General features: G+C 61.0%; 55 protein-coding genes and 2 pseudogenes (1 of these 57 running past the window's edge). 32 read left to right on the top strand and 25 right to left on the bottom strand.

Going from position 1 to position 57289, the window contains the following annotated elements; translation table 11 throughout:
* The 3 genes in view from C7T36_RS11585 to C7T36_RS11575 are tightly spaced (at most 48 nt apart) and all read right to left on the bottom strand, a layout consistent with a single transcriptional unit that may run on beyond the window.
* Positions 1-50: the start of a TetR/AcrR family transcriptional regulator gene (locus C7T36_RS11585; protein ID WP_033233660.1), read on the bottom strand. It extends 535 nt beyond the left edge of the window; only the first 50 of its 585 coding nucleotides appear in the window; it begins with the start codon at positions 48-50; its stop codon lies beyond the left edge, outside the window.
* Positions 47-1096, bottom strand: a complete 1050-nt coding sequence (locus tag C7T36_RS11580; protein ID WP_033233659.1) for a saccharopine dehydrogenase family protein — start codon at positions 1094-1096, stop codon at positions 47-49. The genes C7T36_RS11585 and C7T36_RS11580 overlap by 4 nt, the downstream gene beginning before the upstream one ends.
* A gap of 48 nt (positions 1097-1144) precedes the next feature.
* Entirely contained in the window at positions 1145-1498 is a 354-nt protein-coding gene (locus tag C7T36_RS11575) for a VOC family protein (RefSeq protein ID WP_045065497.1), read from the bottom strand.
* A 201-nt stretch (positions 1499-1699) separates the two neighbouring features.
* On the opposite strand from C7T36_RS11575, the pseudogene C7T36_RS11570 reads away from it, so the two are divergent.
* Positions 1700-3104, top strand: a pseudogene (locus tag C7T36_RS11570) (anion permease).
* On the opposite strand, the gene C7T36_RS11565 reads toward C7T36_RS11570, so the two are convergent.
* The 3 genes from C7T36_RS11565 to C7T36_RS11555 are packed head-to-tail and all read right to left on the bottom strand — an operon-like array spanning position 3105 to position 6554.
* Positions 3105-3854: a succinate dehydrogenase/fumarate reductase iron-sulfur subunit gene (locus C7T36_RS11565; RefSeq protein WP_045065495.1), complete on the bottom strand. Its 750-nt coding sequence runs from the start codon at positions 3852-3854 to the stop codon at positions 3105-3107.
* On the bottom strand, positions 3851-5803 hold the full coding sequence (locus tag C7T36_RS11560; RefSeq protein ID WP_033233656.1) for a fumarate reductase/succinate dehydrogenase flavoprotein subunit: 1953 nt from the start codon (positions 5801-5803) through the stop codon (positions 3851-3853). The genes C7T36_RS11565 and C7T36_RS11560 overlap by 4 nt, the downstream gene beginning before the upstream one ends.
* Positions 5804-5807: 4 nt before the next feature.
* The gene (locus C7T36_RS11555) at positions 5808-6554 is read right to left on the bottom strand and encodes a succinate dehydrogenase cytochrome b subunit (RefSeq protein WP_045065493.1); all 747 of its coding nucleotides are present in this window, start codon (positions 6552-6554) and stop codon (positions 5808-5810) included.
* 155 nt (positions 6555-6709) lie between these two features.
* Between C7T36_RS11555 and C7T36_RS11550 the strand changes: the two genes are divergently transcribed.
* The 3 genes from C7T36_RS11550 (at position 6710) to C7T36_RS11540 (ending at position 10033) form a co-directional block, all read left to right on the top strand.
* Positions 6710-8038, top strand: a complete 1329-nt coding sequence (locus tag C7T36_RS11550; RefSeq protein ID WP_045065491.1) for a lipase family protein — start codon at positions 6710-6712, stop codon at positions 8036-8038.
* The gene (locus C7T36_RS11545) at positions 8039-9286 is read left to right on the top strand and encodes a hypothetical protein (protein WP_052683393.1); all 1248 of its coding nucleotides are present in this window, start codon (positions 8039-8041) and stop codon (positions 9284-9286) included.
* A 108-nt stretch (positions 9287-9394) separates the two neighbouring features.
* Positions 9395-10033 carry a YdcF family protein gene (locus C7T36_RS11540; RefSeq protein WP_033233652.1) on the top strand — a complete coding sequence of 213 codons (639 nt, stop codon included), beginning with the start codon at positions 9395-9397 and terminating at the stop codon, positions 10031-10033.
* Here the strand turns inward: C7T36_RS11540 and C7T36_RS11535 are convergent.
* Positions 10017-11546, bottom strand: a complete 1530-nt coding sequence (locus tag C7T36_RS11535) for an MFS transporter (RefSeq protein WP_045066757.1) — start codon at positions 11544-11546, stop codon at positions 10017-10019. The genes C7T36_RS11540 and C7T36_RS11535 overlap by 17 nt on opposite strands.
* Before the next feature lie 129 nt (positions 11547-11675).
* Positions 11676-12107 (bottom strand): MarR family winged helix-turn-helix transcriptional regulator, encoded by a 432-nt coding sequence (locus tag C7T36_RS11530; RefSeq protein WP_033233651.1) that lies wholly within the window; start codon positions 12105-12107, stop codon positions 11676-11678.
* A 335-nt stretch (positions 12108-12442) separates the two neighbouring features.
* Here C7T36_RS11530 and C7T36_RS11525 point away from each other — a divergent pair, with 335 nt between their 5' ends.
* Entirely contained in the window at positions 12443-13537 is a 1095-nt protein-coding gene (locus C7T36_RS11525) for a diguanylate cyclase (protein WP_033233650.1), read from the top strand.
* A gap of 8 nt (positions 13538-13545) precedes the next feature.
* Here C7T36_RS11525 and C7T36_RS11520 read toward each other — a convergent pair whose 3' ends face one another.
* Together C7T36_RS11520 and C7T36_RS11515 are read right to left on the bottom strand one after the other, a co-directional pair.
* Positions 13546-13758: a DNA-binding protein gene (locus tag C7T36_RS11520; RefSeq protein ID WP_033233649.1), complete on the bottom strand. Its 213-nt coding sequence runs from the start codon at positions 13756-13758 to the stop codon at positions 13546-13548.
* Entirely contained in the window at positions 13755-15158 is a 1404-nt protein-coding gene (locus C7T36_RS11515) for an MFS transporter (protein WP_045065485.1), read from the bottom strand. The genes C7T36_RS11520 and C7T36_RS11515 overlap by 4 nt, the downstream gene beginning before the upstream one ends.
* Positions 15159-15222: 64 nt before the next feature.
* Here C7T36_RS11515 and soxR point away from each other — a divergent pair, with 64 nt between their 5' ends.
* Positions 15223-15663: a redox-sensitive transcriptional activator SoxR gene (gene soxR, locus C7T36_RS11510; protein ID WP_033233647.1), complete on the top strand. Its 441-nt coding sequence runs from the start codon at positions 15223-15225 to the stop codon at positions 15661-15663.
* Positions 15664-15670: 7 nt separating this feature from the next.
* On the opposite strand, the gene C7T36_RS11505 is transcribed toward soxR, so the two are convergent.
* The 3 genes from C7T36_RS11505 to C7T36_RS11495 all read right to left on the bottom strand — a co-directional run bounded on the left by C7T36_RS11505 (position 15671) and on the right by C7T36_RS11495 (position 17860).
* Positions 15671-16495, bottom strand: a complete 825-nt coding sequence (locus C7T36_RS11505; protein ID WP_045065481.1) for an ABC transporter ATP-binding protein — start codon at positions 16493-16495, stop codon at positions 15671-15673.
* A 13-nt stretch (positions 16496-16508) separates the two neighbouring features.
* Complete coding sequence (locus C7T36_RS11500) at positions 16509-17213, bottom strand: FadR/GntR family transcriptional regulator (protein ID WP_045065478.1); 705 nt, start codon at positions 17211-17213, stop codon at positions 16509-16511.
* 86 nt (positions 17214-17299) lie between these two features.
* Positions 17300-17860, bottom strand: a complete 561-nt coding sequence (locus tag C7T36_RS11495) for a QsdR family transcriptional regulator (protein ID WP_045065476.1) — start codon at positions 17858-17860, stop codon at positions 17300-17302.
* A 144-nt stretch (positions 17861-18004) separates the two neighbouring features.
* On the opposite strand from C7T36_RS11495, the gene C7T36_RS11490 reads away from it, so the two are divergent.
* The 3 genes from C7T36_RS11490 (at position 18005) to C7T36_RS11480 (ending at position 22270) form a co-directional block, all read left to right on the top strand.
* The gene (locus C7T36_RS11490; protein ID WP_045065475.1) at positions 18005-18976 is read left to right on the top strand and encodes a phosphotriesterase; all 972 of its coding nucleotides are present in this window, start codon (positions 18005-18007) and stop codon (positions 18974-18976) included.
* Between the two features lie 2 nt (positions 18977-18978).
* Positions 18979-20649 (top strand): AMP-binding protein, encoded by a 1671-nt coding sequence (locus C7T36_RS11485; protein WP_084702521.1) that lies wholly within the window; start codon positions 18979-18981, stop codon positions 20647-20649.
* A 229-nt stretch (positions 20650-20878) separates the two neighbouring features.
* Positions 20879-22270, top strand: a complete 1392-nt coding sequence (locus C7T36_RS11480) for an MFS transporter (protein WP_045065472.1) — start codon at positions 20879-20881, stop codon at positions 22268-22270.
* A gap of 46 nt (positions 22271-22316) precedes the next feature.
* On the opposite strand, the gene C7T36_RS11475 is transcribed toward C7T36_RS11480, so the two are convergent.
* Positions 22317-23813, bottom strand: coding sequence for an AMP-binding protein (locus C7T36_RS11475; RefSeq protein WP_045065470.1), 1497 nt, complete (start codon positions 23811-23813; stop codon positions 22317-22319).
* Between the two features lie 134 nt (positions 23814-23947).
* Here C7T36_RS11475 and C7T36_RS11470 point away from each other — a divergent pair, with 134 nt between their 5' ends.
* A complete protein-coding gene (locus tag C7T36_RS11470) occupies positions 23948-24628 on the top strand; it encodes a TetR/AcrR family transcriptional regulator (protein WP_045066754.1) in 681 nt (226 codons plus the stop codon).
* Between the two features lie 49 nt (positions 24629-24677).
* Here the strand turns inward: C7T36_RS11470 and C7T36_RS11465 are convergent, their stop codons facing one another.
* The gene (locus tag C7T36_RS11465) at positions 24678-25154 is read right to left on the bottom strand and encodes a MaoC family dehydratase (protein ID WP_045065467.1); all 477 of its coding nucleotides are present in this window, start codon (positions 25152-25154) and stop codon (positions 24678-24680) included.
* Between the two features lie 144 nt (positions 25155-25298).
* Between C7T36_RS11465 and C7T36_RS11460 the strand changes: the two genes are divergently transcribed.
* The 11 genes from C7T36_RS11460 to C7T36_RS11410 are packed head-to-tail and all read left to right on the top strand — an operon-like array spanning position 25299 to position 36085.
* Positions 25299-26120: an SDR family oxidoreductase gene (locus C7T36_RS11460; RefSeq protein WP_033233628.1), complete on the top strand. Its 822-nt coding sequence runs from the start codon at positions 25299-25301 to the stop codon at positions 26118-26120.
* The gene (locus C7T36_RS11455; RefSeq protein WP_045065465.1) at positions 26117-26917 is read left to right on the top strand and encodes an enoyl-CoA hydratase-related protein; all 801 of its coding nucleotides are present in this window, start codon (positions 26117-26119) and stop codon (positions 26915-26917) included. Before C7T36_RS11460 ends, C7T36_RS11455 begins: the two co-directional genes overlap by 4 nt.
* Positions 26904-28124 carry an acyl-CoA dehydrogenase family protein gene (locus tag C7T36_RS11450; protein WP_045065464.1) on the top strand — a complete coding sequence of 407 codons (1221 nt, stop codon included), beginning with the start codon at positions 26904-26906 and terminating at the stop codon, positions 28122-28124. The genes C7T36_RS11455 and C7T36_RS11450 overlap by 14 nt, the downstream gene beginning before the upstream one ends.
* A gap of 1 nt (position 28125) precedes the next feature.
* The gene (locus tag C7T36_RS11445) at positions 28126-28908 is read left to right on the top strand and encodes an SDR family oxidoreductase (protein WP_045065462.1); all 783 of its coding nucleotides are present in this window, start codon (positions 28126-28128) and stop codon (positions 28906-28908) included.
* On the top strand, positions 28868-29935 hold the full coding sequence (locus tag C7T36_RS11440; protein WP_045065460.1) for a phosphotransferase family protein: 1068 nt from the start codon (positions 28868-28870) through the stop codon (positions 29933-29935). Before C7T36_RS11445 ends, C7T36_RS11440 begins: the two co-directional genes overlap by 41 nt.
* A gap of 45 nt (positions 29936-29980) precedes the next feature.
* Positions 29981-30739, top strand: coding sequence for a 3-oxoacyl-ACP reductase FabG (gene fabG / locus C7T36_RS11435; protein ID WP_033233624.1), 759 nt, complete (start codon positions 29981-29983; stop codon positions 30737-30739).
* A 34-nt stretch (positions 30740-30773) separates the two neighbouring features.
* A complete protein-coding gene (locus tag C7T36_RS11430; protein WP_045065458.1) occupies positions 30774-31967 on the top strand; it encodes an acyl-CoA dehydrogenase family protein in 1194 nt (397 codons plus the stop codon).
* Complete coding sequence (locus C7T36_RS11425; RefSeq protein ID WP_045065456.1) at positions 31964-33061, top strand: acyl-CoA dehydrogenase family protein; 1098 nt, start codon at positions 31964-31966, stop codon at positions 33059-33061. Before C7T36_RS11430 ends, C7T36_RS11425 begins: the two co-directional genes overlap by 4 nt.
* Before the next feature lie 33 nt (positions 33062-33094).
* Positions 33095-34078, top strand: coding sequence for an NADPH:quinone oxidoreductase family protein (locus tag C7T36_RS11420; protein WP_045065454.1), 984 nt, complete (start codon positions 33095-33097; stop codon positions 34076-34078).
* A 25-nt stretch (positions 34079-34103) separates the two neighbouring features.
* Positions 34104-35303, top strand: coding sequence for an acetyl-CoA C-acyltransferase (locus tag C7T36_RS11415; protein WP_045065451.1), 1200 nt, complete (start codon positions 34104-34106; stop codon positions 35301-35303).
* On the top strand, positions 35300-36085 hold the full coding sequence (locus C7T36_RS11410; protein ID WP_045065448.1) for a RhlG family 3-oxoacyl-ACP reductase: 786 nt from the start codon (positions 35300-35302) through the stop codon (positions 36083-36085). The genes C7T36_RS11415 and C7T36_RS11410 overlap by 4 nt, the downstream gene beginning before the upstream one ends.
* Before the next feature lie 14 nt (positions 36086-36099).
* Here the strand turns inward: C7T36_RS11410 and C7T36_RS11405 are convergent, their stop codons facing one another.
* Positions 36100-38124, bottom strand: a complete 2025-nt coding sequence (locus tag C7T36_RS11405; protein ID WP_045065446.1) for a YhgE/Pip domain-containing protein — start codon at positions 38122-38124, stop codon at positions 36100-36102.
* Between the two features lie 244 nt (positions 38125-38368).
* On the opposite strand from C7T36_RS11405, the gene C7T36_RS11400 reads away from it, so the two are divergent.
* From C7T36_RS11400 to C7T36_RS11375, 6 genes and pseudogenes are all read left to right on the top strand, one after another.
* Positions 38369-39013 carry a type 1 glutamine amidotransferase gene (locus C7T36_RS11400; protein ID WP_239654639.1) on the top strand — a complete coding sequence of 215 codons (645 nt, stop codon included), beginning with the start codon at positions 38369-38371 and terminating at the stop codon, positions 39011-39013.
* A gap of 67 nt (positions 39014-39080) precedes the next feature.
* Positions 39081-40054, top strand: a pseudogene (locus C7T36_RS11395) (TIGR00341 family protein).
* A 54-nt stretch (positions 40055-40108) separates the two neighbouring features.
* On the top strand, positions 40109-41269 hold the full coding sequence (locus tag C7T36_RS11390; RefSeq protein ID WP_033233615.1) for a DUF4185 domain-containing protein: 1161 nt from the start codon (positions 40109-40111) through the stop codon (positions 41267-41269).
* A gap of 23 nt (positions 41270-41292) precedes the next feature.
* Positions 41293-42558 carry a response regulator transcription factor family protein gene (locus C7T36_RS11385; RefSeq protein WP_045065441.1) on the top strand — a complete coding sequence of 422 codons (1266 nt, stop codon included), beginning with the start codon at positions 41293-41295 and terminating at the stop codon, positions 42556-42558.
* A 128-nt stretch (positions 42559-42686) separates the two neighbouring features.
* Complete coding sequence (locus C7T36_RS11380; RefSeq protein ID WP_033233613.1) at positions 42687-43775, top strand: S-(hydroxymethyl)mycothiol dehydrogenase; 1089 nt, start codon at positions 42687-42689, stop codon at positions 43773-43775.
* Positions 43772-44398, top strand: a complete 627-nt coding sequence (locus tag C7T36_RS11375) for an MBL fold metallo-hydrolase (protein WP_045065438.1) — start codon at positions 43772-43774, stop codon at positions 44396-44398. The genes C7T36_RS11380 and C7T36_RS11375 overlap by 4 nt, the downstream gene beginning before the upstream one ends.
* 80 nt (positions 44399-44478) lie before the next feature.
* Here the strand turns inward: C7T36_RS11375 and C7T36_RS11370 are convergent, their stop codons facing one another.
* The 7 genes from C7T36_RS11370 to C7T36_RS11340 are packed head-to-tail and all read right to left on the bottom strand — an operon-like array spanning position 44479 to position 49572.
* Positions 44479-45165, bottom strand: a complete 687-nt coding sequence (locus tag C7T36_RS11370) for a dienelactone hydrolase family protein (RefSeq protein ID WP_045065437.1) — start codon at positions 45163-45165, stop codon at positions 44479-44481.
* Between the two features lie 21 nt (positions 45166-45186).
* Positions 45187-46176 (bottom strand): DUF3445 domain-containing protein, encoded by a 990-nt coding sequence (locus tag C7T36_RS11365; protein WP_045065436.1) that lies wholly within the window; start codon positions 46174-46176, stop codon positions 45187-45189.
* 29 nt (positions 46177-46205) lie between these two features.
* A complete protein-coding gene (locus C7T36_RS29835) occupies positions 46206-46670 on the bottom strand; it encodes a dimethylamine monooxygenase subunit DmmA family protein (protein WP_045065434.1) in 465 nt (154 codons plus the stop codon).
* Positions 46667-47674, bottom strand: a complete 1008-nt coding sequence (locus C7T36_RS11355) for a DUF3445 domain-containing protein (protein ID WP_045065431.1) — start codon at positions 47672-47674, stop codon at positions 46667-46669. Before C7T36_RS11355 ends, C7T36_RS29835 begins: the two co-directional genes overlap by 4 nt.
* Positions 47671-48663 carry a PDR/VanB family oxidoreductase gene (locus tag C7T36_RS11350; protein ID WP_084702512.1) on the bottom strand — a complete coding sequence of 331 codons (993 nt, stop codon included), beginning with the start codon at positions 48661-48663 and terminating at the stop codon, positions 47671-47673. Before C7T36_RS11350 ends, C7T36_RS11355 begins: the two co-directional genes overlap by 4 nt.
* Positions 48660-49175 (bottom strand): dimethylamine monooxygenase subunit DmmA family protein, encoded by a 516-nt coding sequence (locus C7T36_RS11345; protein WP_045065426.1) that lies wholly within the window; start codon positions 49173-49175, stop codon positions 48660-48662. The genes C7T36_RS11350 and C7T36_RS11345 overlap by 4 nt, the downstream gene beginning before the upstream one ends.
* A gap of 10 nt (positions 49176-49185) precedes the next feature.
* Complete coding sequence (locus tag C7T36_RS11340; protein WP_045065424.1) at positions 49186-49572, bottom strand: ethanolamine utilization protein; 387 nt, start codon at positions 49570-49572, stop codon at positions 49186-49188.
* A gap of 318 nt (positions 49573-49890) precedes the next feature.
* Between C7T36_RS11340 and glnT the strand changes: the two genes are divergently transcribed.
* From glnT to C7T36_RS11315, 5 genes are all read left to right on the top strand, one after another.
* Positions 49891-51285, top strand: coding sequence for a type III glutamate--ammonia ligase (gene glnT, locus C7T36_RS11335; protein WP_045065421.1), 1395 nt, complete (start codon positions 49891-49893; stop codon positions 51283-51285).
* Positions 51286-51322: 37 nt separating this feature from the next.
* Positions 51323-52219, top strand: a complete 897-nt coding sequence (locus tag C7T36_RS11330; protein WP_045065419.1) for a glutamine amidotransferase family protein — start codon at positions 51323-51325, stop codon at positions 52217-52219.
* Positions 52207-52932, top strand: coding sequence for a protein glxC (locus tag C7T36_RS11325; RefSeq protein ID WP_084702509.1), 726 nt, complete (start codon positions 52207-52209; stop codon positions 52930-52932). The genes C7T36_RS11330 and C7T36_RS11325 overlap by 13 nt, the downstream gene beginning before the upstream one ends.
* Positions 52933-52957: 25 nt before the next feature.
* Positions 52958-54298: an FMN-binding glutamate synthase family protein gene (locus C7T36_RS11320; RefSeq protein WP_045065417.1), complete on the top strand. Its 1341-nt coding sequence runs from the start codon at positions 52958-52960 to the stop codon at positions 54296-54298.
* Between the two features lie 70 nt (positions 54299-54368).
* Positions 54369-55031: an XRE family transcriptional regulator gene (locus tag C7T36_RS11315; protein ID WP_045065415.1), complete on the top strand. Its 663-nt coding sequence runs from the start codon at positions 54369-54371 to the stop codon at positions 55029-55031.
* Positions 55032-55093: 62 nt separating this feature from the next.
* Here C7T36_RS11315 and C7T36_RS11310 read toward each other — a convergent pair whose 3' ends face one another.
* Complete coding sequence (locus tag C7T36_RS11310) at positions 55094-56455, bottom strand: ammonium transporter (RefSeq protein ID WP_033233600.1); 1362 nt, start codon at positions 56453-56455, stop codon at positions 55094-55096.
* Positions 56456-56736: 281 nt separating this feature from the next.
* Positions 56737-57198, bottom strand: a complete 462-nt coding sequence (locus tag C7T36_RS11305; RefSeq protein ID WP_033233599.1) for an Hsp20/alpha crystallin family protein — start codon at positions 57196-57198, stop codon at positions 56737-56739.
* Between the last annotated feature and the right edge of the window lie 91 nt (positions 57199-57289).

Here is a 57289-nt window from a genome sequence, read left to right as displayed (position 1 = left end):
GCAGCGTCGAGTAGTGCTGCCGCGCGAATGGCGCCCTTGGTCGGGGTCATGTCCGCAATACTGCCACGCCGAGATTCTCCAGCTCGGAGATAGCGTGGCCCGGATTCGGAACTGATTCGGGGAAAGCAACTCCGGGACGTGCGTCGTCGCTCAGGACGTGCCGCACTGCGAGTGCACCGCCTACTGCTGTGAGATGCGCCTGGCCTTGCGGATCGACAATTGTTGCGCTTGTAGCACCGTTGGCACCGGTGACGTCGACTCGTACCTGAGCGCTACCGCCTGTGCCGGGTGAGTACAGCAAGCCGCGTCGTAGCGAGGTGAAGCGTTCTCCGCGTCCCCACCGAAACAGACCGACCTTCTTGGCGGCAAGCAGTGCTGTCGTGGAAGCATTCGAGCTGAAACCGATTCGAGTGCTTGCAGTGTCGACGTTCAGGGTCATGGGAAACGTGAATTGCTCGGGAGTGTCGATCCTTCCGACTTTGGTGCGCGATCCCGGGAAATCCACCCAGCGGGTATCCGTCAATGGGCTGACGGTGATCGGATTTCCGTTCTGCATAACCTCGAAGTCCTGACCGAGACGGTCCATGAACTCGACGGAGTCGAGGCCGGCAATGTCGTTGACGTCGTAGCGAATCGAGACGTCGATCAGCTCGGCGCCGCCGAGCTCTTCCGCGAGCGCGGCGGCAACGATGTTGGTGACACCGCCCATCCAGCCGGACGACAGGTAAACCGGTGCGGTGGGCGACATCTGGCTTGCCAACGTGGCTGCGCGGGCTACCCTCGTAGTCCAGCGGGTGATGTCCACGTACGGTATTCCCGCTTGGACCGCGGCAGTCAACACACGATCGTGTGGATCGTTGACGGTCGACACGACCGCACGTGCCGAGGCGTCGAAAGGCGTCGGATCGGTGAGGTCCCAGCGGCGGACCGAAGCTCCGTGCCGACGGGCCAACTCGGCGCCCTTCTCGGGGGTACGTCCGGTCAGGAGTAGCAAAAAGTCAGGTGCAAGCAGGGCGGTCAGCGCGCTGCCGACGGTTCCGTATCCACCAGCTACGAGGATGGCGCCGTCTGGGTCGTGGCGCAGTGTGTCGGTCATGCATCCAACTCTAGGTCAAATGACCTAAAACGTCGAACGGTCCCGGTGTCAGTCCCGATGAGCCACGATGTTGACCACGTTGCCGTCCGGGGCCCGGACCAGGAACCGGCGCACACCCCACACTTCGGTTGTCAGTGGGTGCACGATCTCGTATCCGAGTGTCCGGGCTTCGTCGTACGCGCCGTCGACGTCGTCGGTGTGGACGGAGATGACCGAGTCCTCGGGGGAGGTCGCATCATGCGTGACGAGTTGTACATGCGCATCGGAGTCGGGAGACGCGAAGCGTGCCACCCAACCCATGTTGAACTCCTCGGTGCTCAGGCCGAGGAAGTCGGCGTAGAAACTCTTAGCCGTCTCTACATCGGGAACTTTGAGGTTGGTCGTGATTCGTTGTGAGCGCATGCGGTCTCCCAGTCGTCGACAATAGGTAACTTCGATAATTGCCTGCGCGCCGGGACATGTCGAGAGGTGTTGTGGCGATTGACTGCACGAAATTCGGGCAAGTGGGGGACAATCACCGTCAGGCGACAAGTCGAGGAGATGCAAATGTCCGAGGCCAAATCCGAGCACACCGATGTTGTAGTTGAACCCGAACCGTCGATGATGAAGCGGTACTACCCCGCTGCGGTGCCCGTGATCCTCGGTTTGATCATCTTCTTCCTGCCTGTGCCGGATGGTGTCGATCCCAAAGGTATGCAGATGCTCGGCATCTTCGTCGGCACGATCGTCGCGTTGATCCTGCAACCGCTGCCCACCGGATCAGTTGCCCTCGTCGGCTTGTCGATTGCGATGATCACACAGACGGAGACGCCTTCGGAGGCGCTGGCCGGCTTCAGTAACACCACGATCTGGCTGATTGTGGCCTCGTTCTTCATTGCCGAAGGTTTTCTGGTCACCGGTCTGGGTAAACGGATCGCGTTGATGTTCGTCACGAAACTCGGAAAGTCAAGTCTTGGACTGTCTTACGGGATGGCGCTGACCGATCTGATTCTTGCACCGGCAACACCGTCGAATACCGCGAGAGCGGGCGGCGTGGTGTATCCGATCATCGTCTCGCTGAGCAAACTCGAGGATTCCAATCCGGAACCGGAGGAATCCCGAAAGAAGCTCGGCGCGTATCTGCTGCTCACCTCACTTCAGGTCAACGTGGTCACCTCGGCCATGTTCATCACCGCCATGGCCGGTAATCCGGTAGCCGTCGACGCGGCCGCCAAGCTAGGTATCGAGATATCTTGGGGTAAATGGGCATTGGCGGCTTCGGTGCCGGGAATTGCCAGCTTGATCGCGATCCCGTGGGTGATGTCCAAGATCTTCCCGCCGACCATGCTGAAAACCCCCCAAAGCTCCGGAGCAGGCCAGGGACGAGCTACGCAAGGCCGGTCCCGTGAGCCGCGACGAGAAGATCATGGCCGCAACGTTCATTCTGCTGCTTGTGCTCTGGTGCCTGGGTACACAACTCAACGTCAACGCCACCACCACGGCGTTTGTCGGCATCGCGATCCTCCTGGTCACGAAGGTGCTCAGCTGGAACAACCTGGTGACGGATAAAGGCGCATGGCAGACGCTGGTCTTCTTCGCTGTATTGGTGGGTATGGCAGGTCATCTCGAAGAGTTGGGCGTGATCGCGTGGATCGGCGGGCAGGTCTCGTCCAGTGTCGACGGGCTGCCGTGGATCTGGGCATTCGCGATTCTCACACTGGTCTACTTCTACGCGCACTACCTGTTTGCTTCCAACACGGCACAGATCGTCGCGATGTACGCCGTGTTCCTCGGCGCAGCGGTTGCCACGGGCGCTCCACCACTGTTCTCGGCCTTGGTGTTCGGATTCATCGGCAGCCTGTTCGGCGGTATCTCGCACTACGCGTCCGGACCCGCCGGAGTTGTCTACGGCTCCGGGTACATCAAGACCTCCGAGTGGTTCCGAATCGGGTTTGTCATGAGCGTTGTGCTCATCCTCATCTGGACGATCATCGGTGGCGCGTGGATGAAAGTGATCGGTGCCTGGTGATCAGTTGTCCTTGCGGCGCAAGCTGAACCGCATGGATTCCTTGTTGACGGCGGCGATTGCCGTCAACGGGATCTCGGCTGGACACACCTTTGCGCATTCGCCGTAGGTCGAGCACGGCCCGAAGTCGGCTTCCATCTGATCGGACATCGCGCGGGCGCGCTTGCCTCTTTCGTTGCGACCCTGCGTTACCAGCGACAGATGGGTGAGTTTGGAACCCGTGAACAGATGGGCCGCTCCGTTGGGGCACGCGGCAACACAGGCGCCGCATCCGATGCAGGCCGCAAAGTCCAGCGCGGCTTCGGCACTCTGATGGGAGAGCGGTTGACTGTCGGCGTCAGGTGCCGTGCCGGCGTTGACGGAAACATAGCCACCGGCCTCGAGAACGCGATCCATAGCCGACCGGTCGACCACCAGATCCCGTACCACCGGAAACGCCGCAGAACGGAACGGCTCCAAAACAATTCGATCACCGTCCGAGAAACTACGAAGATGCTGGCGGCACGTCGGCGTGTTGGCCACCGGCCCGTGCGGGGTGTTGTTGACGGTGATACCGCACGAACCGCAAATACCTTCGCGGCAATCGGAATCGAACGCGATGGGGCTCTTGCCCTCTTCGACGAGTTGATCATTGAGTCGATCGAGAAGTTCGAGCAGCGACATCTCGACGCTCGCGTCGTCAACCTGATAAGTATCGAAGGCGCCGGAAGATTCAGGTCCATTCTGGCGCCACACGTCCACAGTGATTTTCATGCGTAGTTCCTCGTTTGCAGCGGAACAGCGGTGAAGGACAACGGTTCGTCGTGACGGATGTGCCGACCGTCCTTGGCGGTTTCCCAGGCCGAGACAAAGCACCAGCGATCGTCGTCGCGTAGTGCTTCACCATCCGACGTCTGGTGCTCGGCACGAAAATGTGCTCCGCATGATTCGTCCCGGTCGAGCGCGTCGACGCACATCAGTTCGGCGAGTTCGAGAAAATCAGAAACCCGCCCAGCCCGTTCGAGTTCCTGGTTGAACTGGTTTCCGGTTCCCACAACCCGCAGGTCCGACCAGAATTCGCCGCGCAGTTCCCGGATCTCCGTAATGGCCTTTGTCAACCCTTCTGCCGAACGGGTGACTCCGCAACCCGCATACAGGATCTCGCCGAGTCGGCGATGGAATCTGTCGGGGCCGTGCTTGCCACCTACAGACAACAGGAGTTCGACTCGTCCTCGTACGTCGTTGAGCGTCGACACCACCGCCTCGTCGTCGAGGCTGAGTTCGGGAGTACCGAGCAGGGGTGCAAGGTAGTTCGGAATTGCATAGGGAAGGGTGAACCACCCGTCGACGCAGGCGGAGAGCAGGGAATTGGCGCCGAGCCTGTTTGCTCCGTGGTACCCCCAGCCGGCTTCGCCACCGACAAACAGGCCTGGGATCGACGTCATCTGGTCGTAGTCGTTCCAGAGGCCACCCATGGTGAAATGCGCGCCCGGTGCAATACGCATCGGCACTGTATAGGGATCCTCACTGGTGGCATCGCGATACATCGAGAAGAGGTTTCCGTACCGCTCTTCGATGGTCTTTCGACCCAATCGCGCGAGCGCATCTCGAAAATCCAGGTACACACTGTTTTTCAGTGGGCCGACGCCATGACCGGTATCGATCTGCTCGCGGGCGGCACGCGAGGAAACATCGCGGGGTGAGAGATTGCCGAAGGCGGGGTACTTGCGTTCGAGGTAGTAGTCGCGCTCGCTATCGGGGATGTCTCCGGGTTCGCGACTGTCTCCCGGTTGTGCTGGTACCCAGATGCGGCCGTCGTTGCGGAGCGACTCGCTCATCAGGATGGTCTTGGACTGCCACTCGGAATTGACGGGAAGTGCGGTGGGATGGAACTGAATGAAGGACGGAGACGCCATCAATGCGCCGCGCCGGTGCGCTCGCCACGCGGCAGTGGCGTTGGAGTTCTTGGCAAGAGTCGATTTGTGGAAGACCGTGCCGTAGCCGCCCGACGCCAGGACAACCGCATGTCCTGTGGTGGACCTGATTTCGCCGGTCACGAGGTCGCGCGTCACAATGCCCTGGGCGCGTCCGTCTGCGACGATGAGATCGAGCATCTCGGTGCGGGTATGGAGGTTCACGGTGCCGGCAGCGATTTGTCGTTGCAGTGCCTGCGACGACGCTATCTGCAACTGCTGGCCCGTCTGCCCACGCGTGTAGTACGTGCGCGAAACCTGGACGCCACCAAACGATCGGGTGGCCAACGTGCCGCCGTATTCGCGTGCAAACGGAGCGCCGATGGCATTCATATGGTCGATCACCCGCACGGATTCCTCGGCTAGCCGGAAGCAGTCCGCCTCGCGTCCACGGAAGTCGCCGCCCTTCACGGTGTCCTTGACAAATCGATCGAGGCTGTCGTTGTCGACCTTGCGGGCGCGGGCTGCGTTGATGCCGCCTTGAGCGGCGACGCTATGTGCGCGTCTCGGTGCATCGTGGAACGTGAACGACTCTACGTGATAACCCAATTCGCCGAGCGATGCGGCACAGGCCGCGCCGGCGAGTCCGGTACCGACAACGATGACCGTGAACTTGCGGCGATTGAGTGGGCTGACGAGTTTGTAGTCGAGTTTGCGGTTCGGCCAGGCTCTCGACGGATCTCCCGGCGGTACATTACCGTCAATCGGGGTACCGATGGTTCGCAGGTCGTCGGCGTCGAAGCTGCTCATCTGATCACGCTCCTGTTTTCGAGACGAGTCCGGTGAGAACGGCGATGGGGATCGACATGTTTCCCACCATGACAACCAGTGCGATGATGCCGGCGAGCGCGACCGCAACTTGGCGGAACCGCTGACCGGTCACACCGAGATCATTGACGGCACTCCATAATCCGTGGGCCAGATGCATAGCGAGCAGGGCCATCGCGAGGATGTAGAAGGCAGCGACAGCGGGGCGTTCGAAGCTGGCAACGAGATTGTCGTAGGCGTAACTCTGCGATCGGGTGGCCGCTTCGTATTCGGTGCTGCCGATCGGGCGGGTGCCGGTTGTGAGGTCGAGGATGTGAAAGACGATGAACAGCAGGAGAACTGCTCCGGTCACCGGCATGGTCCGGGCGGTGAACGACGAAAGTCCTAACCCCTTGCGGCGGAACGGTCCTCGGGCTCTGCGCGCGCGAAGGGTGAGAAGCCACGCGCACCACACATGGGCGATCAGCGAGACCAGTAGAACGATGCGGAGAATCCAGAGCAATCCTTCGTAGGGAAGGAACGGTTCGAAGACGGTTCGTAGCCAGTGTGCATAGTCGTCGAAGTGTTCGGCGCCGGTGTACACCTTCAGATTGCCGATCATGTGGACGACCACGAATGCCGCAAAGATCAGCCCCGTCACTGCCATCAGAATCTTGCACGTGACGTTCGACGGGCGTAGGCGTGACCGTGTTGAATCGGCACCGGCGTGCGGTACGCGGGTCGGAACACTCACTCGTAAAACCTCCCAAGCCAGACGTGCCGGATAGGTGCCGTCAGCCTAGGCGTGATTGTGCAATTGGGCAGGGGAACGCAGTGCGACTTGTCGGTTCGTGCCGGTCAATGGTTATGTAACGGACAATATTACTCGGAAGTAAGGAAGCGTGGGCGATGGTGAACTCGACGTCACGACGACGAGCAGTGTGCGTCGGCGCTGCATCTGTCCTGGCAGCTGCCCTGATCGCGGCGGGGTCACCGGCCGGGGCGCAGGAAGCCGTCGACCTGTCCGAGGTCTTCAATCCGCTGGTTGTGCGAGCTCTCCAGGGTGGTGAGATCTCGGGGGAGTTCACTCCACTGGGACTCTCGTCGGATGATCCGTGGTTCGACGAACCAGAACTCAGTGGCGACACAGCGCCGGGACTCCTACTCAAAGCCCGCCCAGTGAGCGTGCAGGTCTATCAGGTGCGACCGGACGCTGTCAGCGCCTACCAGCTCATGTACACGACAACCGATCATTTCGGACGTCGGGTGATCAGCACCGGAATCCTGATGATTCCCGAGGACGGCACCGCTCCCGCTGACCGCAAGATCATCGGTTATGCCGAGGCGAACGACAGCCTCGGCGCCAACTGCGCTCCCAGTCACCAGTGGACCGGTGGAAATCAGAGTGACCCGGCCATGTTCTCGGCACTCGGACCCGTTGCGGAGATGTTCGGACGCGGTTGGGCCGTCATGATGAGCGATGTCGGAAACGACGGGGATACCTCGCCGCACCCGTTCTCCGTCGGTCAGTTCTCGGGCAAGGCCACCCTCGACGGTGTACGAGCAGCGCTGGCGCTTCCCGAGGCCGGATTGGCATCCGATACACCGGTTGGCATCTACGGAGTTGCCGGTGGCGGTGTCGCGGCGGGCTTTGCGGCGGAGCAGGCCCATACCTACGCGCCAGAGCTGAACGTGACGGCCAGTGCGATCCAGGCGATGATGATCGATCCGGCAACGTTCGAGGCAACTGCAGCCGGCGGCATCGGTTCCGGGTTTGTCTTCTCGTCCGTCCTCGGATTTGATGCCGGGTATCCGGAGATCAAGCTGGACGATCACTTCACTCCGGTCGGCCGCGACGTTGCTGCGGCTTTTCGGACATCTTGTCAAGCACTGTATTTGGCGCTTCCGTTCGTTCCGTTCGATGTTCTGTTGACCAACCCAGCACCCCGAACCATTCCGGCGCTGGCGGCCGCCTACGAGGACAACACCTTGGGCAAGCAGGCACCGAAGTCGAAGTTGCTTATCTCGTCCTGTGAAGACGATTTTCTCGTGCCCTTCAGTGAGGCACAGGAATTGGCGGACACGTATCGTGCCGACGGTGGTGACGTCGATCTGATTCCTTCGCAGTGTGGGCCTCTCGACTATGTCACCAACCTGTACAAGACGGTTACCGATCAGCTCGGGATGCAGGACGTCGCCTGGTTGGATGCGGCGTTCGATGAAGCGGAGAGTAAGTAGATGATCCGAAAGCCTTTGACACGTAGAGATTTTGCCCGCACCGTTATGGTGGGCTCGGTTGCACTTGGCAGCGCGATGGCGGTAGGAACAACTGCTTCGGCGCGCGAGGTGGATCGGTACCTCGATCTCGCCGCGGTCAACGCCGATGCCGAAGCCGCAGGTGGGCTTCATCCGACTCTGCCCTCCGATTCCGCGAAACTTCGTGTCCTGCTCGACGAGGCCAGATCGGCAGGGGTGGATCCGCGGCGGTATCAGGTATTGCTGAAGCAGTATTGGCTTGCAGTCGGAACGGAATCCGCGGGAATCGACCTTGCCTCCTGGACTCCATTCGACGGTGTTCACGCAAATCTCGGCAACCTGACCGATACCTTTGCGTTCTACGAGCGCCTCCAACTCGAACACAGTGAATTACAGTGGGCTGGAATGGGTGGGATGGTTGGTCCGGCTTTTGCAGCGGGACTACTCGACGTGGATTTCGGGCGGGTTGTTCTGAACATCCGGGCGATCAGCGACGCTATGGCCGTGGTGTGGCGCGAACTCGATCGTGTCGGCACACCCATCGCGCAGTCGATTGCAGCGCCCGAAGACCTCCAGGCGTTGCTCCAGGTGGGGCACGAAATTCGACCTGAGGATGTGATGTGGTTCCAGGGCAAAGTTATTGCCATGAGCAAGCACATCTTCTCGGACCTGATCCCCATGCATATGGCGTGGATACACAACGGGGCCGACGGGATAAGCGAACTGGACCGGGCCGGACTGCTCGACGAAAATGCGCGAATTGCCTGGCGCAACATTGCATCCGGTAATCCGGAAGCCGTGTTCGACGGTAATGTGCGACTGCTTCGGCGTGAGCAGTACCAATCCGTCGGCGATCAATGGGACGAGGCAAAGAACTATCGCGGAAGCGTCGGGCGGGCTCTGACGTACTTGACCACGTTTGCCGCGTCGCCGTCGATGCCGGGAGTTATCCCACCGCGTGAGTCCGATTCGCTCGAGTTCCAGGTTGGCGCAGCAAGAATCGCGACTCCGTTGCCGGACTTCAACTGGGCGGATCGAGACGGGCGCTGGATATACATCACCAACCAATTGCTTCCCGTCTACCGCGATCTCATGAACGATCAACCGGTCCTGTGGCGCGAGACGTTGGCCGCCCCGGTATCTCAACGGATTGCGGGTCAGGGCATGATCGCGCAGCTGCCGGACCTGCTCCGTTCGATGCTCTCGGCGGTCGAGATCGACTGGAACTGACGGTTGATCCAGGATCTTTCCTGAATAACAATCCTGCCAAAACGGGTAAATAAGACAAAATTCTCGTTACCGTGACCGGACATCCGACATTTCAGGGGGTCCAATTTGATGGTCACTGTGCGTAAATCGGTGTTGAGAGGAATTGTTGCAGCCTCGTTGGTTGCGGTAGCAGGAGTAGGACTCTCGCCGGCAACAGCCAGCGCTGATGTCACGCCCGTTACCCTGGTCAACGGCGTTCTGTCCACAGTTGGTGGGTGTCAAACCACCATTCGTGAATTGATCGTGTTCTGCACGGGCGCAGAGACGTTGACCAGGCGGTCGCCGCTTCTCCTCGATCTGAATCCGGTCGGAACCAACATCGTTGTGCTCGGCGCTGGGCTATTCGACGACGGCACCATGCGAGATATGTTGGTCGACCGTCTGCAAGCTGCCTTGTACCTCGCGCAGAGGTATCCAGCCGCACCGATCATCACCAGCGGCGGTGCGCCCAAGTCGGGTGTCACCGAAGCCAGGGCTATGCGGGATTGGCTGGTGGCCAATGGCGTTCACCCGGGCCGCATAACCGAGGAAGGCCGATCGGGTTCGACAGTGCAGAACGCGCAGTTCACCTCGCAGATCTTGGCCGACCGCGGAGCAACCGGCGTTGTCGTGGTGTCGAGCGCCAACCATGTCGAGCGGGCGATGATCGACTTCAGGGTTGCGGTGGCAGGCAGAATGCTTGTCGCCGGCGTTATTGCTGCGACTTGATCAACTCTGCTTCGGCCAGCAGTTGCTCGTCACCGCTCTGGGTGCGCAGAGCACGTTCCTTGATGAAGGCGACGGCAACAAGGCTGAGCAGCCCCAGAATTCCGGCAATCAGAAACAGGCGTGCGGTGGCGTCGCCGTACGCGATGCGGACGACGTCGGCAAGGGCGTCGGGCAGTTCATTGAGATTGGACAGCCCGGCGCCTCCCGTTGCGTCGACGCCGATTGCGCTCAAGCCCTGAGCAGTCAGATGTGCCACGTGTGTCGACAGAACGGCGCCGAGGATCGAGACTCCGGCTGCCCCGCCGAGCGAGCGGAAGAATGTGATGGTTGAACTGGCCGCTCCGAGATCGCTCGCATCGACCGTATTCTGCACTGCGAGAACAAGATTTTGCATCACCATGCCCATGCCGGTGCCTGCGATGAACAAAAACACGCCGATCCAGACGACTGAGGTGGCGTGGTCGATGGTGGCGAGCAGGAAGAATCCGAGTGTCATCGTGCTCGCGCCGGCAACGAGGAAGATCTTCCATCGACCGAACTTGGTGATGAGTGAGCCGGAGATACTGGACGACAGGGTGGATCCGATCACCATCGGAAGTGTCAGAAGCCCTGCGACAGTGGGTGAGTAACCGCGTGCGATCTGAAAGTACTGTCCGAGGAATACCGCGCCGCCGAAGATGGCAACACCGACGGTGATGCTGGCGAAGGTCGCGAGCGAGGTGGTGCGGTCACGGAAAAGCCGCAGGGGAATGATGGGTTCCTCCACCACGCTCTCGACCCAGACTGCCGCGGCGATAAGCACGATTCCGAGACCGCACAGGAAGAACGACATACCGGAGGACCACTCGAAGTTCTTGCCCGCCAAAGTCACCCAGATGAGGAGTGTGCTTACGCCGCCGGCGATGAGAGTCGCACCGGCGTAGTCGATCTTGACCTTTCTGCGTACTACAGGAAGATTGAGGGTGCGCTGTACGACTATCAGTGCGATCACTGCCAACGGGACGCAGACGAAGAAGGTCCAGCGCCACCCTAGCCAACTGGTATCTACGATGACGCCGCCGATGAGTGGACCGGCGATGGTGGCAATCGACATGACGGCTGCGATCGGACCTTGGTATCGGCCACGTTCGCGAGGACTGAACATGGCTGCGATCACGATGATGACCAGTGCCTGCAAGCCACCGAGTCCCAGGCCCTGCACTACTCGGAAGGCGATCAATATGCCGACGGATTGTGCGAGTCCGGCCAGGATGGATCCGATGGTGAAGATCAGGATGGAGAGTTGAACCAGCAGTTTTTTGCTCACGAGATCCGAGAACTTGCCCCAGATGGGCGTTGTGGCTGTGGAAGCCAGAAGAGTTGCCGTCACGACCCAGGTGTACTGATCCTGGGTTCCGTGTAGTTCGGTGATGATGGTCGGCAGGGCATTCGAGACAATGGTCGAGGACAGGAAGGCCACGAACATTCCGAGGAGAAGTCCGACAAGCGCCTTGATCTTCTGCCGGTGCGACATCGGAGCGGCGGGGGCCTCCTGCAGGCGGATCGATCCGACTTCTTCATGCGTGACCACGGCGACCCCACTTAGTTAGTTGACACATGCAACATTAGGCTAAGTTGGTTGTAGAACGCAACGGTTTTGCGATTAGTTTTCCATGCTGCCCAGTCGATGCAGAAGCGATGTCAGCGCGATGACGTCCTCGGGATCCCACGTCGCCAATCGTGCGCGCCACTCGTCGGCCTGACGATTCTGGACGGTGGTCACACGTTCCCGGGCCTCGGGTGTCAGGGCAACCAACTTTGCCCGGGCGTCATCGGGATCGGGGATCCGCTGTACCAGTCCGAGGCGCTCGGCCGAATCGATTTGTCTGGTCAATGTCGACTTCTCGATATCGAGCGCAGCAATGAGATCCGACATCGGAACCGCATTCGAACGGTTCAGAAGAACCAGGACGGAGTAGAGCGCCGGATCGAGTTTGGGGTGGATGGCCCGCGCGTACTTACGGGCGCGAGCGCGCCCGCGCTGCCACATATCGGCGAGTTCCATCTGCAGGCCCGAGATGGGATCTGAAACCACTGTTGCTACCCCTTAGGTGCGTCGACTTCCGGTGTTCATCCAACCAGAAGGAGTGCGGGATGCGAGTTCCGGATTCATTGTCACCCGAATGCAAATTAGTCATTGCCCTGAGAATCTCCTAACGGTTTGATGCGGTGACTGATCTATTGTCTGATTCGGGACGGTCCGTAGCTGGATAGTTGCCTGACCAGGCGATATTGCAAGCGTAGCGTGTTGGTCGGACCGTCCGTTATGGCTATGCTGCACGCTATGGCCGAATTTTCGGGGAAATCAGGCAAGTGTGGGCCACCCTGGGGGAAGCGAGAGATTTGCCCTCGTATGTTCGAGGCTCCGTCGTGAAAGCGTTGATCGACCTGATCGCGCAGTGGTGGCGTCTGCCCGATCAGTATCAGAGTTTCATGCGTTACCTCGAAGACCGTGGTCTTGTGTCGGCTTGCCGAATCCTGGTCGGCGGAACTGCGTTCGGGATGGGGTTGATCCTCGTCCTCATGAGGTGGAGTGCTGTGGGACCGCAAGGTTCGTTCTGGCGATCCGTCAACCTGATTGTGGTCGCAGCCTGCCTGATCGCTGCCCTCATTTGGTGGCTGTTTCCGCCAACCCGGCTGTGGTCCTACACCTTTGTTGTCGGCTCCGATATTGCTATCGCGGTGGCGTCGTTCTCGGACGTCGATCCGCTGGCACGATTGTTGTGCTGTGTGGTTTTTGCCTCGATCGGTGGCTACATCGCGTTTTTCCACAACCCCACGTTGCAGCTCGGGCACCTGGTATTCGCCACCCTGGTCACGATTATGGCGGGGTGGCCGCTGCTGTTTGGTGACAACACGGATCCAGGATTGGGAATTGCCAAAATAGGTGTCACTCTCGCGACCGTCTATGTGATTCCCGTCGTCTCACAGATCATGTTGGCGATGCTCAGTTCGGATGCAACAACATCGGAATTCGATCCGCTGACCGGGCTTCTCAATCGACGTGGGCTTTCACGTCGGGCGACGGACATCGTGGGCGAGCAGATCGACGAACACAATGCGCTTCTGGTTGTGGTGATCGATCTCGACCGATTCAAGGAGATCAATGATCTCCACGGACACGATATCGGTGACAACACAATCATCAGGACCGGTTTGCGCATCAGGCTCTGGACGTCGCAGTCGGCTCTGATCGCTCGAGTCGGCGGTGACGAATTTGTAGTGCTCGAGCGGGCGCCCTTCAATTCGGTGGCAAAACTGTCGACGCGGATCACCACATTCATGAGTGGTGACAATGACGTACCGGCAATCAGTTCGAGTATCGGAATCGCGATTCGTACGGCGCCCCGAGAAGTGGACGAAACCGTGGACGAGATTGTTTCCGCACTGTTCAGGGTGGCCGATTCGGCTATGTATCAAGCCAAACGTGAGGGTGGAAATCAGGTGCGTGCCAGCGTCGTGTGAAGACTTCTTCAATCGCCGAACGACAACCCTCGTTCGGCGAGTGCCTCACCCAGAATGCGAAGGGCTTTTGGGCCCATTCCGTGAAGCTTTGCCAATTCCGATTCGGATACCGATGCGAGCTGCGACAACTCGGTGTAACCGGCGGCAAGAAGAGCCCGCGTTGCAGGCGCGCTGGTTTTCGGGAAACCGTCTCCGGGCTGTGCAGACTGAGATTCGGTCACGGTTGATCTCCTCGAGACGACGGGAAGGCGCGCGCTGCGATCGCCACACCGATACAGGCTACGACGGCAAATGTGATCAGGAGTAATTGTGCGGAACGCAAAGTCGAGGGTGCGCCGAGATTCACCAGAACTCCGGCGAGAGCGGCGCCGAACGCGTTGGCGATCAATTGCACGGTATTGATCGCCGCGGCGGCTTTTGCGCCTTCGCCTGGTTCCGAAACCGAGTTCATCGCACCGACAGCCAGGTGTGGCCAGGCGATGCCGATACCCGCCCCGGCAATGACCAGTCCGACGATCCACGCTGCGATTGCGCCGGCGCCGGCCTGATCGGTGAGGAACGCGGCCGTCAGAGCAAGCCCGAATGCGACCAGAACAGGTCCGCCGACAACGATTGTGCGGACAGCGCGAGGTGACGTTGCCGAGGCACTCGGAATTTCGCCGAGGGTCCAGCCGAGGGCGAGGGCGGCGCCGAGGAAACCGGCGGCCAACGGTGTCATACCGGCGAGGAGCTGACCGAACAGCGGAATGAACGTTTCGACCGTCGAGCTCAGGGCCAAGGCGACGATGGTCAGGTACACCCATTTGAGGGACGACGCGGTGAAGGTCGACGGCGGGAGTACTCCATGGCTCGCGCGACGGTCTGCTGCGACAAAAGCAATCAGTAGTATCACTGCCGCAAGAACCAGTGTGGCGGTCACCGCAAGGTTGGACAGAATTCCCGCGACGCTCACCAACAGCGCTGCTGCGGTCAGCAGGGCCAGCGAGAGAATTGGAACCGGACTGCTGGTGGTGCTGCCTGCAGTATGTGCCGGCAGCGCGCTGGGGACGAGCGCGGCAACCGCGATTGTCGCGACCACCAAGACACCGAATGCCCAGCGCCAAGCGCCGAATTGAGCGAACACTCCACCGATGGCCGGCCCGGCGAACGTGCCGACACCCCACATTGCTGATACGAGTGCCGATGCGCGCGTCCACAACTGCTTGGGTAGGGCGGCGTTGATCACGGCATAACCGAGACCCGCCAGCAGTCCGCCGCCTGCTCCTTGAACAGCACGGCCGACCAGAAGCATTTCCATCGTAGGACTGAGCGCACAGACGATCGTGCCGATCGCGAAGATCGCAAGCGCAATCAGATACGCGCCTCTAGGCCCTTTCGCGCCGAGGATCCGGGTGACCAGCATCGAGGAGATGACTGAGGCAATGAGGAAAACTGTTGCAGTCCAGGCGTAATACCGTTGCCCGCCGATGTCGTCGATTGCCGTCGGAAGCAAACTGGTCGTGAGATAGACGTTCGTGGCGTACAGCGCCACTCCGCCCGCCAGGACGGTAGCGGTCCCGAGATGCCGCCCGCTCAGTAATTGACGCCACGTGCCGGCGGAGACATCAGTAGGGGAATGCATGTCGATGAAGGTAGAGTCTCAAGTGCGCTTGAGGTCAACTTCGGGTGCCAGACGGGAGGCGAGGATGATCCGCAAGAGCGACGAACTCCTCTCTATCGGCGAGGTGTCGGCCCGCACAGGCGTTGCGGTGTCGGCCGTGCGGTACTACGAAACCCTGGGTCTGGTTCCTGCCGTTCGCACTGCCGGCAATATGCGAAAGTTTCCGCGGCATGCCATACGGCGAGTGACGTTGATCCAGTTGGCCGTCCGCTTCGGCATTCCGTTGTCGGAGGTCGGGGAAGTGTTCGCCTCCCTGCCAGAGGGCCGCACACCCAACAAGAAGGACTGGGCAAAGATCTCGACCGCCTGGAATCAGCGGCTAGAGGATCGTAAACAGGCGATCGCGCGCCTCCAGGAGGAGTTGACCGGGTGTATCGGGTGCGGGTGCTTGTCACTGCAAACCTGCAACCTGCTCAATCCGGGAGACGAACTCGGTCTGGGCGGGCAGGGCGCTCGCCGGATCTGACGAACTGTCAGATCAGTTGGCTCAGTTGGTTCCGTTGGCGAGGGTGGGACCTGGCATTCCAACGTCCATTGCGTCGTTCGATCTCGATGGGATGTGAGAAGCAGTCGCTGATGTTCTCCGACGTGATCACATCGTCGGCAAGTCCGGTTGCCGTGACAATGCCGTCCTTGATCAGTAGTGCATGTGTTGTCGTGCTTGGGATTTCTTCGATGTGATGGGTGACAAGAATGCTTGCCAGGGACGGGTTTTGACTACGTAGGTCATCCAGAGCGCTCAGCAGCTGTTCGCGGGCTGCCAAGTCGAGACCGGTGGCGGGCTCGTCGAGAAGAAGCAATCGTGGCTCGACCATGAGCGCTCTGGCGATCAGTGCGCGTCCGCGCTCTCCCTGAGACAAATTGGGCCACAGTGCATTCGATCGGGGGCTCATGCCAAGCAGGTCGATCAAGGCGTCGGCGTGTGCTTCCTGCTCCGGAGTTGGTGACCAGCGAGGCATCAACTCGGTGGTGTTGGTGAGTCCGGTGATCACGACGTTCCGGACCGTGATCGGAATGCCGATCGTATGACGCGGATTGACATGCCCGATGTCCATCCGCAACTCACGCATGTCGACACGGCCCAACTTGTGGCCCAGAACGAATACGGAGCCGCGGGTGGGGTGCGCAGTTGCCCCGAACAGGCTCAGCAGAGTGCTCTTTCCCGCACCGTTAGCCCCCAGCAATACCCAATGCTGGCCGGGCTCGATCGAAATGTTGATGTCCTGCAACAAGTACCGGCCGTCTCGGACCAAGTCGACATGTTCGGTCGACAGCACTGTGCCGCTGGAGTGTTCCACGGATGAAGCCTCTCTATGAATCGAGAATGCGTAGCTGACGGAGGACGGTGTCGATGTTTTCGCGTGTTGCAGCTACTGCGGCGTCGGGATCCGAATCCCATAGCGCGTCGAGCAGTCTGTCGTGGGCCTGTGAAGTATCGGGAACTCCCTCTTCGATGTCCACCATGTCGATGAGAGTCTTGCGGAGAAGCGGACGCACCGATTCGAACAGTGACAGCAGGACAGCGTTTCCCGAGAGTCGAACGACTTCTGTATGGAAATCGAGGTCGGTGTCGACAAACTTCTCGACATCCCGTTCGAAGTGGCTGTGGCGGAGCGTAAGTCGGCGTCGAAGACGCTCGAGATCTTCCGGTTGTGCGCGCTCCGCCGCGAGTCTGGCGGCCTCGACCTCCAACGCCCGGCGCACCTCGAAAACCTCGAGCATCTGTGAGCGTCGGAGTAGCCGGGTGAATTCGTCAGCGTGTTCCAGATCCTCCGCCGCGACAACAAACGTTCCGACCCCGTGCCGTACCTCCAGCAACCCGGCTTGAGTTAGAAGCCGGATCGCTTCGCGGATGGACGAACGCCCGACTCCCAGTTCTACGGCGAGTGCGGCTTCGCTCGGGATCCGCTGCTTCGGCAGCCATACCGATTGGCGGATCTTCGACCGGAAGATCTGTTCGATCTGCGGCACCAGGGGACCGCTGCGCAGAACGAAACCACCGTGGTCGTCGGTCATTGCTACCTTTCGAATCGAATTCGCCTAGCGTAACAAGTCATCAGACGTCTGAGGACTAACCCTTAGCGGGTGTGTTCGATGGGCACTCACACGCGCGGGACCCCGAGCAGAAGTGCGATCAAATCGAGAGCTGTCTCGATCTCTGCCTTCTCTCGACCTAGTAGAGGTGCGTAAAGGTGGATGTCGCAGATACGAACAAGTGCCTGGCCCAGCACTTGTGGCGACAAGCTGAGGGTCAACTGGCCGGCATCGACCTGCGACTGCAGGATCTCGGCGGCAATGGACGCGGAAATGGACTCGATGGCACCGGGCATCAGCGCGAGCTTGATGAACACCATCGGTTCCCTCTTGGTGAGCGCGCGAAGTTCGGTTGAAGAGTCTACTGAACGCATCACTCGGCCGAATACGTCGATGACGTACTCCGGGCCCTTGCCTGACGCTTGCGACATCGCCTTGCGGTACGTGCGCTCGGTGGCTTCCGCCAGCACCGTCCCCAGTAGTTCGTCGCGATTTCCGACCCATCGGTAGAGCGTCGCGCGGCCTACTCCGAGGCGCTCGGCAAGTAGTGACATGTCAAGCGCCTCTTCGGCGAGATACATGCTCGCGGCGGTGTCGATGGCGCGCCGGCGGTCGCGGTCGGATGGCATACAGGCATTCTCTCCGGTGGGCCGGTGTGTCGATTTTCGGGTCTGTGTACGGCTCTGGCTATCTATTGACGAACCCTCCTAGGTGAGACACACTAGCTCATTGTCTCAGCTTGGTGATGCCGATCACAGTCAGGGGTTTTGTCGATGAGTTCAGTACAGACCGTTCGCGGGGCGGTGGACAGCGCCGATCTGGGGAAGGTGTTGATGCACGAGCACGTCTTTGTTCTCGGAGAGGAGATGCGCCAGAACTATCCGGACTACCCGGAGCCTTGGGACGAAGACGCTCGGGTGGCGGACGCAGTTGCCAAGCTGACCGAACTGAAGTCCCGCGGGATCAACACAATCGTCGATCCCACCGTGATCGGGCTCGGCCGATACATTCCGCGCATCGCGCGAATCAACGAGCAGGTCGATCTCAACATCATCGTCGCCACGGGCATCTACACCTACAACGACATTCCGTTCCAATTCCATCACACAGGACCGGGATTACTCTTCGATGTGCGAGAGCCGATGGTCGATCTGTTTGTCAAAGACATTCGAGAAGGCATCGCCGGCACTGGTATTCGCGCAGCATTCCTCAAGTGCGCCATCGAAGAGCCCGGGCTGACTCCCGGAGTCGAGCGAGTGATGCGCGCAGTTGGAGCTGCGCAGGTCGAAACGGGTGTGCCCATAACCGTCCACACCGACCCGCATACCGAATCCGGGCTCGTTGCACAGAAAGTCCTGGCCGACGAGGGCGCAGATCTGACCAAGGTCGTGATCGGTCATTCGGGTGACTCGACGGATCTCGACTATCTGTGTGCGCTCGCAGATGCCGGCTCCCTACTGGGTATGGACCGCTTCGGTCTGGATGTGCTCTTGCCGTTCGAGGAGCGCGTGAACACCGTGGTGGAGATGGCTCGTCGCGGCTACGCGGAGAAAATGGTCCTCGCCCACGACGCGTCGTGCTTCATCGACTGGTTCTCCAGCGAGGCGAAGGCTGCCGCTGTGCCGAACTGGAACTACACGCACATCAGCGATCACGTCATCCCGACCTTGTTAGCGCGAGGCGTCACCGAAGACCAGATCACGACGATGCTGGTCGACAATCCGCGTCGATATTTCGAGAGCTGATCATGGACGACGTGTATGCGGGCGAGCTGTCGGTGCCACGTCCTTGGCTTGCGCGCTACGACAGTGGTACTGCGCCAACCGTTGACATCGAATACACCAATGCCCTGGAGATGTTCCGTGCGTCGGTGGCCCGCGACGCTGATGCTCCCGCAATCAGATACTTCGACGCGACTCTCACGTTCGGCGAGCTCGACACGATGTCGGACGCTTTGGCAGTGGCTCTCGCCGGTGAGGGTATCGGATTCGGCGATCGGGTGGCATTTGTCCTGCAGAATGTGCCGCAGTTCTTTGTCGCGACTCTGGCTATCTGGAAGTTGGGAGCCGTTGTGGTTCCGGTCAATCCGATGTACCGCGACCGTGAGTTGGCGACGGTCCTGCTCGACAGCGGTGCCGTTGCGGTGATCTGCCTCGAGTCCTCGGCCCAGACGGTGGTGACGGCGTCTGTGGGTACGGATGTTGGATGTGTTATCACTACGTCGGAACTCGATTTTCAATCACGAAGTGATCAAAGGATTTTCGGGTCTGCCAGCCGAGTGAGGTACGAGGGTTGCCACGACCTGCTGGAGTTGATCGAGGAGAACCGCGGCGCCGCACCCGATCCCGTTGACCTCGAGCCGAGCGATCTTGCGTATCTGCCGTACACGTCCGGTACGACGGGTCCGCCCAAGGGGTCTATGAACACGCATGCCAATGTGGTGTTCGCAGCGCAGATCTATCGGGACTGGGTGGGCTTGCGCCCGGGTGGCGCGATGTTTGCCGTAGCCCCGTTGTTTCACATCACTGGTTTGATCGGACACGTCGCGGCGCCACTGCTATCGGGGGCCGCTACAATTCTCACGTGTAGATTCCACCCCGTTGTTGCGGCGGAGTCTATTTCGGAGCATCGCGCCACAGCGATCATCGGTGCAATTACCGTTTTCATCGCCTGGACGGATAATGCGGCGGTATCGAAAGAGTTGCTCAGTAGTCTCGAATCGGTCTACTCGGGTGGCGCGCCCATTCCGCATGCAGCGCTCGAGTCGTTTCGGGCGAAGTTCGGTCACTACATCCACAACGGCTACGGTTTGACCGAAACCAACAGTCCTGCAATCGTTGTGCCGAATTCACGAGAAGCGCCGGTCGACCCCGCGTCGGGTGCGGTAGCGGTTGGCGTGCCTGTCTCGAGTACGCATGCCGAGGTGGTGGACGAAAACGACAATCCGGTACCGGTTGGGGAGTACGGGGAGATAGTTGTCAGCGGCCCGCAGGTAGCGCTCGGATACTGGAACAAGCCGGAAGAGACCGCCCACGCCATGCCCAACGGCCGTTTCCACACCGGCGATGTAGGTTTCATGGACGCCGACGGATGGTTCTACGTGGTCGATCGGATGAAAGATCAGATCAATGCCTCGGGATTCAAGGTATGGCCGCGCGAAGTGGAAGATGTTCTCTACGAACATCCTTCCGTTCGTGAGGCTGCAGTAGTGGGTGTCATGGACCCCTATCGCGGAGAGACCGTGAAAGCCTTCGTTTCACTCAAGGAGGGGCTGGAAGCGACGCCGGATGAACTGGTGGAATTCTGCAAGGTCCGTCTGGCTGCGTACAAGTACCCGCGCATCATCGAGGTCATGAGTGACCTTCCGAAGACCGTGAGCGGCAAGATTCTTCGCCGTGAATTGAGGGTTCCGCGCTAATTCCACACTCCAATGACTGCCGGCTCATCGAATCGTGATGGGCCGGCAGTTGTCGTGTTTGACTGAATTGCATCAAATATTGTGCGCAACAATGCTATTCAGTGATTGACATCACTCCGTGGGTGCCGCACACTGGTCACATCATCCGAACTTGAAGTTGGCGTCAGTTTCTACTGTCGGGGCGGCGCTTCGTTCGGGTGCAATCGCTACGACCCATCGAGGAGTAGGCATGACTAGATCGGTAGTGAATTCGGGAGGGCCCGCAGGGCGCGTATCCGATCAAGAGCGCACCAGGAAGCGTGCACATCGCAAGCTTCTCGGCGCCGGACTTCTGGGCAGCTCGATCGAATGGTACGACTTCTTTCTCTATGGAACGGCTGCAGCGCTTGTCTTTCCGCATGTATTCTTTCCGAACTCGTCCGCCCTCATGGGTACATTGCTCTCGTTCAGTACGTTCTGGGCGGGATTCGTAGCTCGGCCGATCGGTGGGATCGTTGCCGGCCATTTCGGGGACAAGTACGGACGTAAGCCTGCCGTGGTTACCTGCCTGCTCCTGATGGCATTGGCGACGTTCCTGATCGGCGCGATTCCGAGTGCATCGGCAATCGGCGTCGCTGCTCCAATTCTGTTGGTCACCTTGCGATTCATTCAAGGTCTCGCCTGCGGCGGGCAGTGGGGCGGCATAGTCTTGCTTCTCACGGAGTCGGCTAGTCCGAAGAAGCGGGGATTCTCCGGAACCTTTGGACAGATGGGTGTTTCGTTCGGCGTGGTTCTCGGCAACGTCGTATTTCTGATCGCCACCGCGACGATCTCGAACGAAGCATTCCTGAGCTGGGGATGGCGAATTCCCTTCTTCGCCAGCGCATTACTCTTCCCAGTCGTCCTGTACATCCAGACCAAGGTTGAAGACACTCCGGAATTTCTGGAGTTGCAGAAAGAGGCGGCTCGCAACAAGAAGGATGCAGTGGTGCAGGCGCCGCTGACAAAAGCGATCAAAACTCATTGGCGCAAGATTCTTCTCGGCTGTGGTCTTCTGGCTGCTACCAACTCGCTCTTCTACATCAGCATTGCCGGTGTTTTGAGCTACGGCACAACGGAACTCGGCCTAAAGAGGAATTCTCTTCTGATCATCTCTCTCCTCAGCGCGCTCCTGACCGTCGGAGTGGTGCTGTGGTCGGGAAAGATGTCGGACAGGATCGGGCGTCGTCCGATGATCTTGATCGGTGCGGCCGCGATCGTTGTCTGGGCCTTTCCGTACTTCTGGCTGATCAACACCAAGTCGCTACCGCTCTTCTTTGTTGCTGTCACCGTCGGCAGCGTTTTCCAGTCGATGACATACGGGCCCATCGCGGCATACATGGGCGAGTTGTTCGCCCCGAATGTCCGCTACTCCGCAGCGTCTCTTGCCTATCAACTGGCAGCGATCACTGTCAGCGGTGGCACACCGTTCATCATGACGGCGCTGATCGCGAAGACGGGAACCACGACCCTGGTTGCTGTGTTCGTCGCACTCATGGGATTGGTGACCTTCTTCAGTGCGTGGGCGCTTGCCGAGACCAATCCGAAGGAAGTCCGCGACGATCCGGAGGCGATCCCCGGTGCGCATCTGTATGCGTCGTAGCTAGACAGGAAAGCCCCGGCAATTCTGCCGGGGCTTTCCCGCGTGCTCAGCTCTGTTTCAGAGTGACCAGTCCGGTGCGGTCGATCGAGCGTTTGAGGATCTTGCCGGTGGAACCCTTGGGCAGTGCGTCGATGAACTGCACAACCCGAGGAATTTTGTACGCCGACAGGCGCTCCCGTGCCCATGCAGTCACGTCGGCAGCATCGACGACGCTACCCGATCGCACCGCTACGACTGCCGCGACTTCCTCACCGTAGTAGTCGTCCGGGATACCTATCACTGCAGCTTCGATGATGTCGGGATGCTGATACAGCACCTCCTCCACTTCGCCGGGGTACACGTTGTACCCGCCGCGGATGATCAGATCCTTGACCCGATCTACTATGCGAAGGTCGCCGTCCGCATCGGTTTCACCGAGGTCACCGGTGCGGAACCACCCGTCTGGGGAGAGTACCGCCGAGGTATCGTCCGGGCGTTTCCAATAGCCCTTCATGACAGTGGGGCCCTTGATGAAGACCTCTCCGACTGTGCCTGCGGGGCAATGATTTCCGTCGTGATCGCGAACCTCGACTTCGGTTCTCGGGACGGCCCGGCCGGTGTAGCCGATTTTCGGCGGACGGTCGATGCTGTTGAACGTTCCGAACGCGCTTGTCTCGGTGAGGCCGTACCCTTCGAGGATCGTGCAGGCGAACCGAGTTTCGAAGGCGCGGGCCACCTCACCTGGAAGGGAGGCTCCGCCGGAGATTGCGATTCTGAGTTGCTCGAAGTCGGAGCTGTCCACGTCGGCTGCTGCGTGGAGCATGGCATTCCACATCGTCGGAACACCGGCCATTATGGTGAGTTTGTCCTTGCGGACCAGATCGAGCATGGCGGTCGGATCGAAACGCGGAAGCAGGGAGAGTGATCCGCCGCCGGTGAAGGTTGCCATCATCACGGAGCCCTGTCCGAAGATGTGGAACAGCGGTAGACCCGTTCCCGTTCGGTCCGAAGAGTTTCCGCGGCTACTCTCGGCTCCGATTTCGCCGGCCGACAATCCCACGGTCAGCTGAGCACCCTTCGGGCGTCCGGTGGTGCCGGAGGTGTAGAGAATCGCAGTGGTGTCGTGTACATCTCGGTCGGCAATCGCTGTCGGTTCCTGGTCGGTTCTCGCCGATTCTTCGGTAAGGGTCCAGACCGGAACGCCGCGGGCAGCGCCGGCGTCATGGGTCGCCGGCCCGAGTTGATGCCAGGCGATGGCGAGTGAGATGTCGGCGTCGTCGAGCACGTACTCGATCTCGGGCTGTGCCGACATTGTATTGACCGGGACGACAACGCAACCGGCAGCCTGAATTCCCATGTACGCCACGATGAATTCCGCAACCGACGGAGCGGCGAGCAACACCCGATCTCCTTCGCTCAATCCGGCAGCACGGATTCGGCCGCCAAACGAGAGGGAGGCGTCGTGGAGTTGTCGGTATGTCCAGTCCCGGCCGGAACCGCGAATCGCGATGTTGTCCGGTGTGGCTGCGGCGTAACGGGTTACCGGATCGAGAACGCTGACCATGGATATGCCTTTCAGGAGAATCGACCGATTGTGTGTCCTGATGTCCTTGCCGAGCGTACACTTGAACTCGGTGTCAACATTGAGTTTGTCGCGAATATCCCTCAGTAGCAGTGAACTTCGGAAAGGTGAGTAGCGTGGTGGATGACGACTCGCGGATATCCGAACTGCCTCTTGCCCCGCCGGCGGGGCATCGTGATCCGCCGAGCACCGAACGGGGTGCTCGCACCAGGGCTGCTCTGATCGCCTCTGCACGTGTGGTTTTCGAGCGGGCCGGCTATTTGGATGCGCGATTGATAGATATAGCGAAGGAAGCTGGGTGTGCTACCGGTTCCTTCTACACCTATTTTGCCAACAAGGAAGAGGTTTTTGCGGCCGTCCTCGAGGTAGCTCGTGAAGAAATGATGCATCCGGGCATCGGTAGGGTTGCGGACACTGACGATCCATATGCCGTTCTGGAGGCAAGTAATCGGGCGTATCTTGCGGCATATCAACGGAATGCAAAGTTGATGGGATTGATGGAGCAAGTTGCCAGTATCGACCCGGAGTTCCGCAGGATTCGCAACGAGCGGGCAGATGCATTTATTCTGCGCAACGCGCGAGGTATCGCCGAACTGCAAGAACGTGGTGTCGTTGATCCCGGCTTGAATCCGCTGCTTACGTCAATGGCATTGTCCGGCATGGTGAGTCGATTTGCCCACAGTGTATTCACGTTGGGTGACGGGCGAGTGGAAGGCAGGCCGGTCGAATTCGACGAGATTGTCGGCACCGTGACGGATCTGTGGGCCAATGCGCTGAAGTTCCCGAGGCGGAGCTGACGAAGCGCGCCCTGGTCGAGAGTGCTCAGGGCGCGCTTCGAAAATCGTCTCAGCTCTTCTCGACGACGCGAGCTACCGCTTCCGCGACGGCCACAGGCTTGTCGGAACCTTCGCGTTCGAGCACCTGGCGCGTCTTTACCTGGATACCGCCAGGCAACTGCTCGGCGGACACCACGGTTGAGCGCATCCGCAGTCGCGAGCCCACCGGGACCGGCGCGGGGAAGCGCACTTTGTCGTATCCGTAGTTGAGGCTGTGCGCAAAGCCGTCGAAGGCCAGGAGTTGGGAGGAGAACTGTGGGCCCAGTGAGAGGCTGAAAAGTCCGTGCGCGATGGTGGTGCCGAATGCGCTCGCCGCCGCACGCTCTGGGTCGACGTGAATCCACTGGTGATCGTTGGTGACCGCGGCAAAAGCGTCGATGCGATCCTGCGTGATCTCGTACCAGTCGGTGGGTCCCAGTTCCTGGCCGATCAACTTCTCGAGCTCGGCAAACGTGGACGGGCGGACGGGCAATTGCTCTTCAGTCATCGTGGTCCTTTACTCGCAGTTCAGGAGGTTGGAAAATAGATTCCAGCGGCGACGGTTGAAGTTGACGCCGGATTCAACTATACATGACAAGAGACGTGGATCACGGTAAAAGCTTTCGGTGAATGCAAGCGAGAGGAATCGCCAATGAAGGTCGCCCAGAAGGTTGCAATTGTCACCGGAGGTGGAGGCGGTATCGGGGGAGCGCTCGCCAGGAAGTTGGCGGCGGAGGGCGCCCGCGTAGTTGTGGCCGATCTCAATGCCGATGCAGCTGCCGCTGTGGCCGACGCGGTCAACGCAGGGCACCCAGGATCGGCGGTCTCTGCCGGTGGCGACGTGTCAGACGCCGGTGTGATCGAGGGGTTGATCGCGCAGGCTGAGGAGGCTTTCGGTCCCGTTGATCTCTACTTCGCGAATGCCGGTATCACCGGCGGCCTCGGTCTCGACGTCGACGAGGACGGCTGGGACGTAGCCTTCGACATCAATGTGCGGGCCCACATTCGCGCTGCTCGTTTGTTGGTTCCCGGATGGGTCGAGCGCGGCGAAGGGTACTTCGTCAGCACCGCTTCGGCTGCCGGCCTGCTCACGCAGGTCGGTTCGGCGGTGTACTCGGTTACCAAGCATGCGGCAGTGGGTTTTGCCGAGTGGCTGTCGATGACATACGGAGACAAGGGCGTCCGAGTCAGCTGTCTGTGTCCGATGGGTGTCAACACCAAGCTCCTCTATGAAGGGAAAGAGACCGGTGATCCCCTCGGAGTCGCTGCGACGGGAGCTGTCCTCGCTGCCGGCGAGGTGATCGAGCCCGACCAGTGCGCCGAAATCGTCTTGGCTGCAATGGACGCCGAGCACTTCCTCATCCTCCCGCACCCCAAGGTACTGGACATGTACCGGCAGAAGGGCGCTGACTACGATCGCTGGCTCAGCGGAATGCGCCGTTACCAGGCGTCGTTGCTCGCCGGAACGCGATGATTCCGGAACTTGTACTTTCGCAGCAGCGTGGGTCCGTCCTGCTGCTGACTTTCAATCGTCCGGATGTCCTGAACGCCTGGACAAACGAACTCGAGGATGTGTACTTCGATCTACTGGCCGCCGCGGACGACGATCCCGACGTCCGGGCAATCGTGATCACGGGTGCGGGTCGCGGATTCTGCTCGGGTGCAGATCTGAGCAACCTGAAGAACGTCGGCGACGTTTCCGACGAGGATCTGGTGAGGCCTCGGTCTCGCGAGTTTCCCACGTCGCTACGTAAGCCGTTGATCGGCGCCATCAACGGAGTAGCGGCCGGACTTGGTTTCGTGGAAGCGCTGTACTGCGACGTTCGATTCGGTTCGTCTGCAACACGATTCACCACCGCATTTGCCAAGCGTGGGCTGATCGCCGAGTACGGCATCTCATGGATGTTGCCTAGACTTGTCGGCCGGAGTCGGGCCACCGATTTACTGCTGTCGAGTCGAATGGTCGGAGCCGACGAGGCCTACCGCATCGGACTGATCGACCACCTGGTCGACGGTGATGTCGTAGAAGCTGCGGTTGCCTACGCCGCAGAAATTGCGGCCAACTGCTCGCCGACCTCGTTGTCCGTCATGAAATCCCAGCTGAGCGCCGACGAGACCGGCACGTTCGACGAATCCACGCAGCGCGCGGAAACGCTCATGGTCAACGCATTTCGCGGACCGGACGTCGTCGAAGGTGTCGCGAGTCATCTGGAGCGTCGGCCACCTAATTTTCCTTCCCTCTCTGTCAGGAGTTCACATGTCAGTCTTTGAGTTCTCGGATCGCACGAAGAAGTACCAGGCCGAACTGCTCGACTTCATGGACAAGCACGTCTATCCGGCCGAAGCGGTCTACGAAGCGCAGATGCGTGAGTCCGGTAACCCGCACTTCCAGCCGCCGATCATCGACGACTTGAAGAAGGAAGCCAAGGCGCGTGGGCTGTGGAACCTCTTTCACCCGCACCCCGAATGGGGCCCCGGCCTGACCAACCTGGAATACGCACCGCTCGCGGAGATCATGGGCCGCAGTCACCTGGCTTCCGAAGCCACCAACTGCGCCGCTCCGGACACGGGAAACATGGAGGTGCTCACGCTCTTCGGCACCGACGAGCACAAGGAGAAGTACCTCAAGCCGCTTCTCGAAGGCGAAATCCGGTCTGCCTTTGCCATGACCGAACCCGAGGTTGCCAGCTCCGACGCCACCAACATCCAGCTCCGCATGGATCGCGATGGCGACGAGTACGTACTGAACGGCCGTAAGTGGTTCGCTTCCAACGCTTTGCACCAGAACTGCAAGGTTCTGATCGTCATGGGCAAGACGGACTTCAATGCCGCGACGCACCGCCAGCAGTCGATGATGGTCGTGCCGATCGACGCTCCCGGCGTCACCATCGTGCGTAACCTGCCCGTCTTCGGTTACCAGGACCGCGAGGGACACGGCGAGATCACCTTCGAGGACGTACGCGTCCCGGCCAAGGACATCCTCGCCGGCGAGGGTGAAGGTTTTGCGATCAGCCAGGCCCGCCTCGGCCCCGGCCGCATTCACCACTGCATGCGTGCAATCGGAATGGCCGAGCGCGCACTGGAACTGATGTGCAAGCGCGCATCCACCCGCATCACCTTCGGAAAGCCCGTCAGCGACAACGCCAACATCCAGGACTGGATCGCCGAGGCGCGCATCGATATCGAAATGGTTCGGCTACTCACGCTCAAGGCCGCACACATGATGGACACGGTGGGCAACAAGGAAGCACGTACCGAGATCGCGGCCATCAAGGTTGCGGCCCCGAACATCGCGCTCAAGATCATCGACCACGCCATCCAGGTTCACGGCGGCGGCGGCGTGACGGACGACTTCCCGCTCGCAATGGCATACGCCCACATGCGCACCCTTCGGCTCGCCGACGGCCCGGACGAGGTACACAAGCGCGCCATCGCCAAGCAGGAGCTGCGCAAGTACCGCGAAGTCAAGGCGAACTGACATGGCAGGACTGGACCTCACCGGCAAGACTGCGATCGTCACCGGCGCATCGCGTGGCATCGGCCTCGCGACCGCGCAGGCGATTGCGGCGGCGGGCGGAAACGTCGTACTGACTTCGCGCTCACAGGAATCCGCAGATTCCGCTGCCGCACAGGTGACCGGCAACGCGATCGGCGTCGGCGCTCACGCGACGGACGAGGATGCTGCCCGCAAGTGCGTCGAGCAGACGATCGAGCGTTTCGGCAGTCTCGACATCTTGGTGAACAACGCGGGCACCAACCCGTCATTCGGGCCGATCATCAACCAGGATCACTCGCGCTTCGCCAAGACCTTCGACGTCAACGTGTGGGCTCCAGTCCTGTGGACCGGCCTGGCAGCGAGGGCTTGGATGGGCGAGCACGGTGGATCCGTGGTCAACACCGCCTCGATCGGCGGCATGGCGTTCGAGGCCGGAATCGGCACGTACAACGCGTCGAAGGCTGCTCTGATCCACATCACCAAACAGCTTGCGCTCGAACTGTCACCGAAGATTCGTGTCAACGCCGTTGCTCCGGGAGTGGTGAGAACCAAACTCGCCGAAGCTCTGTGGAAAGAACATGAAGAAGCGGTATCGGCGTCGACCGCTCTCGGACGCATCGGTGAACCCGAGGACGTGGCTGCTGCCATCGCCTTCCTGGTTTCGGATGCAGCCCAGTGGATCACCGGAGAGATCATGACCATCGACGGTGGCCAGTTGTTGGGTGATGCGCTCCCGTTCCGGCGCGGAGCGTCCGTCGGTGGCTAGCGTCGGAGTAGTGGGACTCGATACCGAAGCGGTCACCGGGTGGATCGCAGGCCTGGGGATCAACTTCACCGGGCCGTTGTCCTTCGATCGAATCGGCCTGGGGCAGTCCAACCTCACGTACCTGGTACGTGATCAGGACGGTAACCGTTGGGTGCTCCGACGCCCACCGCTGGGGCATCTGCTGGCTTCGGCTCACGACGTAGCGCGCGAAGCTCGAATCCTGAGCGCTCTCGAATCCACGGATGTACCCTCGCCTCGCGTGTTCGGGTTGACCGAGGACCCGGCTGTCACCGAAGTTCCGTTGCTGCTCATGGAGTTCGTGGACGGCGAAGTTGTCGACCGGATGCCACTTGCCGAGGCGTTGTCGGAGGATCGTCGCCGGGCAATCGGCATCTCGCTCGCTCAGACGCTGGCGAAGATACATGCCGTCGACCTGAAGCAGGCCGGGCTCGACGATCTGGCAAGCCACAAGCCTTACGCTGCACGACAACTGAAGCGTTGGGGTGGACAGTGGGAGCAGTCGAAGACACGAGAATGCCCTGATCTGGACGATCTTACGCAACGTCTGATTGCAGCTCAGCCGGCACACACCGAAACCACGTTGGTGCACGGCGACTTTCACCTACGCAACGTGATCACCTCGGCGAGCAGCGGGGAGGTTGTCGCGGCGCTCGACTGGGAACTCTGCACGCTCGGCGATCCGTTGGCAGACGTCGGAAGCTTGTTGGCGTACTGGCCGGCGGCGGGGGAGAACACGGGCGGCGATTTCCCGGCGTCGGCGCTACCGGGATTCCCGTCGCGAGACGAGATCTCTCAGATCTACCTCGACGCTACCGGGAGAGATCCGGCTGCGCTGAAGTTCTGGCATACCTTGGGCCTGTGGAAGATTGCGGTGATCGCCGAAGGCGTGATGCGTCGTGCCCGCGACGAACCGCAGAATGCGGCCGAGAGTGGAACTCCCACAGTGGAACGTATTGACGCCTTGGTGGCAAAAGCCAGGGAAATTGCAGATCAGGCCGGGATCTGACGAGATCGTCCGGTATCCGTCGAATCACGAAATCATGGAGGGCCAGTGAGCCAGGAACGTAGAACCGCAATTGTCACGGGTGCAGCACGCGGAATCGGTGCGGCAGTGGCCAAGCGACTGTCGGAAGACGGCTTTGCCGTTGCCGTGCTCGACCTCGACGAAGCAGCGTGTGCCGGAACCGTCGACGCGATCAAGGCCGCAGGCGGGCAAGCCCTGGCCGTCGGCGCTGACGTTTCCGACGAAGAGTCGGTCGCCGCAGCAGTGGAGCGGGTGGCAGCAGAACTCGGTTCGCCGACCGTACTGATCAACAATGCAGGCATCACCCGCGACAACCTTCTGTTCAAGATGAGCGTTGCCGAGTGGGACTCGGTGATGAACGTCCACCTGCGCGGAGCGTTCCTCATGTCGCGCGCGGTGCAGAAGTACATGGTGGAAGCGAAGTTCGGCCGTATCGTCAACCTCTCGAGCACGTCGGCTCTCGGCAACCGCGGACAGGTCAACTACTCCGCAGCGAAGGCCGGAATGCAGGGATTCACCAAGACGTTGGCCTTCGAACTCGGAAAGTTCGGGGTCACCGCCAACGCCATTGCCCCCGGATTCATCGAAACCGAGATGACCGCCGCAACGGCCGAGCGCATGGGAGTCGGCTTCGAGGACTTCAAGACCGCTGCCGCTTCGCAGATTCCGGTCAACCGCGTCGGGCAGCCCGAGGACATCGCGCACACCGCGTCGTTCTTCGTCAGCGAAGGCGCAGGCTTCGTTTCCGGTCAGGTCGTCTACGTCGCCGGTGGACCCAAGGACTGACTGTCCGCTCACCGCTCGAACCGAAGGAATGGGCATGGCTTTCGACGAAGAGGCAGTATCGCGTGACCTCACCGCCAAGGTGAACACGCTTCTCGCGGAACACGATCCGAACACTGTATCGGTATCGGATTTCCTCGGCGCACGATTCGACGCCGGACTGGCGTGGGTTCACTTTCCCGAAGGCCACGGCGGTCTTGATCTGCCACAGAGCTTTCAGCGACAGATCAACGCGCAATTGGCGGCAGCGGGAGCCCCGGGGCCGGACACCGGCAAGAACGGTATCGGCCTCGGCATGGCTGCGCCCACCATCGCAGCGTTCGGCACCGAAGAGCAGAAAAGAAAATTTCTGCGGCCATTGTGGACATCCGAAACGGTGTACTGCCAGCTCTTCAGTGAGCCGGGCGCAGGATCGGACCTGGCTGCCGTCGCCACCCGGGCTGTCCGCGACGGCGACGACTGGATAGTGAACGGGCAGAAGGTCTGGACGTCGGGGGCTCAGAACGCTCAGTTGGCGATTCTTGTTGCCCGGACTGATCCGGAGCGGTCCAAACACGCAGGATTGAGCTACTTCATCTGCGACATGACCGATCCCGGAGTTGATGTCAGGCCGCTCCGCCAGATCACCGGTGAGGCTGAGTTCAACGAGGTATTCCTCACGGACGTCAGGATTCCGGATGCCAACCGGCTGGGCGGCGAAGGCCAGGGATGGAAGGTTGCAACCACCACCCTGAACAACGAACGAGTGGCCATCGGTTCCGGTGCCCCTCGTGAGGGCGGAATGATCGGCAAGGTCGCGCAGGCTTGGCGCGAACAACCCGGCCTGCGGCGGCCTGCGATGCACGACGAGTTGATGCGGCTCTGGACCGAATCGGAGGTCGCGCGGCTGACGGGCGAGCGTCTGCGTCAGCAGCTTGCCGCCGGCCAACCGGGGCCTGAAGGTTCGGGAATGAAGCTGGCGTTTGCAGGCTTGGCACAGCAGATTTCAGGTTTCGAGCTGGAAATGCACGGCGAAGACGGGCTGCGGTACGACGATTGGACCTTGCGTCGTCCGGATTTTGTCGACTTCACCGGGCGTGAACCCGGCTACCGGTATCTGCGAGCCAAGGGCAATTCGATCGAGGGCGGAACGTCCGAGATCCTGCGCAACGTCATCGCAGAGCGCGTTCTCGGGTTGCCGCCCGAGCATCGCGTCGACAAGGACATCGCCTGGAAGGACCTGCCCCGATGAGCGCCGATCTGCTGTACTCCGAGACCGAACAAGACCTGCGTGCCAGTGTCCGACGTTTGCTGAGTGCGCGCTCAGGTGCCGACACCGTGGTCACTGCCTACGACGACGTGTCCGCCGACTTCACCGGGCTGTGGAAGTCCCTGGCGTCGGAACTCGGTTTGGCGGGACTGCTGGTACCTGAGGAGCTGGGCGGTGCGGGTGCGTCCACGCGTGAGGCCGCGGTCGTGATGGAGGAGATCGGCCGCGCGGTCGCTCCCGTTCCGTTCTTCACGAGTGCGGTGCTGGCGACGACGGCGCTGTTGAAAGCCGGCGAAACCGAGGTGCTCGGTCGATTGTCAGCCGGGGATTCGACGGCTGCTCTGATCGTCCCGTTATCCACTGCACCAGGTACTTTCGCGCCCACGGTCAGAGCGACGGCAAGCGGACTCGTCGGCAGCGTCACCACGGTTGCCGGCGTCGCCGAGTCCGATGTTCTTGTTGTTCCGGTTGCCGGTGAGAGTGGTGTGGAGCTGCACATCGTGCGGATCGCTGACGCTACTGTGACACCGATCCTGTCCCTGGACATGACGCGCCGATTGGCGGACGTCGAGTTCACGGAGGCGCCATCGATCCGCGTCGACAGTGGCAATGCCGCTGAGGCTGTCGAGGAGGCATTGCTCTGCGGAAGTGCACTCCTGGCCTCGGAGCAGTTCGCCGTGGCGCAGTGGTGCCTCGAGACCACGCTGGCTTATGTGAAGGAACGCAAGCAGTTCGGCCGCGCAATCGGTTCGTATCAGGCGATCAAGCATCGTCTGGCGGACCTGTGGCTCGAAGTCAGCTCTGCGGGTGCGGCCGCGCGTTATGCGGCTGATACCTATGCACGCGGTGACTCCGACGCGGCAGTTGCTGCGACGCTCGCTCAGGCGTACTGCAGCGGAGTCGCGGTTCATGCGGCGGAGGAATGTGTACAGCTTCACGGCGGGATCGGTATGACGTGGGAGTATCCGGCGCACCTGTATCTCAAGAGAGCCAAGAGTGACCAATTGACGCTGGGAACCGCATATGAGCACCGGGCGCGGCTTGCCGAGCTCGTCGACCTCCCCATCTCGTCCTGAACCACCCTCACTACCGAAACTGGAGAAAACACTGTGAAGGCTTGGCGCGTCAATCAACTCGGTGAACCCCGCGATGTCCTCTCGTTGGAGGAGGTGTCGGAGCCCACAGCTGGCGCCACGGAAATGCTGGTGAAGGTGCTCGCAGCGCCGGCGAACTTCCCTGACGTACTCATGTGCCGTGGTGAGTACCAGATCAAGCCGCCGCTGCCCTTCACTCCCGGTGTGGAATTGTGTGGTGAAGTTGTGTCCGTGGGTGATTCGGTCACGAAGTTTGCGGTAGGCGATCGCGTGATCGGCAACCCGAGCTTGCCGTCGGGTGGCTTTGCCGAATTCTCGGTGCTGGATCAGAACAACACCTTTCCGGCGCCATCGGCACTGGACGACGCCGAAGCCTCCGCGCTGAGCATCGGCTATCAGACGGCGTGGTTCGCGCTGCACCGTCGCACCCAACTGCTCGAAGGTGAGACCCTGCTGGTTCATGCCGCCGCAGGTGGCGTGGGCAGTGCCGCAGTGCAACTCGGGAAAGCTGCCGGTGCCAAGGTGATCGGTGTTGTCGGCGGACCGGAGAAGGCCGAGTACGCGCGCAAGCTCGGGGCGGACCTCGTGGTGGACCGTCACAGTGAGGACTTTGTTGCCGCGGTGAAGGAGTTCACCGGCGGCAAGGGCGCCGACGTGGTCTTCGACCCGGTTGGCGGCGATGCGTACGCAAAGTCGACCAAGTGCATCGCGTTCGAAGGCCGGATCGTCATCATCGGATTTGCCGGTGGCACGATTCCGCAACCGGCTCTCAATCATGCTCTCATCAAGAACTATTCGATCATCGGTCTGCACTGGGGCCTCTACAAGGCGTACAACCAGCAGGCCATCGACGATTGCCACGTCGAGCTCACCAGGCTCGCCGACGCAGGCTTGGTCAAACCCCTGATCAGTGAGCGGTTGTCGTTGACGGACGTTGCCGACGGTATCGGTCGCCTCGGCGACGGCACCACGGTCGGCCGAGTCGTGTTCCAACCCTGAATCGCACAACACTGGAAAGGTCCTCATGAGACAAGCTGTCATCGTGTCCACCGCCCGCACCCCGATCGGCAAGGCGTACCGCGGCGCGTTCAACAACACACAGGCTCAAGAGCTTGCTGCACATGCTATTTCGAATGCCGTTGCGCGCGCCGGGCTCGAGGGCGGCGAAGTCGAGGATGTCATCCTCGGCGCAGCGTTGCAGCAGGGATCGACGGGTGGAAACGTCGCGCGTCAGGCAGTGCTGCGGGCAGGACTGCCGGATTCGGTGTCCGGTATGACCCTCGACCGTCAGTGCTCGTCCGGACTGATGGCCATTGCGACGGCGGCAAAGCAGATCGTCGACGACGGCATGCAGATCGCGATCGGTGGTGGCGTCGAATCGATCTCGTTGGTCCAGAACGATCACATGAACAACTTCCGTGCGGCAGATCCGTGGCTGAAGGAGAACAAGCCGTCGATCTACATGCCGATGCTGCATACGGCCGAGATCGTGGCCGAACGCTACGGCGTCACGCGTGAGCAGCAGGACGAGTTTGCACTGGTGTCTCAGCAGCGCACTGCAGCAGCTCAGGAAGCAGGCCGTTTCGATCTCGAGATCGTGCCGCTGACGTCGGTCAAGCAGGTTCAGAACAAGGAGACCGGCGAAATCGGCACCGAGTCGGTCACACTCACTCGCGACGAAGGTAATCGTGCGTCCACCACGTTGGAGGGCCTCGCGAGCCTGCGTCCGGTGCTGGCCGACGGTACTGTCAGCGCGCATTCGTCCATCACCGCCGGAAATTCGTCACAGCTGTCCGACGGCGCGTCGGCATCGGTGTTGATGGAGGCTGGTGAGGCGGAACGTCGCGGCCTGGCTCCTCTTGGCATCTACCGCGGAATGGCTGTTGCCGGTTGCGCACCGGACGAGATGGGAATCGGTCCGGTATTCGCGATTCCGCGTCTGCTCGACCTGCACGGACTGAAGATCGACGACATCGATCTGTGGGAATTGAACGAGGCATTTGCTTCTCAGGCGCTGTACTGCCGCGACAAGCTCGGCATCGACCCCGACAAGTACAACGTCGACGGTGGCGGAATTTCCGTTGGACATCCGTACGGGATGACGGGTGCGCGGTTGGTCGGCCATGCTCTCCTGGAAGGGAAGCGCCGCGGCGCCAAGCTGGTTGTTGTCACCATGTGCATCGGCGGCGGCATGGGTGCTGCCGGGCTTTTCGAGGTCGCATGAGCTTGCTGGAGGGATTGTTCGACGTCAGTGGCAAGACTGTCGTCGTGACGGGTGGTTCGCGCGGAATCGGCTACATGATCGCTCGAGGATTTGTCGAAGGCGGCGCGACGGTAGTCATCTCGGCCCGGAAAGCGGAAGCGTGCGATGAAGCAGCGCGAGAGCTTTCCGAGTTCGGCACCTGCATCTCGCACCCGGCGGACTTGTCCACGGACGAGGGAATCGAGAGCCTCGCTGCGAAGGTCGCCGAGATTTCGCCGACACTCGACGTGCTGGTGAACAATGCCGGCGCAACGTGGGGCGCCCCCGTCGACGATTTCCCGGCAGCCGGCTTCGACAAGATCTTCGACATCAACGTCAAGGCGATCTTCCTGCTGACGCAGAAGTTGTTGCCACAGTTGCGTTCTGCGGCGACGGCAGACGATCCCGCCCGAGTGATCAACATCGGATCGATCGACGGTCTTGTGGTGTCAGGCTCGGAAAACTTCTCGTACGGAGCGAGTAAGGCCGCAGTGCACATGTTGACCCGCAAGTTGGCGGCGACGCTTGCCGTGGAACAGATCACGGTCAATGCCATTGCGCCTGGACCATTTCCGTCGAAGATGATGGCCTTTTTGCTCGAGAACGAGGAGAGCGCACGGGCGGTGGCGGATTCGGTTCCGCTGGGCCGGATCGGAACGCCACAGGATGCGGCCGGTCTTGCAATCTTCTTGTCCTCACGCGGCGGCGCCTACTTGACGGGGACGGTAATTCCCCTCGATGGTGGAACGAGCGGAGCTCGCTGATCGGTTGACGACGGTCACGTCTGCGCCGGTTGCAGATAGACGATCTCCTCTGTGATCGGCGCGTCGTCAATTGGCGGTTCTTGTCGACGCCGCCACCAGATGGTGAACACGACGGCTCCGATCACCAGAGCTGCCAAGGCAGCTACGGCCAGCCAGAACCTCGGCCCGTAGTAGCCGACCAGGACCATGCGCATCGCGTTGCGCGCCCAGGTCAGTGGCATCAGGGCGTGCAACCACCGCAGCGGGGCAGGCATCTGTTCGATGGGATACACCGCGCCGAATGCAAAGATCTGAATCATCAAGGCGCTCAGTGCGATGAACGTTCCGTTGACGGCGCCGAATACAACGGTGAACAGGCGTCCGCAGGCAACTGCAGCTGCACCGACAAGGATCATCACGGAGACCATCGCCACCACGCTGGGTGGGTCCACATCCGCGACGGTCAGCGCAATCACGGACAGTATCAAAGCCGTGACGAGGGTGACGAGTGCCGGAATGCGGTAGCGGCGCAGACCTTCACGCAGCATCGAGCCATGCACTTGCTGTGAGCGTCCGCGACGTGGGCGAACTACGAACCAGGTGAGAATTCCGCAGAGGAACAGGGCCACCGACATCACTGCCGGCACAGCGCCAGGTCCGAATCCGGCCGCCGGGTAGTTGTTTCGAGCGTCAACTGCGACCGGTGCCGACAACAGGTTGGCGGTGGTGGCGCGTTCCTCGTCGGTGAACTGCGGTACCTGGGCGGCGCCGTCGGTGAGTCCCTGGGCCAGCTCGCCCGAGCCTGCATTCAGTTCACCCATGCCGACATTCAACTCGCCAAGACCGTCGCGGAGTTCGACGCTGCCTGCTGCCAGTTGGCCGATGCCGGAGGACAGTTCGTTTGCTCCCGCATCAAGTTGATGCGCACCGTCGGACAGTTGCCCGAGGCCGGTGCTCAATTCGCCGGCGCCGGCGGCAGCGGCGTTCAATCCGCCGCGATAGTCACTAGCCGGATCCGTGAGTTGGCGGGTGATTTCCCGGGCGCCGTCCCGGAGTTGGCTGAGTTGGCCCATCACGTCGTCATCTGCAGGTTGTGCGGTGAGCGAGGTTCGTAACGAGGCGAGCGCGTCGACAAGTCCTGCGGACACGGGGTCTCCCGCGAGCCGTAGTGAATTCGTCAACGTGTCGATCTGACCGACCACAGCACTTGCCGAGTCGGCGACATCAAGGATGGGCGTGGTCACCATGTCGACCACTTCGCTGATCTGGCGCGCCCCGGCGCCCAGTTCGTCCGCGCCGCCCACCAATTGCTGCATTCCGGTCGCGAGTTCCCGAGACCCGGCTGCGGCCTCATCGGTACCCGCGGCGAGTTCGCCCGCTCCCGCCGCAAGTTCCTGTCCGCCCTGGTTCGCCTCGCCGAGACCGGCCGCAAGTTCCGTACTGCCGGCGTAGAGCTGGTTGGTGCCGGCCAGTGCGGCGGCGGAGCCGTCGGAAAGCTGTTGTGCACCAGCGGCTGCTTCTCCGAAGCCGGTTCCGAGTTCGCCGAGTCCCACCAGAACCTGGTCGATGGACTGCTCGCCGATGGATTCGGAGACGGCCGAACGTACCTGCGCGATGATGCTCTCACCCACGGGGCCGGCGACGAGGCTGTTGTAGTCGTTGTAGACCACCTGCAATTGGGCTTTCCGTCCCGAACCGGAAGCCGCACTTGCCACATCGGCGCTGAACGACTCGGGTATGACGACGGAGAAGTAGTACGTGCCGTCGTCGACGCCCGTCTGCGCTTCCTGAGCCGTGACGACCTTCCAGGCGACGTCGCCACTGTCGACCAGCGCGGCCACCACGTCGTCTCCCGCAACGATGTGGGTGCCGTCGAGATCGGTGCCCTTGTCAGCGTTGACGATGGCCACGGGCAGACGGTTCACAGTGTCGCCCGGGTCCCACAAAGCCCACATGTAGAAGGCGGCAATCGAGAGCGGCGCGATCACCAGCACCGCGAGGATCGTGCGAATGACATGTGCACGCCGGGGCGAAGCGTCGTGAGCGGATGTGGACACCATGAACGGCTCGTTTCTCGTGAACCGGAGTGGACGGCGGGGCACTCCGAATGCGCTGGACATACGTCCAGCTCGGTCACACTACAAAGCAATCGAGTTCGGCGTGAGGTTTTCCGCATAATTGGTGCGCAGCCGACAAATCGGCGCTGGAACTGATCCGGGATGAATACGAGGAATAATCAGCGACATGCGATTCTTGGAACTTCGACACGCACAATGCGAGCCCCCGGCTGCGTACTCTCCGGTCTTGGATACGTATGGCGATGTGCAGACCGTCCTGTTGGGAACCGACCCGCTTCCCACGCATGTCGAGTTCGACGCGGTGATCGTCATGGGTGGCCCGATGGGCGTCGGCGATCAAGACGACATCGAGTGGTTGGCCTCCGAGATCGCGTACATTCGTGCGCTCGTCGACGCAGACGTTCCGGTCTGGGGAGTGTGCCTCGGTTCGCAATTGTTGGCGGCAGCGCTTGGTGCTCGCGTGTACACCGGGGCAGTCCCGGAGGTGGGCGTCGAGGACGTCACGTTGACCGAGGCCGGCACACTGGATCCGATCTGGGGGAGTCTGCCCGCCACTTTTCCTGCCATGCAATGGCATTCGGATACTTTCGAGATCCCGGAGGGCGGCGTGCATCTTGCAGGTTCTTCCAAGTACCCGAACCAGCTCTTCCGGTACAAGGAGAGCTACGGCGTGCAGTTTCACCTCGAAGCGTCGTGTGAAGTCGCTCGCGATTGGATGGAGTTGGACGAGTATCGCGAGTCGCTGCTGACTTCGCTGGGCGCCGACGGACCTCGGATCTTCATCGAGCAGTTGGCATCCGCGGAAACCGAAGGACTCGAGTTTGCCGCGACGGTCATGGACAGGTGGCTGAAGTCGATTTCGGCCAGGTAGGCCCGGAGCAGCCGCGCAAGGCTTACGGTGTGGAGAATGTCCGGGTTCTTGTCCGAAAGGATCGGCTATGCGCTCATTTCTGATTCCGGACAGCCAGCGTCGCAGCCTCGAAGAACTCGACGATCGGCTGGATCTCTCCACCGGAGACAAGGCGGCCAAACGTTCCGCGTTCTGGATAATGCTCGTTCTCTCCGGGATGATCGCGAGCGCCGGGGTTGTGGGTGACTCGACGGCCACTGTGATCGGGGCGATGATCGTCGCTCCGTTGTCCACGCCGATTCTGGGGATCGGCCTCGGCATCGTTACCGGTCGGGGCGCGCTCATTGCCCGCAGTGTTGTGTACGTCGCGGGTGGGCTCGTTGTTGTCGTTGCTCTCGGTTTTCTGTTTTCCCTTGTTTTGCTCAACCCGACGAGTGTGCTGTCCAACTCTCAGGTGACCGGACGAACCACCCCGACGTTGACGGATCTCGCGGCGGCCATCGCCACAGGGTTTGCCGGGTCGATCGCGATTACCCGGCGCGATGTCGGTGACGTGCTCCCCGGCGTGGCGATCGCGATTTCACTGGTTCCGCCTCTTGCCGTTGTGGGTGTCTGTCTCGGTTCGGGTGCACCGTCGCTTGCGTTGGGGGCGCTGATCCTCTTTGCGTCGAATGTCGTTGCCATGGTGATCACGGCGACGGTGGTACTGGTGATCGCCGGTTATGCGCGCGAATCAGGGGCAGCTGCCGCGGGACATCGACGGGTCTACCTGGTGTTGGCGTCGGCCCTGGTTGTTGTTGCCATCCCGATGGTGGTGAATTCTCTGGCTTCGTTGTGGGCGAGCCAGATCCATGATGCCGCGGAAGAGTGGCTGGCTGGAGTTCCGGGCGTTCAAGTCGGGTCCGTCACGTGGCAGGCGCACACCGCGGTGATCGAGTACTGGGACCGCAGGATCTGCCGCCTGTCGACGACCTCGAGCGTGCGGTCGACGCGTTGGTGCCCTGGGGTCCGCACATTGTGATACTTCACGCCGTCGGTGCCCGAGTAGAGGCCGCGGAATAGAAGCGAAGTTACGTTCGCCTCTCTTCTGGGCATCCTCCCCGCGAAAGGGGAGCGATGAAACAGTCATGGAAATTGCCGGTAGTCGCATTGGCCTGTGCCTTTGTGCCCGCCGGCGTTGTCACAACAACAGCCCAGGCCTCGCCGTGGGGTTGCAATATCTCGGCGATCTTCGACAAGTCAGGTGGGCCGACCAACCCGATTCCGTGGCTCAACGGAACCGACGGGAATCTCCCCGACATGCAAGGCCGCACGTCTGCGGTCGAATACATCACCGGAGCGCTCAGCCCCAATCAGACGGTCGAACGGTTCAATGTGCTCGGCACCGATCTCGGGATCATGTGGGACAACGGCGCAGGCCAGGTTCTGACGGTCTTCGGCGATACGGTCGGATTGAATTCGGACCCGACGTGCGGCGGCGTTGTGGGTGACTGGCGAAGCAACGTCCTCTTTCGCAGCGCCGACGGCATTCTCAGTGACGGCATGAATATCGACTCCTCACCGGTCGATCGCCCCAATCGCTCCCGCGAAATCATCGACAGCCTCAAAGTCACCGGAGTCGAAACCAGCAGCATTCCTACGACGGGTATCGCGGTGGGTGGCGTGCAGTACGTCAACTACATGTCGGTGCGGTCGTGGGGAGGATCAGGAGAATGGGTGACAAATTTCTCGCAGATCGCGTCCTCCCGGGACAACGGCGAAACGTGGCAGGTGGAACCGGCGTCGGCGCGCCCGAACCTGCCGTTGACCGGTAACGCGAACTTCCAGATGGGGTCCTTCGTCAAGGACGGTGGGTATGTCTACAACTTCGGGACACCGTCGGGCAGGTTCGGCGAAGCGCGACTTTCGCGAGTGAAGGAAGAGTCGATCGTAGACGTCGCGGCGTACGAATACTGGGACGGAAAGGCTTGGGTGCCAAACAAACCCGATGTAGCGACGCCAGTTCTCGACGGCGACGTCAGCGAACTGTCGGTGCAGTACAACAACTATCTCGGAAAGTTCGTTGCGATGTACTCGAACGAATGGGGCGCTCTGGTGTTGCGTACCGCCGACCAACTGACCGGCCCGTGGAGTGCCCCCGACATCGTGATCGAGCCGGGCGCCGTCCCTGGTCTCTACGGCGCGTACATGCATCCGTGGTCTCAGGGGCAGGATTTGTACTTCCTTGCTACGACGTGGTCGGACTACAACGTGATGTTGATGAAAACGACGCTGTAAAAGCGAGTGGCTATCGTTGAACGGTGAGTACCACCGAACAGCTCCCCACCCTCATCTCCGAACTGCGCGACGTACTGGTGGGTCCGCTGCCCGAGATCGGCCGCAGATTCTCGGTGTTGCTCACTGATCTGGTGCCGCACACCGCGCTCGTGATCTTCACACGTGAATGCACCGGCCGGCCACGCAAGGTGGCTGGAGATCCGGCAGTCGTCGATCGAGTCACCATCGCCGAACTTGATCGTATCCGTACCGATCTTGCTGTGGGACAGATCTTTCGGGGGCAACTGGCGGTTGCCGGCCGGGAGCGTGAAGTGGTGGCTGTTCTCGATCGGACAGACACGGTACTGGTCCTGTTGCCGCGCTCGACGGCAACTCGGGCAACGGCGCTCGAGTTGACGGCAGCACTGTTCGGAGTGGTCGCGACCGGCATTCAACTGCAGGTCCGCAATGCCAGCCCGGCTTATTTGGCGGAGTCGCGTGCCGCGTCGTCGGAACGCGCGCGCACGGTTGCCGAGATGACCGAGGTTCACGCGGCGACGCTGGAGACCGTCCTGGCCACATTGCGTTCGGATGATCTCGACGACACTCGGGCGCGAACAGCTGCCAGGGAGACCACGTCGTCGGCGTTGATCCGGTTGCGGTCCGCTGTCGACGTCCATCGGGAACTGGCGGAAGAGGCAATCACCACGGCTTTTGCGCGGATGCGCGGGGAGTTGCGATCACTGCTCAAACACCGCAACGTCGAGTTGGAACTGGTGGAACCGCCGGTCGAGGGGCGTGGGCTTCCCGGTGAAGTTGCGCACGGCGCGCGGGCGGTGGTGCGAGGTGCGGTGCTTGCTCTTGCGGATCAACACACGCTGTCGCGGATTCGGGTCGAGTGGAGCCTCGACGGTTCCGCTCTGTTGATCGACATCCGCGACGACGGGCGAGGCGAAGCCGACGTTGCCGATCTGGAACGCCAATTGCGTTCGCGGGTAGAGACGTTGGGTGGAACAATAGATTCGGAGTCGACTGCAGGTTGGGGCAGCCGGATCAGTGCCACCATTCCGCTCGACGTGGTTGCCGCGACGCCCGTCGACCACACGCTGTCCGATCTGGGTCCGCGAGAAATCGAAGTGCTCGAGCATCTGGTCGCGGGTCGTCGGAACAAGGCGATCTCCGAGCGTCTCGGTGTCAGTGAGAGCACCGTGAAATTTCACGTCGCGGGAGTTCTCAAGAAACTGGGCGTCGACAGCCGCGGTGCTGCCGCAGCTGTAGGCGCGGAAGCCGGTGTCAAACCAGCTCCCTAGCTCTTCGGATAGGTCGGTCAGTTATTTCGGCCAGGGTTCCGGCTCGGGTATTCGGGTTAACCTCGTAGTGCGTTCATATATTGCTATGTGACGACATGTCCGAAAACGCACAAGCCAGGAGCAGAGCCATGCCACAGCAGGTACGCGGCGTCATCGCCCGATCCAAGGGTGCCCCCGTCGAAATCGTTCCCATCACGATTCCCGATCCCGGTGCCAACGAGGTGGTTGTTGCCATCGCAGCGTGCGGCGTGTGCCACACCGACCTCACCTACCGCGACGGCGGCATCAACGACGAATACCCGTTCCTTCTCGGGCACGAGGCGTCGGGCATCGTCGAGAGCGTCGGCGCGGGAGTCACGCACGTCGAGGTCGGCGACTTCGTCGTCCTGAACTGGCGCGCCGTCTGCGGGCAGTGCCGTGCATGTAAGCGCGGACGCCCCCAGTACTGCTTCGACACCTTCAACGCCGAGCAGAAGATGACCCTCGAAGACGGAACCGAACTGACGCCGGCCCTCGGCATTGGCGCGTTTGCCGACAAGACCCTTGTCCACGAAGGCCAGTGCACCAAGGTCGATGCGTCGGCTGATCCCGCTGTTGTCGGTCTGCTCGGTTGCGGTGTCATGGCCGGTATGGGTGCCGCCATGAACACCGGCAACGTCGGCCGCGGCGACTCGGTGGCCGTCATCGGCTGCGGTGGTGTCGGCGACGCCGCCATCATGGGTTCGCGTCTGGCCGGCGCCAATACCATCATCGCCATCGACCGTGATCCGCGAAAGCTGGAGTGGGCCACAGAACTTGGCGCAACCCACACGATCAACGCCACCGAGGTCGACGACGTTGTCGAAGCTGTTCAGGAGCTGACCGGTGGTTTCGGCGCAGATGTCGTCGTTGACGCAGTTGGACGCCCGGAGACGTGGAAGCAGGCCTTCTACGCGCGTGACCTCGCGGGAACCGTAGTGCTGGTAGGTGTTCCGACGCCGGACATGACTCTCGAGATGCCACTTGTCGACTTCTTCTCCCGTGGTGGCGCACTCAAGTCGTCATGGTACGGAGACTGCCTGCCCGAGCGCGACTTCCCGGTCCTGGTCGATCTGTACCAGCAGGGGCGTCTGCCGCTCGAGAAGTTCGTCAGTGAGCGCATCAAGCTCGACGAGGTCGAGAAGGCCTTCGAGACGATGCACCGCGGCGAGGTCCTGCGCTCGGTGGTGGTCCTGTGACCTTGCGAGTCGATCGCGTCGTCACATCAGGTTCGTTCAGCCTCGACGGCGGAACGTGGGACGTGGACAACAACATCTGGCTGATCGGTGACGACAACGAGGTGGTTGTCGTGGACGCCGCGCACACCGCGCAGCCCATCATCGACGCCGTTGCCGGCCGCAAGGTTGTCGGAATCGTGTGTACTCACGGACACAACGATCACGTCACCGTTGCGCCGGAACTGTCCGAGAAGCTCGACGCTCCGATCTACCTGAATCCGGCTGACGACGTCCTCTGGGAGATGACACATCCAGGCGTCAAGCACCTGAGTTTGGAAGACGGGCAGCGAATCTCGGTGGCAGGCACCGATATTCTGGCCATGCACACGCCGGGCCATTCGCCGGGATCGACCTGCCTCTACCTGCCCGAGGCGGGGGCACTGTTCAGCGGCGACACCTTGTTCTCCGGTGGACCCGGTGCAACGGGGCGCTCGTACTCCGATTTCCCGACCATCATCGGATCGATCCGCGACAAGCTGTTTGCCTTACCTGCCGAGACCACGGTTCACACCGGTCACGGTGACGGCACCACAATCGGTACCGAGGCGCCGCACCTCGAGGAATGGATCCGCGCCGGATCCTGACTGCGGCAGAAACGGTCGGTGCGAGCACGACGTGTGTTCGCACCGACCTTCAGGGCGCGTTCCCTGACCGGAACTCGGCGTCACAGAGTCTCGCCGAAAAACTCCATAGTGCGTGACCAGGCGAGTGTTGCAGCGTCGGGGTTGTAGTGGTCGCCGGCGGTGTCGTTGTTGAACGCGTGGCCCGCGTCGGCATACCGGTACACCCGGGCGAGTTCGGAGGTGGCCCCGCGTAATTGTTCGACGCTCTCCGGCGGGATACCGGTGTCGAGGTCGCCGTAGTGACCGAGCCACGGAACCTTCAGTTGGGCTGCAAGTTCGGTCCCGGCAGCGATTCCCGACCATCGTGATTCGGCAACCGCGCCGCCGTAGTAGGTGACCGCGGCATCGACAAGAGGAACAGCGGCGCACCACAGTGACACGGTGCCACCCATGCAGAATCCGAGGGAGCCGACCTTGCCGGCTCCCTCGGACTTGCAGTACGCGACGGCGACACGTACGTCGTGACCGATCCCCTCGCTGTTCAGCGCCATGAGAGAATTCTTGGCCGATGGAAAATCGGTGAAGAACGACTGTGATCCACGGTGGTAGAGGTGCGGAGCAACCGCAAGGTATCCGGCGTCGGCGAGGCGTAACAGGATGCTCTCGATATGAGCGTTGACGCCCCAGGCCTCCTGCAGCACGATCACCGCAGGTTTCTGCGTGGCAGGCGATTCGGGTCGGGCGATGCTCAGCGGTACGTCGTTCACCGTGCTCGAGAGAATGTCCATTCTCCGACTGTAAGCGAACGCTCAGCCCGTCGCAGCGAGCACCTCGGATTGTGCACGTAGCCACTTCATTGCTTCCACGCGGTAACCGTCGATACCTTTGTATTCGGCTATTTCCTGAGGTAGTTCGGTCACTATGGCCGCCAATTGCTCCGCCCATTGTGGGATTGCGGCGATGTCCGACAGCGGGGCCAGGTACGTGCGGATATTGAAGACCAGTGCTCCGGTCAAGGGAAGTCGGATCAGGTGTTCGAGTTCGATGCGGAGTTGGATTCGGCCCCAGTCTTTCTGGGAGATCAACTCCGGCATGTCGTGCATCCACTGTGGCATCGTTTCGAGGCTGGTGTCACGCAACCGGGAACCGACGGCGGAGAACGTCCAGTTCACCCGGCGATAGATCTGGTCTGTTGTCAGCATCCGCATGAAACTCTGGGCTCTGCCGGTCACACCGCCTGCGGTCAACCCAGGTACCGGTACGTGAATCTCGTCGAAACTCATTCCGATATCGAATTTCACGGACCAGTCGGCAGACGAGGTGACCAGTGCGGCGTCGAACCACAATTGGTCGTCGCGTTCGGTGAGCAGCAGAATATCGTCGGGTACCTGGCAACCGATGAATGTCAGTGGGTCTTCGGGAAGGGTGAACAGATCTCCGAGTGTGAAGCTCTGTTCGATCCCCAGTAGCCGATTGGTCCAGCGATAGTGATTGCCTTTGCCTTCCAACAACATCGAAGCCGGATAGGACGCGGCGAGTTGACGCATGAGAAACAGCATGACGTCCCAGCACGCCGGCATCATGTGCGGCAGCATCTGTGCCCGGCCTGGATCCCGATCGAGGATGTCGCGTCGTAGCTGCATCATGTAGAGGTAGTCGTCGCCGAGATCAACGACGTGTTCACCCCATTCGCCTGCCAGAGTTGTCGTCAACCGCGGTGCCGGTTGAACGTTGACGCCGTAGCGAAAGGTTCGGTCTTCGTCGGGGAACGGCCACGGCAAGGTTTTCAGATCACTCACAACTGCACTCCTCGAGTGGAAAGGCGGTGTTACGCGGCGACGGAGCCGAGGTAGCTCCCGTGATGTGAATTTCTGTGTACCCGGATATCGAGTAGTAGTCGGCACGAAGGGCATTCGTGTGCCGAGCCGGGACGGGTCTCGACCCGATGGGTGTGTGCGCAATGTGGGCAGAAGAGCGAAATTGTTCCCGTGCTCGTGACGCTGGATCGCACTTCGCATGGCAGTGCGCCGCAGGCACGTATGGCGGCCAGTGCTTGCATCACGTCGTACTCTGGACCGGCAACGGCAATGCGGGCACCGGTGTGGCAACCTGCCACCGACTGCTCGATGCGCGAGAGATCGAGTTGATCCTGAACGTGAACAGTCACCGATCGCCCGGCGGCGATTGCCTCGGTTGCCCAGTCGATCACGGTGTTTCGACCGTCGGGACACCCGCCGAGTGAGATGAGGAGAAACTCACGCCCGGCAATATCCAGTTCCGGGGCTTCGGTCACGAGCCGACTCCTGCATGCGCGCGCAGCCACTCCATTGCCGGTCCGCGGGTTTTGGTAATCCCTTTGTAGTCGGCCATGTCTTCCGGCAGGTCGTCGAGTACAGCGTGTAGACGCTGAGCCCAGACGGGAACCGATGCGATATCTCGCAGTGGCAGAAGGTAACTCCGGATCAGAAACATGATCGAACCGGAGTTTGCCAAGCGAATCAGGTGCTGTACCTCGACGCGGAGGAACAGTCGGTCGCCGACATCCTCGAGTGGTCCCCGGGCCAGGCTGGTTCGGTCGGGTCCCCACTGCGGATACGTCTCGGTGGAGGTGTCGAGTTTGCCGTCGACGGTCAAGGTCCAGTTGGTTCGGCGGTATCGCTCACCGGGTTCGAGGCGCATGAGAAAACTCTGGGCGCGGGAGACAATACCCTCAGCATGCACGCGAGGTACCGGGCCGTGGATCTGCAGAAAGCTCATGCCGACGTCGAATCGTAAAGACCAATCCGCCGCAAAAGTGACTACACCGGCGTCGCCCCAGAGCTGTCCTTCTCGCTGATCGAGGAGGACGACATCTTCCTGAATCTGGTTGGTGGCAAACCGAAGTGGGTCGATCGGAAGCGTACCGAGATCGCCGACGACAAACCGTTGCTCGGTATCGAGCAATCCGTTTCGCCAGATCCAAGCCGTGCCGTCGCGTTCGAGACTCATGGAGTCCGGATAGCTCTCGGCGAGCATGCGCATGATCGAGATCATGGCGTCCCACTGCGCCGGCATCATGTGGGGCAGACTCTGATATCGACTGGCGTCCGAAGCCAATATCCTTGTTCGCTCGGCCAATTCGTGATGGTAGTTCTCGTCGATCTCGATCGTGTGTTTGCCCCACTCGCCGGCGGCCGTTCTTGCAGGTGTCCCGGCAGGTTCGACGTTGGTGCTGTAGCGGTACGAGTCCTTGGCAAAAGGGAACGGGAAGTTCGCAATTCGAGTGGGCACGTCGAGTAGTTCTGCCGATGCGTTCACAAGTTCAACTCCAATCGTGATCCCTCGGCCCGCGATACACAGGCCATCATCGATGTGCCACGGGATTTCTCCTCGTCGGTCAGATATAGATCGCGATGTGCAACGCTCCCGTCTGTCACAGGTATTCGGCACTCGCCGCATACTCCTTGACGGCAGAGATTGGGGATGGTGATGCCGTGCTGTTCGAGAGTCTCGAGGACACTTGTTCCGGAAGGAACGTCGAATTCTTGTCCGCTGCCGCGCAATGCGACGGTAAACGGTTGTCCGGGGTCCAGTTCCACGCCGCCGAAACGTTCGTAGTGAATGCGGGCACTCGGCCATCCCGCTGCTTTGGCGGCACCCTCGACGGCGTCGATCATCGCGCTGGGGCCGCACGTGTACAGGTGGGTGCCCAGTGGTTGTTTCAGCAGAGCCGGCCCCAGGTGGGCCCACAACTCATGGCGTGAGGAGAAGACGTGCAGACGTGATCCGCACAGTTCGCGTAGTTCGGCCAGGTGCGCTGCGTCGGTTCCCCGCCACACATACAGGACGGTGAAGGATCGACCCCATTGTGCGGCGGCCCGCGCGTGCGACAGTATCGGCGTCACACCGATTCCGCCGGCAACCAGCAAGTGATGCCGTGCCGTGAGTACCGGAGCGAACACACTGCGCGGGCGCGACGTGCGGATACTCGTGCCGATCTCCAAGTCGTGAATCCAGCGTGATCCACCTCTGCCGCCTCGATCCAGCTGGACCGAAACGCAATAGTGATCCGGTTCGAGTTCCGGCCCGGTCATCGAATACGAATTGCGCCGCGGCATTCCCTGTGGTGTTGTACCGCAGTCGAGAACAAGGTGACTCCCGGGCGTGAAGGAAGGAAGTGTTGAGCCGTCGGCGCTTTCGAGGCGGAGAGATCGGACACCGTCGCAGAGCATGGTGGCCTCTGTCAGCACCAAGGTCAACGACTTGGTGTCTGTGACGCCAGGTGCGTCCGTTGTTGCGGTCATCATTGCTCCTCGGCATCGGCCATGAACCCGAGATAGGCTCCGTATCTACGGGATACATGGTGGTAGACAAACAAGTCGGTACGGCATCGCGGACAGGGGCTGAGTGCTCCGACAGGTGTATCTGTTTGGTGAACGTGCCGGCAATGCACGCAGTAGACCCGGCGTTGCGCGTCGCCTGTGACGTACGTCAGGATCTCTGCGGGTATGGCGCCGGCGGCGATTGCCACCGAACGTGCCTGTAGTACTTCGATTTCGGCGCCGATCACGATCAATCGCCAACCCACTCTCGCGGCAGCGAACTCTCGCTGCAACACTGCGGATGTCACGGCGCTCCACTGCGAGCCGAGTTTCAACCAGCTGACCCGGTGGCCGGAGTGCTCTCCGACGACCTGCTGCGCATCGGTGTGTGCGCGATCACCGAAGGAGACGACGGTGAAGTAGCGTCCGTCCGGATCGCTGAGAAGCCGCTCGGCGTCCCAGCGCGGAACGCTGGTCGACCGGGCACAGACACTCACGACGGTTGGCTTACGGTGCGAACGAGCGGTGGCCGACGTAGTAGGCCAGCGCGCGATCGGGGGTGGTGAACCTGATGCGCGAGCCCTTGGGGAAGAAGATCGCGTCTTTGGCCTTCGCGACACTCACTTGGCCGGTGTCGAGGTTTTCGAGAACGAACTCGCCTTCGAGGACCACCTTCATTTCGTCGTATTCGTAGAGGTAGTCGAGTGGAGCGTCGGTCTGGATCAATTCGAAGTAGCCCGCTGACATCGCTGAACCGTCTGGATTGGAATAGACGTCGTCGATGAATCCCTTGGTGCCGGGGTACTCGGATTCGGGCATCTGGGGGAGGTCTGCCCAGAAGTCTGCGGTGACGCGGAACTCTGCCGGCGTGGTGGACGTCGTAGAAATGCTCATCGGTGCTCCTGAGGGAATGGGATGGATGAAAGAGCGTCCGATCGTAGGGATGTGATCGCTGACGTGAAACTTACTGTAATGAGAGGAAACCGATTTTCGGTTACGTGGCGGTAAACAAAATCTCCGTAATCTGTTTCGCTGCAACTTGATTAGAAGTTCACCAGTGCAGGCGGTGCCGTCATCACAACCTCACTTGGGCGTAACGAGATGGACATATCAACCTTGTTTCCTGTTAGATGACAGTGATTCACCCAGTGAAACCGGAATAGCCGACCACGTTGGGTGGAACTAGGGCCCTGCGTGAAACTAGGAGTCTCGATGGCGATCGACACCGCCGAACTGAATGAAACAGCGGCAGAGTTGCATGCAGTGCCCCAGGCAATCCCGGATGCAGTGACAGGTGAGCGCCCGATGGACCTGGCAACGCGAGCGCGGGCCGACGGAACACGATTCATCCTCGCGGTATTCGTCAATCTCGCCGGTAAACCGTGCGCGAAGTTGGTGCCGATCGAATCGGTGGAAGAACTGCAGACAGAGGGCGTCGGATTTGCGGGTTACGCAGCCGGCGCGATGGGGCAGGAGCCGAAGGATCCCGATCTCGTGGCGATCCCCGACCCAACCTCCTACACACCTATTCCATTTATCCGGCCCGGCCTTGCGCTGGTGCACTGCGATCCGCATGTCGAGGGTAAGCCTTGGCCCTACGCACCGAGAGTGATGCTGCGATCCGTGCTCGCGGAGGCAGCGGAGATGGGCTTGGACGTGAACGTAGGAGCGGAGATCGAGTACTTCCTCGTGGACAAGGACGAGAGCGGAGCCCTGCGCACCGCAGACACTCTCGATACCTCACGCCAACCGTGCTACGACGCCCGCGATGTCACCCGCATGTACGAGCACCTGACGTCGATTTCTACTGCCATGAACAAGCTGGGGTGGGGAAACTACGCCAACGACCACGAGGACGGAAACGGGCAGTTCGAACAGAATTTCAACTACTCGGATGCGATGACCACCGCCGACCGAGTGATCACGTTGCGCTACCTGATCTCCGTCCTTGCCGAAGAACGCGGTATGACTGCAACATTCATGCCGAAGCCCTTCGCCGACCGTACGGGGAGCGGCATGCATATGCATCTCTCGCTCTGGCGAGACGGAGAATCGGCATTCCCGGATTCGACGGACGAGCGAGGCCTCGGATTGTCGTCGACCGCGTACTCCTTCATCGCCGGAATTCTCGACCATGCGTGTGCACTCCAAGGAGTGATTGCCCCGACGGTCAACTCGTACAAGAGAACCGGAGCCACCGCAACGACCAGTGGCGCAACGTGGTCACCGCGGCATGCGACGTACGGCGGCAACGACCGCACACACTATCTCCGGGTTCCCGATCGCAACCGCGTCGAACTGCGTGGTGGTGACGGCTCTGCCAACCCGTATCTTGCCGCCGCCGCGACGATCGCAGCCGGTCTGGACGGTATTCGGCGCGAACTGGACCCAGGCGAACCGGGAGGCGCATCGACGTCGGATTCGCTGCCGATGACGTTGCTGCACGCCATGGATGCCTTGGCCGCAGACCCCGTGGTGACCGGGGCGCTGAATTCTGCGGGCGCCGACGTGGCTGGGTACTTCACGACCCTCAAGCGTGAAGAGTTCTTCCAGTGGCACAACACGGTAACTCCCTGGGAAGTGGACAACTACCTCACCGCGTTCTGATTCTCGTATTCCTTCGCAAGAGACAAGGAGACTGCCCATGTGTGGCATTGTCGGGCTTCATCTGAGAGAGCCCTCGCTGTATCCCCGCCTCGGTGAACTGCTCACCGGAATGCTGGGCGAAATGGTGGATCGTGGACCGGATTCTGCCGGTATGGCGATCTACGGAGACCCGACGTGGTCACCGGCCGGGCACAGTTCGGTGTCGGTACTCGGTGCGGGATCAGACGCTGTGTTCTTGGCGGACAGTCTCACCGAGTCGGTGGGTGCTGCGGTGACCGTACTCGAGGCGGATCCCACCACCGTCATCCACGCCGCCGTTCCGACTGACGTTCTTCTGGCGGCAGTCCGTGAGACGCTCCCCGCAGCGGTGATCATCGGATTCGGTGAGGATGTCACCGTTCTGAAGGGAATGGGCAACCCGCTCGAGTTGGCGCGTGGATTCGGCTTGCCGTCGGCGTCGGGGTGGCAAGGTGTTGCGCATACCCGTATGGCAACGGAATCGGCTGTGACGGCGGCAGGTTCACATCCCTTCGCCGTCGGCCCGGACCAATGCCTCGTACATAACGGGTCGTTCTCCAATCACCTGACGATGAAACGTGAACTCGAATCGGAAGGTGTGGTCTTCGACAGTGAGAACGACACGGAGGTAGGTGCGAGGTTCGTAGCCAAGCAACTCTCCGAAGGTGTCGACCTCGAGAAGGCGCTCCGACTGTTGGGTGAGCGATTCGACGGGTTTTACACCCTGCTGGTCTCGACCAGTGATTCCTTTGCGGTAGTGCGTGATCCGATTGCCTGCAAGCCTGCGATCGTCGCCGAGACGGATCAGTACGTCGCGATGGCCTCCGAATACCGCGCACTTGCGGGATTGCCCGGAATCGACCAGGCACACATTTTCGAACCAGAGCCGGAAGAGGTTTACGTATGGCACCGATGACAGCAGTTCCGGTAGATTCCGCACCGGTCACGCTCTCTACCAAATCTTTTGATCTCGATATCACCGAAACCCGAGATTTCAACGCCGCACTTCAGTCCACCGAGGCTCCGAGCAGCGTGAGCGTGAGTCGTCCGGCCGGTAAGCATGCACTCGCGTGCGGATTGAATCAGCCGATAGACGTCACAATCGACGGGCACGTCGGCTACTACTGTGCCGGGATGAATCAGCAGGCCTCGGTGACCGTCAACGGAAACGCCGGTGTCGGAGTTGCCGAGAACATGATGTCGGGGACAGTGCGGGTACGCGGCGACGCGTCGCAGTCGGCGGGTGCGACGGCCCACGGCGGACTGTTGGTGGTGGAAGGCAATGCTGCTGCGCGCTGCGGTATTTCGATGAAGGGCGTCGACATCGTGGTCGGTGGAAACATCGGACACATGAGCGCGTTCATGGGGCAGGCCGGTCGGCTGGTTGTTCTCGGAGATGCCGGTGAAGCGTTGGGAGATTCGCTGTACGAAGCTCGGCTCTACGTGCGCGGAACCGTGGCGTCTCTCGGCGCCGACTGCATCAAGAAGGAGATGCGCCCCGAGCATCTCGTCGAGCTTCAGGAACTGCTGGGCGCAGCCGGATTCGACGCGGATCCACGTGAGTTCACCCGCTACGGCTCCGCCCGGTCGCTGTACAACTTCCACGTCGACAACGCTTCGGCGTACTGAATCTTTTTCTCCGAAGGAGCCTTCCATGACCACTCCGAGCACAACCACACCATGGCTTCGTGAATCCGCGACCTTCGACCGCGGGGTCATCCACGAGATCCAGAGGGCAGCAGATACCGGGATCTACGACATCCGCGGCTGGGGCGCAAAGCGAAAGCTGCCGCATTTCGACGATCTGCTGTTCCTCGGCGCGTCGATGTCGCGGTACCCGTTGGAAGGGTATCGCGAGAAGTGTGACACCGATGTGGTGCTCGGCGGCCGTCATGCGAAGTTTCCGCTGCACCTGGATATTCCGATCACGATTGCGGGGATGAGCTTCGGCGCATTGTCCGGCCAGGCCAAGGAAGCTCTGGGGCGCGGGGCCAGTGAAGTGGGCACATCCACAACTACCGGCGACGGCGGAATGACGCCGGAGGAGAGGGGGCAGTCCAAGAATCTGGTGTACCAGTACCTACCGTCGCGTTACGGCATGAACCCGGACGATCTTCGGAAGGCGGATGCCATCGAGATCGTGCTCGGTCAGGGCGCCAAGCCTGGCGGCGGCGGAATGCTGTTGGGACAGAAGATCACCGAGCGTGTTGCCGGAATGCGAACGCTGCCGATGGGGGTGGACCAGCGAAGCGCCTGCCGCCATCCGGACTGGACTGGCCCTGACGACTTGGCGATCAAGATCATCGAATTGCGTGAGATCACGGGTTGGGAGAAGCCGATCTACGTCAAGGTGGGCGCAACACGCACCTACTACGACGTGAAACTTGCCGTGAAAGCCGGCGCCGATGTCGTGGTGGTGGACGGTATGCAGGGTGGGACGGCTGCCACTCAGGACGTGTTCATCGAACACGTCGGAATTCCCACGCTGGCCGCGATTCCACAAGCAGTACAGGCGTTGCAGGAGATGGGCGTTCATCGTGGGAGCGGTGACGGTTCGGTGCAGTTGATCGTCTCCGGCGGAATCCGAAGCGGCGCAGATGTTGCCAAGGCGATGGCGTTGGGCGCAGACGCTGTTGCCATCGGGACAGCGGCACTCATTGCGCTGGGCGACAACCACCCCCGGTTTGCGGAGCAGTACGCGGAGATCGGATCTGCTCCCGGGTTCTACGATGATTTTCAGGCGGGGCGTGATCCGGCCGGAATCACCACTCAGGATCCAGAGTTGGCAAAGAACCTCGATCCGGTTGACGCCGGTCGACGCCTCGCGAACTACTTGCGGGTTCTGACGATGGAAGCACAGACCCTGGCGCGGGCCTGCGGCAAATCGCACCTCCGCAATCTCGAACCGCAGGATCTGGTTGCGTTGACAGTGGAGGCCTCGGCAATGGCTCGGGTGCCGCTAGCCGGCACCACCTGGATCCCCGGGGCGATGTAACACGAATGTAAGCCACACAATCAGTGACGGCGCGTCTACTCCCAGTAGACGCGCCGTTAGGCTTGTGCCTATGACGACGTCGAAGCGCAGTGTCCACCGAGACACGGGAGACCCGGCACCGGAGCAGCGCGAAGTTCCTGCGGACACTCCGACCGGCCTCGACCTCGAGAAGGTGATCGCAGCCCAGGTGCGCAAGCTCCGGTTGGCCAGTGGTCTGTCGGTCGGGGACATGGCTACGAGAGTCGGGATCTCGAAGGCGATGCTGTCCAAGATCGAGAATGCCCAGACGTCTTGCAGCCTCTCCACCCTGGCCCGCCTCGCGGCCGGTCTCGACGTGCCGGTCACCTCTCTCTTCCGCGGAGCCGATGCCAAGCGGGACGCGGTCTTCGTCGAAGCCGGCCACGGTGCGGAGATCGTCGGCCGCGGCACCCGGGTCGGGCACCATTACGAACTGCTCGGTGCGTTGCGCGGGCAGAACAAACGACTCGAACCCGTTCTTGTCACGTTGACCGACGCCAGTGAAGTGTTTCCGCTCTTTCAGCATCCCGGTACCGAACTGCTGTACATGCTCGAAGGTGAAATGATCTACGGCCATGGCGACTCGGAGTATCACTTGCGTCCAGGAGACTCGCTCCTGCTCGACGGTGAGGGGCTGCACGGACCGAACGAGTTGGTGCAGTTGCCTATTCGCTTCCTGGCAGTGACTGCCTACCCTGACAATCACCAAGGCTGAACAGCAGTGTGCCCCTGCGCTCGATGTCGAGAGCAGGGGCACACTTCGGGACGTCTGCGAGACTACGAACTGCTTTCTACTGCGGTTGCAGCTTTGGTGGTCATGGATTCGGCGGCAACAGATACCGCGTCGGGTTGGTGCTTCGTGGAACTGGTCATCGAGACGGAATCCATGACGTACGCGGTTTCGCCGTGAACAGCCACGTCGAGGCCCTCGTACTCGGTTTCCGGGTTGACACGTAGGCCCATCGCGAGGTCGATGCCCTTTGCGATGATGAACGTGACGATAAACGAGTAGGCGACCACAGCGGCCACTGCCACGCTCTGCTTGCCCAGTAGCTCGAGGCCACCCCCGTAGAACAGTCCCTGAGCGCCGCTGGGCGCCTCGGGTACGGCGAGCAAACCGACAAGCAGAGTGCCGAGGATGCCACCGACGAGGTGGATCCCGACCACGTCGAGTGCGTCGTCGTAGCCGAGCTTGAACTTGAACGAAATGGCGAAGCAGCACAACGCGCCTGCTGCTGCACCGACGATCAACGCACCCATCGGTGAGACTGCACCACACGCAGGGGTGATGGCGACCAGAGCCGCGATCAGCCCGGAAGCAGCGCCGAGCGTCGTAGCATGACCCTCGCGGAACTTTTCGACGACGAGCCAGGCACAGATGCCGGCACACGCGGCGGCGACGGTATTCAAGATGACTACCGACGCATTGTTGTTGGCAGCCAGTGCAGAACCGCCGTTGAACCCGAACCAGCCGAAGAACAGGATGCCGGCGCCGAGGATGGTCAGTGGAACGCTGTGCGGCCGTGGCGCGTTCGGGAATGTACGACGCTTACCGAGTACCAGGATCACCGCGAGTGCGGCGATACCGGCATTGATGTGCACAGCGGTTCCACCCGCGAAGTCCACTGCGGCAAGTTTATTGGCGATCCAGCCGCCGACGACGCTGCCGTCGGCGGAGTCGAAGGCAAATACCCAATGCGCAACCGGGAAGTACACGAGAGTGGCCCAGATCCCGGCAAAGATCATCCAGGCGCCGAACTTGAGGCGGTCGGCAAACGCTCCTGAGATCAGTGCGACGGTGATGCCGGCGAATAGAAGCTGGAATCCTGCCACCAATGCGGGCGGCAGTGCGGGTTCGGCGGGTGCTTCGAGAAGCTGCCCCAAACCGATGTATTCGAGTGGGTCGCCGAGTAATCCGAGTCCGCCCAGTGAATTGCCGAGGACTGCGGAGTATCCGAAGATGATCCAGAGAACGCCGACAACGGCAAAGCCGCCGAAGGTCATCATGACCATATTGAGAGTGCTTCGGACACTGACCATTCCGCCGTAGAACAGGGCCAGTCCGGGAACCATGAGAGATACGGCAGTGAATGCAGCCAAGATCCACGCGGTATCTGCGGCAATGATTGCCTGATCCATATGTGTCCACCTTGTTGAGTCCGGAGTGATCGCCGTTCGATTGCGACGTGTGTTCGGCGATGTGTCTTATGCGGTGAATCACCGTCACCCGAGAGTGGACTGGTTGTGTAAGGCCTGCAAGTGGGGCAGGTGAACACTGTGTAAATGCCGGTGCGAAGGGGCATCGGTATCGGTGCTGCACAAAGAGATGGTGACCACCGAATGGCGATCACCATCAAAGACATCGTATTCGGACCCTGGACCTCGCCTCCTTCTACCGTGTACGACGTGCGGGTAGTTGATCAGCGATTGGAGTCGTGCTCACGCGTCGGGTTGATCATCGTCTGTTCGGAATCTCCCGCTCGGCTGATTTCGATGCGTCGAGGCTTTGCCTGCTCGGCAATCGGAATCGTGACGGACAGAACGCCGTTGTTGTACGTCGCGGAAATTCGGTCGGCATCGATGTTCTCGCCGAGTGCCAGTTGCCGCCGGTAGCTTCCGGCGAACCTCTCCGAAGCGAGCCACTGCATGTTTTCGTCCGACGATGCAGTACGCGTGGCAGAGAGCGTCAGCATTCCGTGATCGACACTCACGTCGACGGTTCCTGGATCTACTCCGGGAAGATCGGCGTTGAGTACGTAGTGATCGTTGACCCGGTAGAGGTCCATCGGCATGAAACGAGGAACTCGGCCGGCGCCTACGTCTGCGCCGAGCAGCGACTTCGCGATCGAATCGATATCACTGAACGGATCGAAGCGAAGCACAGCAACTCACCTCCCATGTTTCCCATGGTCGCAGTCCCTGTGACAGCAACCGAAATCACTGTGCACCAGCAAGATTAGCACTCGAAGTAGT

The sequence above is a fragment of the Rhodococcus sp. AD45-ID genome, from assembly GCF_003023755.1.
Taxonomy (GTDB): Bacteria; Actinomycetota; Actinomycetes; order Mycobacteriales; family Mycobacteriaceae; genus Rhodococcus_F; species Rhodococcus_F globerula.
This window is presented reverse-complemented; position numbering and strand designations above follow the sequence as displayed.

What these genes read in the sequence shown, in the direction of transcription:
- C7T36_RS11370 (WP_045065437.1), bottom strand. Translation starts at nt 45,165, where the DNA reads ATGGACATTCTCTCGAGCACGGTGAACGACGTACCGCTGAGCATCGCC.
- C7T36_RS11515 (WP_045065485.1), bottom strand. Translation starts at nt 15,158, where the DNA reads ATGCATTCCCCTACTGATGTCTCCGCCGGCACGTGGCGTCAATTACTG.
- C7T36_RS11535 (WP_045066757.1), bottom strand. Translation starts at nt 11,546, where the DNA reads ATGTCGCACCGGCAGAAGATCAAGGCGCTTGTCGGACTTCTCCTCGGA.
- C7T36_RS11410 (WP_045065448.1), top strand. Translation starts at nt 35,300, where the DNA reads ATGAGCTTGCTGGAGGGATTGTTCGACGTCAGTGGCAAGACTGTCGTC.
- C7T36_RS11580 (WP_033233659.1), bottom strand. Translation starts at nt 1,096, where the DNA reads ATGACCGACACACTGCGCCACGACCCAGACGGCGCCATCCTCGTAGCT.
- C7T36_RS11380 (WP_033233613.1), top strand. Translation starts at nt 42,687, where the DNA reads ATGCCACAGCAGGTACGCGGCGTCATCGCCCGATCCAAGGGTGCCCCC.
- C7T36_RS11495 (WP_045065476.1), bottom strand. Translation starts at nt 17,860, where the DNA reads ATGCCATCCGACCGCGACCGCCGGCGCGCCATCGACACCGCCGCGAGC.
- C7T36_RS11390 (WP_033233615.1), top strand. Translation starts at nt 40,109, where the DNA reads ATGAAACAGTCATGGAAATTGCCGGTAGTCGCATTGGCCTGTGCCTTT.
- C7T36_RS11550 (WP_045065491.1), top strand. Translation starts at nt 6,710, where the DNA reads ATGGTGAACTCGACGTCACGACGACGAGCAGTGTGCGTCGGCGCTGCA.
- C7T36_RS11485 (WP_084702521.1), top strand. Translation starts at nt 18,979, where the DNA reads ATGGACGACGTGTATGCGGGCGAGCTGTCGGTGCCACGTCCTTGGCTT.
- C7T36_RS11465 (WP_045065467.1), bottom strand. Translation starts at nt 25,154, where the DNA reads ATGACTGAAGAGCAATTGCCCGTCCGCCCGTCCACGTTTGCCGAGCTC.
- C7T36_RS11500 (WP_045065478.1), bottom strand. Translation starts at nt 17,213, where the DNA reads ATGACCGACGACCACGGTGGTTTCGTTCTGCGCAGCGGTCCCCTGGTG.
- C7T36_RS11315 (WP_045065415.1), top strand. Translation starts at nt 54,369, where the DNA reads ATGACGACGTCGAAGCGCAGTGTCCACCGAGACACGGGAGACCCGGCA.
- C7T36_RS11405 (WP_045065446.1), bottom strand. Translation starts at nt 38,124, where the DNA reads ATGGTGTCCACATCCGCTCACGACGCTTCGCCCCGGCGTGCACATGTC.
- C7T36_RS11350 (WP_084702512.1), bottom strand. Translation starts at nt 48,663, where the DNA reads ATGATGACCGCAACAACGGACGCACCTGGCGTCACAGACACCAAGTCG.
- C7T36_RS11455 (WP_045065465.1), top strand. Translation starts at nt 26,117, where the DNA reads ATGATTCCGGAACTTGTACTTTCGCAGCAGCGTGGGTCCGTCCTGCTG.
- C7T36_RS11565 (WP_045065495.1), bottom strand. Translation starts at nt 3,854, where the DNA reads ATGAAAATCACTGTGGACGTGTGGCGCCAGAATGGACCTGAATCTTCC.
- C7T36_RS11415 (WP_045065451.1), top strand. Translation starts at nt 34,104, where the DNA reads ATGAGACAAGCTGTCATCGTGTCCACCGCCCGCACCCCGATCGGCAAG.
- soxR (WP_033233647.1), top strand. Translation starts at nt 15,223, where the DNA reads ATGATCCGCAAGAGCGACGAACTCCTCTCTATCGGCGAGGTGTCGGCC.
- C7T36_RS11445 (WP_045065462.1), top strand. Translation starts at nt 28,126, where the DNA reads ATGGCAGGACTGGACCTCACCGGCAAGACTGCGATCGTCACCGGCGCA.
- C7T36_RS11545 (WP_052683393.1), top strand. Translation starts at nt 8,039, where the DNA reads ATGATCCGAAAGCCTTTGACACGTAGAGATTTTGCCCGCACCGTTATG.
- C7T36_RS11425 (WP_045065456.1), top strand. Translation starts at nt 31,964, where the DNA reads ATGAGCGCCGATCTGCTGTACTCCGAGACCGAACAAGACCTGCGTGCC.
- C7T36_RS11430 (WP_045065458.1), top strand. Translation starts at nt 30,774, where the DNA reads ATGGCTTTCGACGAAGAGGCAGTATCGCGTGACCTCACCGCCAAGGTG.
- C7T36_RS11440 (WP_045065460.1), top strand. Translation starts at nt 28,868, where the DNA reads ATGCGCTCCCGTTCCGGCGCGGAGCGTCCGTCGGTGGCTAGCGTCGGA.
- glnT (WP_045065421.1), top strand. Translation starts at nt 49,891, where the DNA reads ATGGCGATCGACACCGCCGAACTGAATGAAACAGCGGCAGAGTTGCAT.
- C7T36_RS11320 (WP_045065417.1), top strand. Translation starts at nt 52,958, where the DNA reads ATGACCACTCCGAGCACAACCACACCATGGCTTCGTGAATCCGCGACC.
- C7T36_RS11490 (WP_045065475.1), top strand. Translation starts at nt 18,005, where the DNA reads ATGAGTTCAGTACAGACCGTTCGCGGGGCGGTGGACAGCGCCGATCTG.
- C7T36_RS11450 (WP_045065464.1), top strand. Translation starts at nt 26,904, where the DNA reads ATGTCAGTCTTTGAGTTCTCGGATCGCACGAAGAAGTACCAGGCCGAA.
- C7T36_RS11460 (WP_033233628.1), top strand. Translation starts at nt 25,299, where the DNA reads ATGAAGGTCGCCCAGAAGGTTGCAATTGTCACCGGAGGTGGAGGCGGT.
- C7T36_RS11575 (WP_045065497.1), bottom strand. Translation starts at nt 1,498, where the DNA reads ATGCGCTCACAACGAATCACGACCAACCTCAAAGTTCCCGATGTAGAG.
- C7T36_RS11480 (WP_045065472.1), top strand. Translation starts at nt 20,879, where the DNA reads ATGACTAGATCGGTAGTGAATTCGGGAGGGCCCGCAGGGCGCGTATCC.
- C7T36_RS11330 (WP_045065419.1), top strand. Translation starts at nt 51,323, where the DNA reads ATGTGTGGCATTGTCGGGCTTCATCTGAGAGAGCCCTCGCTGTATCCC.
- C7T36_RS11540 (WP_033233652.1), top strand. Translation starts at nt 9,395, where the DNA reads ATGGTCACTGTGCGTAAATCGGTGTTGAGAGGAATTGTTGCAGCCTCG.
- C7T36_RS11325 (WP_084702509.1), top strand. Translation starts at nt 52,207, where the DNA reads ATGGCACCGATGACAGCAGTTCCGGTAGATTCCGCACCGGTCACGCTC.
- C7T36_RS11340 (WP_045065424.1), bottom strand. Translation starts at nt 49,572, where the DNA reads ATGAGCATTTCTACGACGTCCACCACGCCGGCAGAGTTCCGCGTCACC.
- C7T36_RS11310 (WP_033233600.1), bottom strand. Translation starts at nt 56,455, where the DNA reads ATGGATCAGGCAATCATTGCCGCAGATACCGCGTGGATCTTGGCTGCA.
- C7T36_RS11560 (WP_033233656.1), bottom strand. Translation starts at nt 5,803, where the DNA reads ATGAGCAGCTTCGACGCCGACGACCTGCGAACCATCGGTACCCCGATT.
- C7T36_RS11475 (WP_045065470.1), bottom strand. Translation starts at nt 23,813, where the DNA reads ATGGTCAGCGTTCTCGATCCGGTAACCCGTTACGCCGCAGCCACACCG.